The sequence below is a fragment of the Oceanimonas marisflavi genome, assembly GCF_003049725.1.
Taxonomy (GTDB): Bacteria; Pseudomonadota; Gammaproteobacteria; order Enterobacterales; family Aeromonadaceae; genus Oceanimonas; species Oceanimonas marisflavi.
Genome location: NZ_QAGM01000012.1, coordinates 57497 through 107815, shown reverse-complemented (window position 1 = coordinate 107815; position 50319 = coordinate 57497). Strand labels below are relative to the sequence as shown.

Sequence of the window (50319 nt, the reverse complement as noted above, 5' to 3'; positions counted from 1 at the left end):
TATGCCTGGCGGCCATAGCGTTGTGGAACCACCTGATCCCATGCCGAACTCAGCAGTGAAACGCAACCGCGCCGATGATAGTGTGGCAGCTGCCATGTGAAAGTAGGTCACTGCCAGGCACCCAATATAGTACTCCTGACTATACAGCTTTATGCGGAGCGGTAGTTCAGTTGGTTAGAATACCGGCCTGTCACGCCGGGGGTCGCGGGTTCGAGTCCCGTCCGCTCCGCCATCATCAAAAAGCCCTGAGTTAACGCTCAGGGCTTTTTTCGTATTGGAGCGCAGGCGGCCCGCCTGCATATGGTGCGTAGCGCCACTCTGTTGAGCACCCTTCGGGCGCTGATGCGGGCGAGCCGCCCGCGCTCCCGGTCGGTGCTGCGCACCTTCGCCTTCAAACGCGGTGCGTTTGCCACTTCACATCATCAAAAAGCCCTGAGGCAAGCCCGGTATGACGTTGTGTTAAGCCGGTATCAGTGGCTGGCCAGGCGGCTCAGGTAGGGCTGAAGCGAGAAGCCAAGCTGCTTGCTGAGGGACCATTCCTGATCTTTCAGGGCCTTGGCATTGGTTGGTGCCGGCGAACACCACCCAGTTACCGCTGCTGGTCAGGCAGGAACGCACATCACAAAAGCGCGAGTGCAACTGCGCCATAAATTCATCACTCTGATTGCTATTCTGATGGAAAGTTGCCGGATCCGTCATGCCGAACTTGCTTCAGTCACGATATGACGGTGGTTTAAACGCGGTATTGTTGTCAGAAATTGATCGCTTCTTTGTGAACCTGGGGTCAGTCCTGAGCCTCGAGCTCCACCCCCAGCAGCGCACTGAAACTGTCGAGACCCACCTGCACCAGCTCGCCTTGATGAAAGACTTCGGCGAGGGCGCCGCCCTCGAGCCAGAGTCCGTCCAGCACGGCGTTTCCTGCAATACTGAGGCGGCGTAGCTGGTCGTCGCTGGCGGTGCGGCCAGTTTCCTCGAACAGGTCTCGGATCAGCGTTTTAAGGTGAAGTCGTAGTTTGTCGTAGCTGCGGTTGTGGCTGGCCTTCATTCCTGCATCGTGCAGCAGCACTTCGAAGAAACCGGCCCAGATTGCCACTGAGGCGTGGCTGGTAATTGGGGGTTCGAGTGATACCTGCACGAACTTGGCCAGCCGTCGGCGTGCCGAGCCGCTGCCTTGAGAAGCTGCATCTGCAGTATTGATGAGATCGCCCATGTAGGTCTCGTAGGCCGCAGCAATCAGCTCGTCCTTGGATTTGAAATAGTAGCGAATGAGCCCTTGGGTTACATCTGCCTCTTTTGAAATGGAGCGAACAGTTGCGCCCCGGACGCCCTCGCGTGCGATTACACGCAGTGTCGCTGCAATCAGCTCGGCGCGTCGCTCTTCGGTATTATCCTGTCGGATCCTGCCGTTTTTGACCTGCATATATGATGATTCCGCCTGACCGCTGTTTTTACTTCATATTCTTCGGGTGGGACTGTACCCGAAATAGATTTCGGAAACATACCACTTTACTCTCTCGCTGGAAGACGTTTTTCCAGTAGCCAAATCCCCAAGGCAATGCTACCCGCCAGCAAGGTGTAGATAAACGCCAGCAACAGCAAGGGTTCGTAGGTGATAAAGGTTTCCTGACGAATGCGGGCGATAATGGCGTAGATGTCGATCACTGCAATGGTGGCGACCAAGGGCGTGGCTTTGAGGTGCAGGATCAGTTCACCACCGAGGGTCGGTAACACCCGCTGTATCGCCCGCGGCAGCCAGATGCGCCGCAGAATGGTGAAAGGCGTCATACCCATGGAGTGGGCCGCTTCCAGCTCGCCACGGGGTACCCCTCTGAAGGCGCCGCGCATCACCTCACCCTCGTAACCCGCGAATGACAAGGTCAGCGCCACGAAGGCGTATGGCCAGGCCTCGATCAGGTAAGGCCAGAGCGGGCTTTGTCGCAGTTCCGGCATGTAGGGGAACAGCGATCCCAGGCCGTAGTAGAGCAGCCACATCTGCAGCAGGATGGGTGTACCGCGAATAACGGTGCAGAAACCGCGGGCGAGCCAGGCCAGTGGCCATGGCCCTGCGACCTGCGCCAGGCCCAGTGGCACGGCGAGCAGGGCGCCGGCCAGCACCGAGGTGGTAAACAGCGCCACGGTGACACCGAGGGCATCGATCATCTGACCCTGGTATTTCGGCAGCCAGCTCCAGTCCATGTTCAGCGCCGCCGCGGCGAAAGCGGCCAACGCGATAGCGGCCATCAGCAGCCGGTGCGGTTTGAGTGTGCGTAACTCAGGCACGGCGCATCCCCCGGCTGAAATGTTTCTCGAGCCACTGGAACAGCCAGCCGGAGATCAGCGTCACGGCCAGATAGAGCGCGCCGGCGGCGAGCAGGAAAAGAAAATAGTGTTTGGTTGCGCCGGCGGCCTGGCGCGCCGCCAGCGTCAACTCGGTGAAGCCGACCACAGCCAGCAATGCCGTATCCTTGGTGGCCGTAAGCCAGAGGTTCGACAGTCCGGGCAGGGCTAGTGGTAGCATCTCCGGCAGGGTAATGCGGTAGAAAATACGGAACGGATGCATACCAAAGCTGCGGGCTGCTTCGATATGTCCCGGGTTGACTGCGGCCAGGGCGCCACGCAGCACCTCGGTGGCGTAGGCGCCTTGGACGAAGCCGATCACCAGCACACCTACGAGAAAACCGCTGATCTCGATCCGCTCGTAATCGAACGACGTCAATATCTGGTTGAGCAATTGTGGTATGGCGAAATAGCCGATCAGGATCAGCACCAGCTCGGGTACCGCGCGTACCAGGGTGGTGTAGACTGCCATAACATCGCGTACGACGGGGCCACCGGAACGCTTCAGCGTCGCTCCGGCCAGTCCGATCAGCAGTCCGAGGCCATAGCCCAGCATCGTGATCTTGAGTGATATGAGCAGCCCGTCGAGCAGCGCACCGCCCCAGCCTGGAGGCGAGAGCGAGAGCAGTTCCGTCACCTCCATGTCTTTGTAGTTAATCGCCATCCTGATCTCCTTCAGACTGGGCTGCGTCCGTGACGCCGCGAAGCGGCTCCTTATTCGCCGTAGATGTTAAAGTCAAAATACTTGGCGGTGATGGCATCGTAGGTGCCGTTGGTGCGGATCGCGGCGATCGCCGTGTTCAGCTGTTGCAGCAGTGCCTCATTGCCCTTGCGCAGGCCAAAGCCGATGCCCAGGCCGAGTACACTCTCGTCGTTGGCGACCAGGCCGACGTTTTCGCAGCAGATTGAGCCTTCGTCGGATGCCAGGAAATCGTCGAGCACCATTACGTCGGCGAGGGTGCCGTCGAGGCGGCCGGAAAAGACGTCCTGGTTGGCTTCATCCTGGGTCTGGTACTCGCGGATATTGGCATCTGGGAAGTGCTTGAGCGCATAGGCCTGGTGCACGGAGCCCGACTGCACGCCGATGGTCTTGCCGGCCACGCCTTGTGGAGTGGGCGCCATGCCGCTACCCTTCGCCGCAACGAGTGCGGCACCGGTCTGATAGTACTTATCGGAGAAGTCGATCACCTTCTGGCGTTCTTCGTTGATGCTCAGTGAAGCGGCGATCACGTCGAGCTTCTCGGCCTGCAGGGCGGGGATGATGCCATCCCAGGAGGTGGTAACAATCTCGCACTCAAGCCTGGCCTCGGCGCACACGGCATTGGCGATGTCCACTTCCCAGCCGGTGACCTGGCCGGTGGCGTCCGGTGTGGCAAAGGGCGGATAGGGTTCGGTGGCGAAGCCGAGGCGAATGATGTCTGCGGATGCCGTTGAGGCGACGGCGGACAGGGCAAGGGTGACAAACAGGCTGGATGTGATTTTCATATGATCTCCGGAAGTCAGACGATTGAGCTGATGAACTGTTTGAGACGCTCCGATTTTGGCGCCTGGAAGATCTCCTCCGGCGTCCCTTGCTCCTCAACGCGTCCCTGGTTGAGAAACATTACCCTGTCGGCGACATCCGCCGCGAATTTCATTTCATGGGTGACGATGATCATGGTGCGGTTTTCCTCGGCCAGGTCACGCATGACCGTCAGCACTTCGCCCACCAGTTCGGGATCCAGTGCCGAGGTCGGCTCGTCGAACAGCATGACTTCCGGATCTACGGCCAGGGCGCGGGCGATGGCACCGCGCTGCTGCTGACCGCCGGAAAGTTGCTGCGGATACATGTCGCGGCGATCGGCCAGACCCACGCGGTCTAGCAGACGGCAGGCGACTTCCCTGGCTTCCTCCCTGGAACGGCCCAGCACCTGGACCTGCGCCTCCATGACGTTTTTTTCCAGCGACATGTGCGGCCACAGATTAAAACTTTGAAACACCATGGCGATGCGACTGCGCAGCCGGCGCAGCTGCTTTTGATTCTGGACAGTGGATGTGCCGTCCCGATTGGGTTTCAGCGGAATGTCTTCGCCCAGCAAGCGGAGGCGGTCGGTACGGGTGGGTGTTTCCAGCAGGTTGAGGCAACGCAGTGTGGTTGACTTGCCGGAGCCACTGCCACCAATCAGCGCAACCACTTCACCCTGAGCAGCGGATAGATCGATTCCCTTCAGCACCTCGATTTGACCGAAGGTCTTGTGCAGGTTGGCCACCTCGATGACGGGTGCCGTCCCCATGTTGCGAGCATGCATGGATCCCTCCGCTTATTATGCTTGCTTTCGAATTAATTTATACGTTTGCATAAACTTATGCAAACGTATAAATTCTGCGGCGATACCCTTGCCATTTATGGAGGCACCCGTGACTGCACGTTCCTACACTTTTACCCACGCGATCACGCGCCGACCGGGCGCCAGCATTGTAAAGGGCCTGCGCGCCGTCGATACCGGCGAGCCCAGTCTTGAACTGTTTCGTCAGCACCACCAGGATTATGTTGCGGCCCTTGAGTCGACCGGCGCCATGGTAACTGTGCTGGAACCACTCGAAGCTTATCCGGATTCCGTATTCGTCGAGGACGCGGCGTTATGTTTACCGGAAATCGCCATCGCCATGCGTCCCGGCGCGTTGTCACGCCTCGGGGAAGCCGCCGAGATGGTACCGACGCTGGAGCAGTTTTATTCCGAGGTGCTGCACATTCAGGGGCCGGGATTTGTCGATGGCGGTGATATTCTTACCACCGAACGGGAAATTCTGGTGGGAGCTTCCAGCCGCACCGATGCCGCCGGCATTGAAGAACTGCGTCAGCTGGTGGCTCCCTATGGTTACCGGGTGCGCGAGGTGCTTACCCCCGAGGGCGTGCTGCACTTCAAAACCGACTGTTCGTTGCTCGACGAGGAAACCATACTGTCTACCCGGCGCCTGGATACGACGCACTGCTTTGACGGTTATCGTGTCATTCATACCGTGGAAGGGGAAGAAGCCTGTGCCAACACTATCCGTTTCAACGAGCTGGTGTTGATGCCGGCGGGCTTCCCGCAGACGGCGGAACTGCTCGACAAGGCCGGTTACAAGGTGCGTCTTATCGGTAACAGCGAAGCCGCCAAGCTCGATGGCGGCATGTCTTGCCTGTCGTTGCGCTTTTCGCCACCCCGCGCGTGATGACACTCTGGTGCGCAGTCTGAAGCAGGTTTTGATCATGCCCTGAGTGAAAGTGCCCGGGGCTGTTTTCGAGCTGTATGTGACTGTCCAGAATGCACAGTATCAGAAAAATTCCGTACAATGCCCGCCTTGTTTCAAGGGGGACTCATGTCTATTCATTACAACAAACTGGTGTTCTGGAACCTGGCGGCGTTTGCGGTGCTGGGCAGCTGGTTCTGGCTGCCGAACCATGGTTTCTGGTTCGAGCTCGACAAGGCGGTGTTTTACTTTTTTAATCAAAAGCTGGGGGAAAGCCAGGCCTGGGTTAACCTGATCGCGGCGCTCAACAACCGGGCCTTTGATGGTGTGGCCCTGTTGGCCATGGGCGCCGTGTATTACAGCTTCTATCGTAAGGCTGACTCCGAGCAGCGCCGGCGGCTGATCATTATTGGTGTGTGCATGCTGCTGACCGCCGTGGGGCTGAACCAGCTGGGACGGGCCATTCCGGTGGAGCGGCCCAGCCCGACCCTGACTTTTGACAATGTATTACGGCTGACCGAGCTGGCATCATTCAAGACCAAGGACTCGTCCGGAGATAGCTTTCCCGGTGATCATGGCCTGATGCTGATGATCTTCACCGCCTTTGCCTGGCGCTATCTGTCCTGGAAGGCCGGGCTCTGGGGCTGTCTGTTTGTGGTGGTGTTTTCCGCCCCCCGGGTGATGGGCGGCGCGCACTGGTTTACCGATATTTACGTAGGCGCCTTTGCGGTGGCCGCCTTTGGTCTGGCCTGGCTGTTGCAGACCGGCCTGATGGATGCGCTGGTCGCCCGCGTGCAGGTGCTCCTTCCGTCACGCTCCCGCTGAGTCTTTCTTCTCTTCAAACAAGGCCGGGATCTGGCGGATCAGCCAGCTCTTGGCCTTGCCCATGGCGTCCCGCCGCCAGGCCAGCACCACATCGGTGCTGACGGGCGCCACTCCCTTGATGGGTTTCAGTTCTCCTCGCTCCAGCAGCTCGTTCAGCCAGGCCCCCGGCAGGGTGGAAATGCCCAGTCCGGCGCGCAGGGCGCTGATCTTGTCCTGCATGGTGCTGACCGTCAGCCGGGGCTGTTTGCTGAACAGGTGATAGGTCAGCGGCGGTTTGTTGCGGGCGGTATCGGCCACGGCGATGGCCCGGTAGCCCTGTAGTACTTCGTCGGTGATCGCTACCGTTTCCCGGTGAATGGGATGGTCGGGATGGGCCACATAGACAAAGGTTTCCCGGTAGAGGAAAGAGTGCTTGATGCCGGGAGTAATGGGGATTTCTTCCTGTAACGAAGCGATGACCAGATCGGCCCGGCCGCTTTCCAGCGCCTCCCAGCTGCCGGCGAGAATTTCCTGAGACAAGCGAATATCGGTATCACTCTGGCGGGACAGAGCCTCAATCAGTGGAAACAGTCGCTGGCTCGGCAGAATGCCATCCACCGCCAGGGTCAGGCTGGTTTCCCAGCCCCGCTCCAGGGCGCGGGCGCTTTCCACCAGCTGGCCGGAAGCCTGCAGCAGCTGGCGCCCCTGATCCAGCAGCAGGCGACCTACCGGAGTAAAGCGGGTGCGGTGACCGGAGCGATCAAACAGGGTCAGATCCAGCTCGTCTTCCAGTTTCTGAATGGTATAGCTGAGTGCCGAAGGCACCTTGCCCAGCTCGTCGGCGGCGGCGGCAAAGCTGCCGCGGCGGTCGATGGCATCGAGCACCCGCAGGGCATCCAGGGTCAGGGCTTTTTCTCGGGACATGGGCGCACCAGTCAAACAGTTTAAGACCTACCATACGTGAGCGAGGGCGGGCTTGCATCAAAAGCCGCTCAGTGCCCCGAGCAGGGTCACTCCCAGGCTGGTGGTGAGCAGGGAGCCCAGGGTGGTCACGGCGATAATGTTGGCGGCCAGTACGGCGTTGCCGCCCATGGCCCGCACCATCACATAGCTGGCGGCGGCGGTGGGGGATGCGTTGATCAGAAACAGCATGGTCAGCTCGGCTCCGTCAAAGCCCGCCGCCCAGGCCCCCAGAGTGATGGCGCCGGGAACCAGGATCAGCCGCAGCAGGGCGATGGCCGGCAGCAGGCCGGTGCTTTCCCGTCCGGATTTCAGGCTGAGGGATGCCCCGGTGCACAGCAGGGCCAGTGGCAGTGTCATTTGCGCCAGAGACTGCCCCGCTTTCATCAGCACCTCCGGCACCGGCCAGCCGCCCAGAGCCACCGGCAGGGCGGCGACAATACCGATGATCAGCGGGTTTTTGATGATGCCAAGCATAATGGTGCCGGGCCGTACTGGCTTGCCACTGTTCAGGCTGCGCCCCAGGGTGATCACCGCCAGTATATTGAACAAAATGGTCAGGCAGGCCACATAAAAGGCCATGGCCGCTACCCCCTGGCTGCCATAGGCGTTGTGCACATAGGCCAGTCCCACAATGGCCATGTTGGCGCGAAAGGCGCCCTGCACCAGAATGCCGCGCAGTGCCTTTTCTGCAGTCAGACGCGTGGCCAGCCCTTCCAGCAGCACATACACCACCAGGGTGGCGACCACGCCATACAGGATCAGGCTGGGGCTGGCCATTCGGCTGAAATCGGCGCTGACGATGCTGGTAAACAGCAATACCGGCAGGGTGACGTTAAATACCAGCTTGCTGGCTCCGTCAATAAAGCCTTCATTCATCATGTGCGTGCGTCGCAGAAAAAAGCCCAGCATCAGCAGCAGGCAGATGGGGCCGGTCACGGACAGGGAAAACAGCAGGCTGGTTAACAGCGGGTTCATAAAAGGGCCGGACACAAAAAGAAAAAAGCATGCAATGTCCGCGGCCTGCGAGCAAGGACTCCGCTTTATTTTTGTCGGCAGTAAAATGAAAAAAGGCGCAAACCCGCGCCTTTTTTCATTTTACGACTGATAATCGCCGGCCCGCTCGGGCTGGTATTTCACTTCGGCAATGGTGACCGTCAGGGTCTTGCCGTTGGGGCCGGGCCACTCAATGCTTTGCCCGGCTTCCAGCCCCAGCAGGGCGCTGCCAATGGGCGCGAGTACCGAGATCTTTTCCTTGCTGCCGTCGATATCCCGGGGAAAGCACAGGGTTTTGGTAAAGGTCTCGCCGCCGGCCATGCTGAAGCGAATGACCGAGTTCATGGTGACGATATTGCCAGGCATGTTTTCGGGCGCGACGACTTGGGCGCGGTCCAGCTCGTCTTCCAGCCGGCGCACGGTGTCGGAGTCGGGCTGCTTTTCGAGCAGAGCCTCAAGCCGGGCCAGATCCAGAGTAGAAATAGTAATGGGCGGCAACTGGGCCATTTCAACCTCCAATAAAAAAGCAGGCAACGCCAAAAGCGCTGCCTGAACCCAATGAATACAGATATACCCCAAGGCCAATGTTTTGACCAGTGGGGTCACCGAGTATTTTATTGCGTGACCAGAATACAAGGATGAGGCAAAAACCGGTCCGGTTTTGCGTTAAATCAAAAAAATAGAGAGACCGCTCAGGCAGACTGGTGCCAGTTGAATATTTCGCAGCAAAATCGTTATCGATAAAAAGGATTTACAATGAAAAAAGTTGCTTTTCTGGTTGCCACCGCCCTGCTGGCCCCGTCCGCCTTTGCTCACCAGGCCGGTGATATTCTGGTGCGTGGTGGCGCCATGACAGTGGCCCCGACCACCGATGCTGATGAAACCTTTGATGTAGACTCCAACACTCAACTGGGCCTGACCTTTTCCTATATGGTCACCGACAACTGGGGGGTGGAATTACTGGCCGCCACTCCCTTTTCTCATGATGTCAGCCTTAAAGGTGCCGGTGAGGTAGCCAGTGTCAAGCATCTGCCACCGACCCTGATGGCCCAGTATTATTTTGGCAATGCCCAGAGCAAGGTTCGTCCTTATGTGGGCGCCGGGGTGAACTACACCTTCTTTTTTGACGAAGAAGGACTTGGCGACCTGAACGGAGCCGATGTAAAGGCCGATGACTCCTGGGGGCTGGCGGCTCAGGCCGGTGTGGATATGGATGTAACCGACAACCTGTTTATCAACGGCTCTGTGTGGTTTATGGATATCGACACCGATGTATCCGTTGGTGGCAGCCAGGTAGATACCGCCAACATAGATCCTGCTGGTCTTATGGTCGGCCTGGGCTACCGTTTCTGATTGAAAAACCTTGCAGGAAGAGAGGCACTGAACACTCGGCAGTGTTTTTTGGGCAGACCGGCTGGTCTGCCCTTTTTTCCGGGAAATGGCCTCAGGCCACGGCGCTGGGCAGTGCCACCTGTTCCTTGATCTTGTCAACGATATAACCGCCGATGGGAATGGCGGAGGTGGCTGCCGGCGACGGCGCGTTGCACACGTTCAGGGTGCGTTTGGTGTTCACGAACAGAAAGTCGTCCACCAGCCGGCCGTCTTTCGATACCGCCTGGGCGCGAATACCGGCGGGGTAGGGAGTGAGATCGTCCAGAGACAGGCTGGGGCAGTACTTGCGCACCAGCTCCAGGTAGCCGGCCTTGTTAATGGAGTTTTTCATCTCGGTCAGGCCGGGTTTCAGATTCTTCATCAGCACTCTGAGAATGCCCGGGTAGGTGAGCATCTCCAGGGTATCCCGCAGGGAAATATCGCGCTTGTTGTAGCCTTCGCGCTTGAACGCCAGCACGGCATTGGGGCCCACGGTCACGGTGCCGTCGATCATGCGGGTCAGGTGCACCCCGAGAAACGGCATGTTCGGATCCGGAATCGGGTAGATAAGGTGATTCACAATGCGGTTGTGCTCGGGCTTGAGCAGGTAATACTCGCCCCGGAAGGGGCAAATCTTGAACTCGGGCTCCAGACCCAGCATGCGCACCACCCGGTCGGCCATCAGTCCGGAGCAGGACACCAGAAACCTGCCCTGAAACTCTCCCTGAGAGGTCTGCACCACCACCTGTTCGGCTTCTTCCTTCAGGCCGGTCACTTCGGTGCTGTAACGAATTTCGCCGCCGAGGCGAACAAACTCCCTGCCCATGGCGGCGGTCACTTGCTTGTAGTCGACAATGCCGCTGGACGGCACAAAAATGCCGCCCATGCCGGTGATGTTGGGTTCGCGCTCCTTCAGCTCACCGGCGTTCAGCCAGTAGCGCTCCAGGCCGTTGGCCTCGCTTCTGTCCCACAGCGCCTTCATGCGCTGCATTTCCAGTTCATTGGTGGCCACCAGCAGCTTGCCGCACTCATCAAAGGGAATGTCGTGCTCGCGGCAGAATTCTTTGGTGGCGCGATTGCCTTCCAGGCAGAATTTCGCCTTCAGGCTGCCCGGGGTGTAATAGACTCCGGCGTGGATCACGCCGCTGTTGTGGCCGGTCTGGTGCCGGGCCGGGCCGCTTTCCTTTTCCACCAGCAGCATTTTGCTGTCGGGGTAGGCCTTTTTCAGCTGCCAGGCGGTGGACATGCCGACGATGCCGCCGCCGATAATGATGAAGTCAAACACTGTGCTGCTCACTCTGCGTTGGAGAAGACAACGCCGGGCTGGTCCCGGCGGTCTCGTAGGGTTGTTTTGAATATCAGGGTGCCGGCGGCACCCTGTCAATGGCTTCAGCCCTGGCGCGGGTTTTTCAGGGTTTTGGCATGGGTAAAGTAGCCACGTTGGCGCATCAGCTCCCGGCGCAGGCCGTCGTGGGCGATAAACTTGTCGCGACCGTGCAGCCAGAAATGGTTATTGATCAGCAAAAATGAACCGGTAGGCACCCGCACCGACAGCCGGTTGGCGCTGGTTTCCAGGGCTTCGGACAGATCCGCCAGCCACACGCCTTCCTCGTAGTTTTTGGGCTGCACGAACTGATCGATGTAGGACATGATGGGCTGGCCGCTGCGATCGGTGTCGAACACGGCGTGAAACACATCCTTGCTGGTGTTTTTGCTGGGCGGCGCGGCCCAGCGCATGACTCTGTGGGCCATGGGATCGGCATAGAAGCGCTCCAGGTGCTCCCAGTCGTCCAGATGCAGCAGCAGCGAGTTGCCCCCTTCCATGTTCTGCTCGTCAATCTTCAGCATCAGCACATAGTCGGTGTCCTGCTCTACAAAGGTACCGTCGTTGTGCAACTCCATCACCCGGTGGGCCTGACGCAGGTAGCTGTCGGAGGTGTCCTTGTTCTGCACCACAAAACGGGCGTAATACTGGCCGCTCATGGCGTCGAAGTTGGAGCGGCCAAACAGGTGGGCCACGGCGGTGGTGAACTTGACCATGTCCTCGGCCTGCTCCACCCGGTTCAGCCCTTCTGGCGTGATCAGCAGGCCACCGGTGTTGCGGTCGACCAGAGTGTTGATCAACAGCGGCTGCAGTGCCTGGCCGCACAGGTCGTTGAGGATCTGGGCCACGCGAAAGCGCAGAAATGACTTGTACTCCAGCGCCTGCACCGGCCACTCGGCGGTGGCCTCGAGAAAGGCAGTAACCAGCTGCTCGTCAAAGTGCAGCTCCAGCAGACGCGGAGACTGGGCGGAAGGAGACAGGCTGAACCCCTGATACTGGTGATTCACGAAATCGGCGGTGGCGATGTTGGACATGTGAGGGCTTCCTTGTAATGACACTGTGTTGATGAATTTGATTAATGTCGCTGTATTTATAAAATGTCGACATTTTTGATTTGTGTCAATTATTCGTGGTGATTTTATGATCGGCGTTGCAATTTCGTTATAATGCGGCCCATTCCTTTGATGCGAGAATTCACCATGAGCAGCCTCGAAGCCCCGCGGGAAAACCTGGCCCGCACCGCCTATCAGCAACTGAAGCAGGACATTATTGAGAGCCACTTCGGCCCCGGCGAAAAGCTGCGCATGAGCAGTCTGAAAACCCGCTATGGCCTGGGGGTGAGCCCGCTCAGGGAGGCGCTGTCACAGCTGGTGTCGGAACGGCTGGTCACCGCCGAGAGCCAGCGCGGCTTTCGCGTCAGCCCCATGTCGGTGGCGGAGCTGCAGGACATTTACGACGCCCGCGCGCAGCTGGAAGGCCTGATTGTGGAGCTGGCCCTGGCCCGGGGCGATGATCTGTGGGAAGCGGGCGTGGTGGCGGCGCACCACGCCCTGGCCAAGGTGACGCACCTCGACTCGGTGGAGGATCAGCTTCATCAGTGGGATGGCCGCCATCAGGCCTTTCATCAGGCGGTGGCCGCCGGCTGCAACTCGCCCCAGCTGCTGGTGGTGCGCCAGACTCTGATGGATCAGGCCGCCCGTTACCGGCACTTATGGCTGAAGCGCACCGTGTTCAGCAAGCAGGCCCTGGCCGACAAGCAGCAGGAGCATCAGGCCCTGCTGGAGGTGATCCTCGCGCGCCGCCCCGAAGCCGCCGCCATGATGCGCGAGCACCTGCTGAGCCCGGTACCTATCATCACTCGCGTGCTGGCTGAGCAGGGTATGGGGTGAATTTGGGCTCATAAGGTGCTCAATCACTCCTCACCCTGATGGTGCGGGCTTTCGAATGAAAGCCCGTACTGTGTTGTATGTAGCTTTAACTAAGGCAAAGCTGAACTTTTTCGGACATACATTCCGCCAGCATTTATCACCTCTTTCTCATATTTCAATTTTTTATTGTAAGTCAGCATTTATTACTTTTTTAAGATGTGGTCTTGCTCCCGAAAGCTCAGGCGTGTAACCATGTGGACATTCAGACGTCCAAGTGTCTTTAGTGCCGTGCGGTGGTGAACACTACGCAGATCCACATCTTCATGTGTTATTCTGGGTTCCAGGAAATCACCGAGCCCATTGCCCGCCTGGATGCGGACGTGAGCACTATCGAAAGCTCACGTTCCGATATGGAATTGCCGAATATGTAGCGGGACTGCGCTTCTCCCAATGGGATGGGCACGGGCCAGCATGGTGGCGGCCACGCTGGAACTGCGCTGATGCCAAGGCATAACGGAATCACTTGAATAAAAAGTAAGTTATCAGGAGACAATCATGGGTTTTCACAGTGCGCGTCATGTTGAAGCGCTGAATCAGTCGCTGTCCGAGCTGAATGGCGATATCAATGTGTCATTTGAGTTCTTTCCGCCCAACAGCGAGAAAATGGAGCAGACCCTGTGGAGCTCCATTGAGCGACTGAAGACGCTGGAACCCAAGTTTGTCTCCGTGACCTACGGCGCCAACTCCGGCACCCGGGATCGCACCCACAAGGTGATCAAGGACATTCAGGAGAAAACCGGCCTGACTGCCGCACCCCACCTGACCTGCATCGATGCCAGCCGCGACGAGCTGCGCAGCATTGCCCGGGACTACTGGAATAACGGCATTCGCCAGATCGTGGCCCTGCGCGGCGACCTGCCCAAGGGCATGGAAAAACCCGACATGTACGCCGCCGACCTGGTGAGCCTGCTGAAGGAAGAAGCCGACTTTGATATTTCGGTGGCGGCCTATCCGGAAGTGCATCCGGAAGCGAAAAGCGCTCAGGCCGACCTGCTCAGTCTGAAGCGCAAGATTGACGCCGGCGCCAACCGGGCCATCACCCAGTTTTTCTTTGATGTGGAGTCCTACCTGCGCTTTCGGGATCGCTGTGTGACCATCGGCATCGATGTGGAGATCGTGCCGGGCATTCTGCCGGTGTCCAACTACCAGACCCTGCTGAAGTTCGCCGGTTTCTCCAACGTCAGGATCCCGAGCTGGATGCACCAGCGTTTTGCGGGTCTGGAAGATGATCAGAACACCCGTAATCTGGTGGGCGCCAGCATCGCCATGGATCAGGTACGGGTACTCAGCCGGGAAGGGGTGAAGGACTTTCACTTCTACACCCTGAACCGCTCCGAGCTGACCTACGCCATCTGCCATAGTCTGGGTGTGCGCCCGGCGGTGGCCAACGCCGTGTAACCTCGCTGTTTGCAAAAAGCCCCCGCCAACTTGGTTGCCGGGGGCTTTTTTATGATGGCCGGCCCCTGAAACGCAGCAGCCGCAGGGCGTTGAGGGTGACCAGGGCGGTGGCGCCGGTGTCCGCCAGCACCGCCAGCCACAGGCCGGTGACGCCGGTGACGCTGGTGATCAGAAACACCGCTTTCAGCCCCAGCGCCAGGGTGATGTTCTGGTGAATATTGGCGCGGGTGGCCCGGGACAGCCGCACCGCGTCGGCCAGGGCGGTGAGCCGGTTATGGGTGAGGGCGGCGTCGGCGCTGTCCAGGGCCACGTCGGTGCCCTGGCCCATGGCGATGCCAATGCTGGCCTGCTTGAGCGTCGGGGCGTCGTTGATGCCATCTCCCACCATGCCCAGTCGGCCCTGCTCACCGAGCCGGACCACTTGCTGCAGCTTGTGCTCGGGCTTGAGCCCGGCGCGGTAATCCAGGTTTAGCTCGGCGGCAATGGCCCGGGCGGTCATGTCGTGATCGCCGGTCAGCATCAGGCTGTTGATGCCCAGATCGCGCAAGGCGGCAATGCCGGCGCCGGCGTCGGCGCGCAGCGGATCCCGCAGGGCAAACAGGGCGGCGATCTTTTCATCCACCACCAGCATCACCAGGGTGCAGGCGGCGGCTCGCAGCCGTGCAATATCGGCGGCCTGTTGCACCGTGAAGCGGGCTGCGTCCAGCTGCGCCGGCGAGCCGATCAGCAGCGCCTTGCCCTGCCATTCGCTTTGAATGCCGGCGCCGGGCAGGGTGTGCTTTTCGCCGGTGGCCACGGGCTCGACCCCCTCGGCCTCGGCGGCGGCTACCAAGGCCTGGGCCAACGGGTGATGGGCGCCGCTTTCCAGCCCGGCGGCCAGCGCCAGCACTTGCTCCCGTTTGAAGCCGCTGTAAAGGCACAACTCGTGCAACACCGGCTGGCCGCGTGTCAGGGTGCCGGTCTTGTCAAAGGCCAGGGTGTCGATTCGGCCCAGTTGTTCCAGCGCCGCGCCGCCCTTGATCAGTACCCCCAGACGGGTGGCGGCGGCCAGCGCCGAGGTGACCGCCGCCGGAGTGGATATCACCAGGGCGCAGGGGCAGCCGATCAGCAGCAGCACCAGGCCCCGGTAAATCCAGGTTTGCCAGTCGGCGGCGAGCAGCAAGGGCGGCAGCACCGCCACCAGAGTGGCGGCGGCGATCATCGCCGGCGTGTACCAGCGGCTGAAGCGGTCGATAAAGCGGGCGATGGGCGCGCGGTGGGCGTCGGCTTCCTCCATCAGGTGCAGAATGCGGTCCAGGGTACTGTGGCCGGGTTGCGAGGTAACCCTGATGCGTACCGCCCTGTCCACCACCAGGCTGCCGGCGGCCAGCTTTTCCCCTTGGGCCCTGTCCACCGGCAGGGATTCGCCGGTAATGGCGCTTTCATCAAAGGCGGCCGAGGCGTTGAGCAGGGTGCCGTCGACGGGCAGGCGCCCGCCCGGGTGCGCTTCTATCTCGTCACCGGGAGCGAGTTGTTCGATGGCCACCTCTTCCACGCCATTTTGGGTCAGCCTGCGGGCTCGCTCGGGCACCAGCGCCATCAGGGTTTTCACTCCCTGGCGGGCCTTGCCGGCGGCCAGGCTTTCCAGCTGTTCACCCACGGCAAACAACAGCAGCACCATGGCCGCCTCGGCGGTTTCACCCAGAAACAGGGCGCCGGTGGCGGCCACCGTCATCAGCATTTCAATGGAAAAGGGCGAGCCGCTGCGCGCCTGCCGCCAGGCCTGACGGCCAACCGGCACCAGCCCCCACAGGGTGGCCAGAGTAAACAGCCAGGGAGCGGCGGCAGGCAACCACAGGTGAGCGCCGGCGGCCAGCAGCATCAGCAGCAACAGGCTGAGCAGGGTGCCATGCTGGCGCCACAGCGGGGCGGCCGGAGCCTTGTCCTGCTCGCTGAAGGGGGTAAAGCCGGCGGCGTGAATGGCCCGCACCACCTGTTCACGGCTGCCCTCGGGGGTGAGCCGCACCCACAGCCGCTCGGTGGCAAAGCGCACCTCGGCGCTGTGCACCCCGGGCAGGCGCCGTAATGCGGTTTCTATCTTGCCGGCGCAGCTGGGGCAGTCCATGCCATGAATGCGCCACCTGTGCTCTGTGGTATTGAGATTGGGCGCAGGGCTGCCGCTGTTTTTGCCGAAGGAGACAGGTTTGTGACGAGTGTGATGATCACAGCAGTGACTCATGATGGACTCCCTCAAAAATACACTGAGCAGAGTGTAAACCTTTGAGTCTGGTCAAGAGTCAATATGGAAGGAGTGAAGAGAGAACGGGTTTTGGCACGATATGCACTCCCACGCCGGAGCGTGGAAGTGCGAGAAAGGCGCTGCCGGCCAAAACGGCAGCGACAAAAACGAGAGGCTTACGCCTGCAGCGCCTGCTCCAGATCGGCAATGATGTCGTCGGCGTGCTCAATGCCGATGGACAGCCGAATCATTTCCGGTCTGACGCCGGCCTGGACTTGCTCGGCCTCTGTCATCTGGCGGTGGGTGGTGGAGGCCGGGTGACAGGCCAAGGACTTGGCGTCACCGATATTGACCAGCCGCTTGATAAGCGTGAGCGCATCGTAAAAACGCACGCCGGCCTCATAGCCGCCCTTGAGTCCGAACGACAGAATGGCCGAGGGCTTGCCCTTCATAAACTGCTGCGCACGCTCATAATCCGGATGGCCTTCCAGGCCGGCGTAGTTGACCCAGTCTACTGCCGGGTGTTCCTGCAGGAATTTCGCCACCTTGAAGGTGTTCTCCACATGACGCTCCATGCGCAGGGGCAGGGTTTCCAGCCCCTGCAGCAGCAAAAAGGCGTTCATCGGCGCCAGGGCGCTGCCGGTGTTGCGCAGCGGCACGGTGCGGGCGCGGGCAATAAAGGCGGCGGGGCCAAAAGCCTCGTTGTAGACAACACCGTGGTAGGCGGCTTCGGGATTGCTGAACTGAGGGAAACGTTCCTGGTGCTCGGCCCAAGGGAACTTGCCGCTGTCGACGATAATGCCGCCCAGGGAGTTGCCGTGACCACCGATGTATTTGGTGAGCGAGTGCACTACTATGTCGGCGCCAAACTCGATGGGCTTGCACAGCACCGGGGTGGCGACCGTGTTGTCCACCACCAGGGGCACGCCCTCGGCGTGGGCCACGTCGGCCAGGCCCTTGATGTCAACCACGTTGCCTGCCGGGTTGCCGATGCTTTCGCAATACACCGCCTTGGTGTTGGCGTCGATCAGTCTGGCGATGGCGGCCGGGCTGGCGTCTTCGGCAAAGCGTACTTCAATGCCCATGTCCGGCAGCATATGGGCCAGCAGGGTGTAGGTGCCACCATAGAGCTGGGGGGTGGTAACGATGTTGTCGCCGCGTTTGGCCAGGGTGATCAGGGTGTAGTGAATGGCGGCGCTGCCCGCCGACAGCACCAGGCCGGCAATGCCGCCTTCTAGGGCCGCAACCCGCTGCTCCAGCACGTCATTGGTGGGGTTCATGATACGGGTGTAGATATTGCCCGGCACTTCCAGGTTGAACAGATCGGCGCCGTGCTGGGCGCTGTCGAATTCATAGGCCACGGTCTGGTAAATGGGGGTGGCCACCGACTTGGTGGTGGGATCCGTGGTGTAGCCGTGATGTATGGCCAGGGTTTCGTCTTTCATCGGGGAACTGTCCTTGTACTGTGATCGAGGCTCATCAATGTAGGCAGTTTGCCGGGGGGAGTAAAGGCCGGCTGTTGGCTGTGGTGCCGTGCAGAGACGTCGGGCAAGGGATACTGCTCAGCCGACACGCCGTGAACCCTTCCCTGGGGGCTCCGCTGCGCCCTCCCTGGCGCAGAGGGTCGGCGCAGCAGACACCCCTTGTCCTCCGCATTGGACTCCGGGTTGTTAGTTAACTTTTATCAGGCGGCACAGGGAGTCCGCGAAGCAGCAGCCGGGATTGCCGTAGCCGACCGTCAAATGCCACGGATGGCATTTGCCGAGCGTCCCACGGATGGGCTCGAAGCGTGTCGGCGGAGTGCAACCCGGTTGCTGCTTCGAGGTGTACGGTGAGTCAGGCAACGCAGGCCAGTATTGGCAGGCTAATGAGGCAGCAGCACGGTGGCCAGCAGGCCGCCACGTGAGTGGTTGGTCAGATGCAGCTCACCGCCGTGCTGGTGGATCAGGGTGCGGGCAATGGCCAGCCCCAGACCTATGCTGCCGTCGTCCAGGTTGCGGGCGCTGTCGAGCCGGGTAAAGGGCTTGAACACCTCATCCAGCTGATCGTCGGCAATACCGGGGCCGAAATCTCTGATCAAAATACGAATATGACCGGGCTCGTTCAGCAGCCTGACCTCCACCCGCTCGCCATACTTGATACCGTTTTCCAGCAGGTTCTGCAGTGCCCGGCGCAGGGCGGTGCTGCGGCCGCGGAACAGGATGGGTTCGCACTCTTCCAGGCTGACGCCGTGACCGGCGTCCTGCAGATCGTCGCACAGGCTCTGCACCAGGCTGGACAGATCCAGATCCCGCATGGGTTCGTCCTGGCTGTCGTCCCGGGCAAAGCGCAGGGTGGCGGTCAGCATTTGCTCCATGCGCTTGAGCCCTTGTTGCAGCTTGAGTTTGTCTTCGCCTTCGGGCAGAAATTCGCAGCGCAATTGCAGGCTGGTGAGCGGGGTGCGCAGATCGTGAGAAATGGCCGCCAGCATGCGGGTGCGGTCGGTCACAAAGCGATCCAGTCGCTCCTGCATGCGGTTAAAGGCCGACAGGGTTTCGCGAATTTCGCTGGGGCCGGTTTCCGGCAGCGGCTCGGCCCTATCGCCCCGGCCCAGTCGCTCGGCCCGGCGGGCCAGGCGTTTGAGCGGCCGGGAGGTGCGTTGCAGCAGCCAGATCATCAGGCCGGTGAGCAGTGCCGCCAGCAGCACCAGCGACAGAATGGCCTTGAGCGACCAGCCCGGGGTGTCACTGTCTACCAGAGAGGTAAAGCGCAGCCAGCGGCCGTTACCCAGCTCAATGCCGCCATGCAGTCGAATATCGGGGCGGCGATGGATAGAGTGGCGGTGGCTGTGCTCGGGGGGCGGGGCCACGGCGCGGCCGCTGCCGGTTTCGGCACTAATGTAAATATCGAGCACGGACGGATAGTTCAGCCGGCTGCGTACGATGCGCTCAAACACTGCATTGCGCTCGCCAGCCTCGGGCGCCTGCCGGCTCAGGCTCAGCAGCAGGGTTTCGCTGCGGCTGGCGCGCAGAATTTCCCGGTGCAGCTCGGTGGGCGACTGGTGCAACAGCCGGGTCACCGCCATCAGCCGTTGCAGGGTAAAGCGGCTGTTGACCAGCCCCAGCGCCTCTTCCCGCTCCAGCCGGTAGATCTGCAGGCTGATCAACTGTACCAGCACCAGGGCGCACAGGGCGACCAATACAATCTGGCCGGTGAGGCTGCCCAGCCAGTAGCGCAGCTGCTCAGGTCTCATGGTGCACCTCGGCGGCCAGCATATAGCCGCCGCCCCAGATGGTTTTAATCAATTGCGGATTTTTGGAGTCGGCTTCCAGCTTGCGTCTGAGCCGGCTTACCAGGGTGTCGATGGCCCGGTCAAAGGCCTGGGCTTCCCGGCCCCGGGCCTGGTCCAGCAACTGATCCCGGCTCAGCACCCGGTTGGGATGCCGGGTAAACACCCGTAACAGCTCATACTCGGCGGTACTCAGGCTGATGGTGACGCCCTTGTCGTCCAGCAGCTCGCGCCGGGCGGTGTCCAGCAGCCAGGGGCCAAAGCGCAGCCTTTGTGGCGCTTCATGCGCGGCGGCTGGCTCGGTGTCGGGCCGGCGGCGCAGCACCGCCTTGATGCGGGCCAGCAGCTCGCGGGGGTTGAACGGCTTGGGCAGATAGTCGTCGGCGCCCATTTCCAGGCCGATAATGCGGTCGGTGTCTTCGCCCATGGCGGTGAGCATGATAATGGGCACATTATTGCCCTGACCGCGCAGCTCCCGGCACAGGGTCAGGCCATCGTCGCCCGGCAGCATCAGGTCGAGAATGATCAGATCCGGCCGGTGGCGGCCAAGATGCTGGCGCATGGCATCGCCGTCGCGCACGCCCTGCACCCGGTAACCGTGCTGCGCCAGAAAGCGGGCGAGCAGATCGCGAATTTCCCCGTGATCATCCACTACCAGCAAGTCTTTGCCCTTGTTCATGTTTATTCTCCTGCCATTGCCGGATCAGTATAAGCTCAGGTGCACAGGCAGATAATGTCAAAGTGTGTCTGGGGGTGGGGTTGTGACACTTTGTTGCAAAACAGCTCCTTGCCGACACAGTTTGCTGACAACCGCCTGTTTTACTGAATACCGTCTTCATCACAACAAGAGGTAATCATTATGAAAACCCGACACAGCGCCCTGTTGCTCGCCGCCACCCTGCTTACCGTGCCTGTCCTGGCCAGTGCTGCTCACCATGGTGGGGAAGGCCGGGGGCCCATGATGGAAGAATGCGCCCGGGACCGGCAGGGCGGCTACCATGAAGGAGGTCATCACGGCCAACGCCATCACGGCGACAAGCACATGGATCCGGTCCGCTTTGAGCAGCACCTGACCCAACACCTGGAAACGCTGGACACCCCCGAGCTCAAGGCCCAGTTTATCGTCACTCAGCAGGCGCGGCTGACCATGATGGAGCAGCAGACGAAACTGCACCGGCTGATGGCCGAAGCGCGCGCCAATACCATTGATAATGCCGAGCTCAAGGCCGCCACCCTGGACAAGATCGCCGCCGACGACCAGCTCAGGCAGCAAAAGCTCAGGCTGATGCGTGAGGCCCTGGGCAAGCTGGAAAACTGATCAGGGCGTGACGTCCCGGTCGATGGGTTGCTGCAGGGAGATCAGGGTTTCGGTGGACTGAATCTCCTCGATGGGCTGCAAACGGTGGATCAGCACCCGCTGCAGTTCGTCGATGGAGCGGGTCATCACCTTGATGAAAATGTTGTAGTGGCCGGTGGTGTAATAGGCTTCCACCACTTCTTCCAGCGCTTCCAGCTGGGCCAGCGCCCGTGGGTAGTCCCGGGCGCTTTTCAGTATGATGCCGATAAAACAGCAGACATCGTAACCCAGCTTCTTGGCATTCACCTGCACTCGGGTGCCCTCGATAATGCTCGCCTGTTTCATCTTCTCCACCCGCACATGAATGGTGCCGGGGCTGACGCCAAAGCGTTTGGCCAGCTCGGCATAGGGGGTGCGGGCATTGTCCATCAAGGCCATCAGAATGGACTTGTCCAGATTGTCGATTCGGTAATGAGCCTCGCCTTTTTCCATATGCATTTAACGATTCCTCAAAATAATGTGGATATTTTAATGAATTTAAATCTGTTAATGAGTTTTTGCCAGTGGTTGTTGAATTCGGTGCCCACTTCCGTGATTATTCTTCAAAACCAATCAGCAAACTCAGGTGGATGAGATGAAAAAAGCCTATGTAGAACGCCAACGCCAAATCCGTTTTGTGAAGGAGTACTTCTCCGGTCAGCTGGCGCAGCAGCTCAATCTGCTGGAAGTTCAGGCTCCCATTCTCAGCCGTCTGGGTGATGGCATGCAGGACAACCTGTCCGGCTCCGAAAAGGCGGTGCAGGTGCAGGTCAAGGCCATTCCCGGCGAGAGCTACGAAGTGGTGCACTCCCTGGCCAAATGGAAGCGCCACACCCTGGGTCGTTTCGGTTTTGAGCCGGGCGAGGGTATCTACACGCACATGAAGGCGCTGCGCCCCGATGAAGATCGTCTCAGCCCCATTCATTCCGTATATGTGGATCAGTGGGACTGGGAACAGGTGATGAGTGCCGAAGACCGTCACGAAGGGTTCCTGGTGCAGACCGTTGAGCGCATTTACGGTGCCATCAAGCGTACCGAGCAGGCCGCGGCTGCCGAGTTTGGCATTACCCCTTTCCTGCCGGAAAAAATCCAGGTACTGCACGCCGAAGAGCTGCTGGCCCGTTACCCGGATCTCGACGCCAAGGGCCGTGAACGCGCCATTGCCAAAGAGCTGGGTGCCGTGTTCCTGGTGGGCATCGGCGGCAAGCTGAGCCACGGTGACATTCACGACATGCGTGCCCCCGACTACGACGACTGGTCTACCGAGGGTCAAAGCGGCCTGGCCGGCCTCAACGGCGACATTCTGGTGTGGAACCCGGTGCTGGAAGACGCCTTTGAGATTTCCTCCATGGGCATTCGTGTGGACCAGGACGCCCTGCGTCGCCAGCTGGCGCTGACCGGCCACGAAGACCGCGCCGGGCAGGAATGGCACCAGGCCCTGCTGGCGGGCGAGCTGCCCCAGACCATAGGTGGTGGCATCGGTCAGTCCCGTCTCGCCATGCTGCTGCTGCAACTGAGCCATATCGGTCAGGTACAGTGCGGCGTATGGCCCGCCGAGCTGAGCGAAACCGTAGACGGCCTGCTGTAAGCCGGAACGATAACCGGAATGACAAAAGGGGCGCCTCGGCGCCCCTTTTGCGTATTCGTATCCGCTAGTAAGTCGCCAGGCAGGTTTTCAGCTGGTTGTTAAGGAAGCTCATTACCTGATGGCGGGTGACCATACCAACGACCTTTTTACCTTCCACCACCGGATACAGTTTGGGCTTGGGGCCCCCCATGGTGCGCGCCAGCTCGAACACATCGGTGTCGGGCGTGACGGTGAGCGGATCCCGGCGCATCAGGTCCGACACCTTCATCCGATTGTCGCAGTGATAGCTGGCATTAAGCAGCTTGGGAATACAGTCCTGCTCCGACAGAAAGCCAATAATATGACGCTGGCTGTCCACCACAGGCAGGCCGCTCAGGCCTGATTCCAGCATGCGATCCAGTGCTTCCGAAATTGACATGTCTGTGGTCAGCATCGGCAGGCTGTGCCGCATAAGTTCACTAACTGTTGCCATGGCCATTCTCCTTGAACAATGTTCATAAACCGAGTGTGGCAGGCCTTTTGTCAGTGGGCCAATCGGCCTTGCCATTATGATTGATAGTTGAGTGCCCGATCCTGTTTTTAGCATAGCTTGCGGGAGTGAACCGAGCCGGTGACATTGCCGATCCGCCTTTGCCTGCATTTTTGTTATTCTGCCTTATTCCGGTTATTTCCCTGAGGAGCAAAAGGTTCATGTCAAAAGCGGCCCGCGGCTTTGCCCCCCGCTCATTGTTACGACTGGTGCTGATCGCCTTTATACTGGTGCTGTTACCGCTGATCCTGCTGGTCATTCAGAACAGCCGCAGCCTGGAGCGGGTGAACCGGCTGGCGGAAGACGGCATGCAGAGTGCGGTGATCGACACCCGCCGGGCTTCGGACATGAACGATCTGGCCCTCGACATGGAGCGCACCATTCGCCGCTATGCGGTGCTGGAGGTGCCCGAGCTGCGGTTGCAGTACCTGCGGCTGCTGGAGCGCTACCGCATGGAAATGGAGCCCCTGCTGAATGTGGTGGATGCGGGTGAGCTTGACGCCTCCCTGCGCCGGCAGCTGGTGGAGCTGGTGGACCTGGCTCAGGCCGGCGGCGCCGGGATTCGCCAGCGGGTGGCAATTTTTGACGAATTCAACCAGGCCAATGTGGCGCTGGACCGGCTGGCCCGGGAGCAGATCGACGTGCGCGTGGCCCGGGTGCGGGAGCAGGTGGTGCAGGTGCGCCAGCGCATGTGGCTGTTAAGCGGTGCCCTGGGGGGGGCCAGTCTGGTGCTGGCGCTGTTGTTTACCTACCTGATCATTCGCCCGGTACGCCAGCTGGAACGGCGCATTCTGAGCCTGGGCGACGGCGTTGAGCCCGACGAACGGCCCATCAGCGGCCCCGCCGAGCTGGTGGCGCTGGGCGAGCGGCTGAGCTGGCTGCACCACCGGCTGCGGGAGCTGGAAGCCCAGAAGCTGCAGTTTTTGCGGCACCTGTCCCACGAGCTGAAAACCCCGCTGGCGAGCCTTAGGGAAGGAGCGGATCTGCTGGCGGAAAAGGTGACCGGCCCGCTCACCGACGAGCAGGAGGAAATCTGTGAGCTGCTGGTGGACAACAGCTACCGGCTGCAGGGCCTGATTGAGCAACTGCTCGACTACAACCGCATTCAGCAGGTGCAGGTATACCGGCAGCCGGTGGCGCTCAGGCCGCTGTTGGAGGAAAGCCTGGATGCCCACCGGCTGGCCCTGGAAAACAAGGGCATTCGCGTCAGTCTGACGCTGGATGACAGCGAACCCCTGGCCGACAATCACCGGCTGCGGCTGGTGCTCGACAACCTGATCTCCAACGCCGTCAACTATGGTGACGCCGACGGCGAAATCGCCATTCGTGCCGGCGCCGGTGAGGGGGAATATGTGCTGCGGGTGGCCAACACCGGCGGCCCCATTCCAGCCGCCGACCGGGAGCGTATTTTTGAACCTTTCGTACAGGGCAGTCAGGAACGCAAGGGCGTGCTCAAGGGCTCGGGTATCGGCCTGAGCATAGCGCGGGAAGCGGCGGCCAGCATGGGCGGCCGTCTGACCCTGGATTCATCACAACCGGGCTGGGTCTGCTTTGAACTGGGGCTGCCCGGGTTCGGCAATGAAGGAAAACATCATGAATAAACTCTGGGCCTGTGGCCTGATGGCGCTGCTGCTGGGCGGCTGCAGCTCGCAAATGTCGTTTCCTTTCGACGATTTTCACCTGCCGACCTCCGTTGCGGCCACCGACAACACCGAGCTGCTGGAGTGGTTGCAGCTGTCGCACCGCATCATGCAAAGCGGCGAGGCCGAGCGCCAGCAGGAGATGGCCCGGCTGCAGCAGGCCCAGGCCTCCAATGAGCTGGTGCTGGCCCTGTGGCTGAGCCACCCCAAGGCCAACCTGGCCCAGCGGCAGCAGGCCCAGCAGCTGTTCAGCAAGGCGTTGCCCGGCGTCAATACTCGCTTGCAGCAGTTTTTCGCCCTGCATCAGGCCTACAATCAGGAACTGATCACCTTTAACCGGGTGGTGACCGACCGGCAGCAGCAGATCAATACCCTGACCCGCAAACTGAACGAGCTGGCCACCATAGACGAGCAGATCAACGAGCGTCGCTACCAGGAAAACGGACAATGAAGCGCAAGGCGAGAATACTGCTGGTGGACGACGACGCCAGCCTGCTGAAGCTGCTCGGGCTGCGGCTGAAAAGCGAGGGGTTCGAGGTGGCCACCGCCACCTCCGGCGCCGAGGCGCTGGAATGGCTGGAGCGGGAGCGCCCCGATCTGGTGCTGAGCGATTTGCGCATGGACGGCATGGATGGTCTGGCGCTGTTTGATCGCATTCAGCGTCAGCACGTCGGCCTGCCGGTGGTGATCATGACCGCCCACGGCTCCATTACCGATGCGGTCTCCGCCACCCGCTCCGGCGTGTTCGGCTTTCTCACCAAGCCCATCGACAAGGAAGCCCTGCGCCGCACCATTCACGAGGCCCTGGCGGTGTCGCTGCCGGCCTTTGAGGACGACTGGCAGCACGAAATGCTGACCCGCAGCCCGGCCATGACCGGCGTGCTGGAGCAGGCCAGGCGCATTGCCCCCCTCGACATCAGCGTGCTGATCACCGGCCCTGCCGGCGCCGGCAAGGAGCTGATGGCGCGGGTGCTGCATCAGGCCAGCCCGCAGCGGGATCATCCCTTTGTGGCGCTTAACTGCGGCTCCCTGCCCGAGCCGTTGCTGGAGTCGGAGCTGTTCGGTCATGTACGCGGTGCCTTTGACGGGGCCGACGCCGATTATGCCGGTGTGCTGCTGACCGCCGCCGGCGGCACCCTGTTGCTGGACGAGGTGGAAGAGCTGCCGGCCCGGCTGCAAAGCCGGCTGCTGCGGGCGCTGGAGCAGCAGGAGGTACGCCCCCGGGGCGGCAACCGCAATATCAAAACCGATGTGCGGGTGCTGTCGGCGTCCAGTCGGGATCTGGTAGCGGCCATGGAGCAGGGGCGCTTTCGGGAAGATCTGTTCTACCGGCTCAACGTGGTTAATCTGGCGCTGCCGGCGCTGAAGGAGCGGCCGGAAGACATTCCCCTGCTGGCCCGGCATTTTCTGGAGCAGATCCGTCAGCGTCAGGCCACCCAGGTAACCGGCTTTGCCCCCGAGGCGCTGGCGCTGCTGGCGTCGGCGCCCTGGCCGGGCAATGTGCGCCAGCTGCTCAACCTGGTGGAGCAGGCGGTGGCCATGGCCTCGGCGCCGGTGATTGGCGCCCAGCTGATCGAGAGCCTGCTCACCGGCAGTGGCGAGCAGTTTCCCACCTTTAACGAAGCCAGAGCGGAGTTCGAGCGCATGTATCTCAACAAGGTATTGCGCATGACCGACGGCAACGTGACTCAGGCCGCCGCTCTGGCCGGGCGCAACCGCTCCGACTTTTACAAGTTGCTCAGTCGCCACGGTATTGAAGCCAGTGCCTTCAAACGCAAACAGGACTGACGAAAGATTTTTGCGGTTGTCTGGCTCTTTGTAGGCAAAACGCGTTTACAGGAGTTTGCATGCTTATCAAGGTTCGAAAAAAGTCGGCGCTCGCCGAGCATCAGGTCACCCCTGAAGCCGTGTATCGCCAGCGCCGCCGCATCATTCAGGGGCTGGGATTGGGCGCAGCGGCCCTCAGCCTGCCCGCCGGCGCCAGTGTGCTGGACCGGCTGCTGGGCCGGGAGGAAGCGGGCGCCGTGGCCGGCCCAGGGCAAATGCCGCTGAGCTTTGACCGGCCCGAAGCCTACCGGCTGGCGCTGACGCCTACCGCCGAAAAGGTGGCCACCAGCTACAACAACTTCTACGAGTTCGGTACCGACAAGTCGGACCCCCTGCGCTACGCTCAGGGGCTGAAAACCCGGCCCTGGACCATAGAGATAGATGGCGAGGTGGACAAGCCGCAAACCATAGACGTCTGGGCCTGGATGGAAAAGCAACGGCTGGAAGAGCGCATCTACCGCCATCGCTGTGTGGAAGCCTGGTCCATGGTCATTCCCTGGCTGGGGGTACCCCTGGCCAGCATCATCAGGGCGGCCAACCCTACCTCAAAAGCCAAATACGTGGCCTTTGAAACCCTCTACGATCCGGAGCAGATGCGCGGCCAGGCGTCCCGCTATGTAGGTGGCGGCATCGACTACCCCTATGTGGAAGGACTGCGCATCGACGAAGCCATGAATCCGCTCAGTCTGCTGGTGGTGGGCATGTACGGCAAGACCCTGCTCAACCAGAACGGTGCTCCGGTACGGCTGGTGGTGCCCTGGAAATACGGTTTCAAGGGCATCAAGTCCATTGTGCGTATTACCCTCACCGAGCGGCAGCCCCCCTGCACCTGGAATCAGCTGGCCTCTTATGAATATGGCTTCTACGCCAACGTCAACCCGAACGTGGATCATCCGCGCTGGAGCCAGGCCAGCGAGCGGGTGATTGGCGAAGGCGGCCTGTTTGGCAGCGAGCGCCAGCCCACCCTGATGTTTAACGGCTACGAAGAAGAAGTGGCCTCGCTCTATGCCGGCATGGATCTGAGGAAATTTTACTGATGCGGATTGACGCCACTCGCCTGGGCCGGCTGCGGGTGCTGGTGCACGGCCTGGCGGTGCTGCCGCTGCTGTGGTTGCCCTGGGGCTTTGCCGCCGGCCATTTCAGCGCCGATCCCGTGCCCGAACTGCTGCATTACCTTGGCATCTGGGCATTGCGTCTGCTGTTGCTGACCCTGTGTATTTCCCCCCTGGCCAGACGCTTTCGTCTTGGCCCCCTGGTGCGGCTGCGCCGGGCGGTAGGATTGTGGTGCTTTACCTATGCCAGCCTGCACCTGCTGGCCTGGGTGCTGCTGGATCTGCAACTGGCCTGGGGCCTGATTGGGGAAGAGATCATCAAGCGGGGCTTTATTACCCTTGGCATGGCTGCCTGGGTGGTGCTGTTGCTGCTGGCCATCACCTCCACTCAAGGGTGGCAACGGCGTCTCGGCCGGCGCTGGCAGCGCCTGCACAACTGGATTTACACCACTGTGCTGGTGGTGTGCGTGCATTTCTGGTGGTCGGTGAAATCGGGCTGGATAGAGCCCCTGGTCTACCTGCTGGCCGCGCTGCTGCTGCTGTCGCTGCGGCGGGACAAGCTGACCCGGCTGCGGCGGTGATGCCGCTTCGGTTTTCCGCTACCGCCTGAATGGGTCGGCTGTTCAGGTTGCGGCGGTGATGCTGCCAATGTTTTCCGCTACACTGGCGGCAGTCAATTTTTCTGCCGCCATGGAGTAACCGATGGACGATCAACTGTGGGCCCTGTGTTTTCTCGATGAGGGAATAGCGCTGTCCATCATCAGTCGCAAGGAAACCCGCTGTCAGTGGCTGGCCGGTGAAAACCAGGCCAAAGAGTTTGTGCTCACCGACTACCTGCACCACGTGGCCGAGCTGGGCGAGCTGGATCCGGATCAGCATATTGCCGCCCGGGAACGCTTTGAGCTGCTGATGGAGCAGTTTCCCGATCCTCAGGTGCTTACCGAATACCTCAACGATCTTACCACCGGCCTGACCCGTATCGTCTGGTTCGGTCCGCTGCAGGCCCTGGCCGAGGACTATTCCGACTTTGCCCTGGCGCTGCGCGCCCATTACTGGGACGAATACGGCGAAGGCGACGAAGATCCGGTCACCCCGGTGCCCGAAGCCGACTGGCCCTATCTGGTTGAAAGCATGGACGACTTTCTGTTGAATGAGGATTACTGAGCTGGGGGGAGTGGGCCAATGATGCTGTTTGGGGCCTGTTGTAGCTGCCGCTTTAGCCGGCAGGACCTGCGAGAGCAGGTCTGGGTTACCGGCGATGCCGGTATGCGCCAACTAAAGTGGCGCCTACAGCCTTGTCCCAGTTTCAGACGATCCTCATGATTCTTTATATCGCCGAAAAACCCAGCCTGGCCCGGGCTCTGGCCGAGGTGTTGCCAAAGCCCCAGCAAAAGGGCGAGGGCTTTATTCGCCTGGCCAACGGCGACGTGGTGACCTGGTGCATCGGCCACCTGCTGGAGCAGGCCGAGCCCGACGCCTATGATCCCGCCTTCAAACAGTGGCGGCGCGAGCACCTGCCGATCATTCCCGACGACTGGAAGCTGGTGCCCAAGCCCAAGACCAAAAAGCAGCTGGCGGTGGTCAAAAAGCTGCTCAGGGAGGCCGGCACCATAGTCCATGCCGGCGACCCGGACCGCGAAGGCCAGCTGCTGGTGGATGAGGTGATCAGCTACTGCAGGGTGCCCGCCGCCAAGCGTGGAGCGGTGCAGCGCTGTCTTATCAGCGACCTCAACCCGGCGGCGGTGAAAAAGTCCCTGGCCGCGCTCAGGCCCAACACCGACTTCGTGCCCCTGTCGGTATCGGCCCTGGCCCGCTCCCGGGCCGACTGGCTGTATGGCATCAACATGACCCGGCTCTGTACCCTGGCCGGCCGCAGCATGGGCTATAACGGCGTGCTCTCGGTGGGCCGGGTGCAAACCCCGGTGCTGGGGCTGGTGGTGCGCAGGGACAGAGACATCGCCGACTTTCAGCCCAAGCCCTTTTATGAGGTGCAGGCGCTGCTGCAGACAGAGAGCGATGAGCAATTTCGCGCCAAATGGCAGCCAAGCCGGGCCTGTCAGCCCTGGCAGGACGAAGAGGGCCGGGTGCTGTCCCGGGGGTTGGCGGAAAACGTCGTTCGACGCATCACTGGTCAGCCGGGAACCGTGCTGGCCGCCGACAGCAAGCGCCAGCGCATTCCACCGCCGCTACCCTATAACCTGTCGGCCCTGCAGATTGACGCCGCCCGTCGCTTTGGTCTCAGCGCCAAGCGCGTGCTGGATGTGTGTCAGGGCTTGTATGAACGACACAAGCTGATCACCTATCCACGCTCCGACAACCGTTACCTGCCTGCCGAGCACTTCGCTCAGGGGCCGTCGGTGCTGGCGGCCATCGCCGCCGTCTGTCCGGCGCTGGCTTCGGCCACGGCGCAGGCCGACACCGGCATGCGTGGCCGGGCCTGGAACGACAGCAAGGTGGAAGCCCATCATGCCATTATTCCCACCACCCGAAAAACCGACGGCGCCCGGCTGTCGGAAGACGAGCGCCGCATCTACGAGCTGGTGGCCCGCCAGTATGCCGCCCAGTTTTACCCCCATCAGGAGCTGGACGAAAAAAAGGTGGAAGTGGAGATCGCCGGTGGCCGCTTTCTGGCCAGAGCCCGGCAGCAGCGAGTGGCGGGCTGGAAGGCGCTGTTTGCCAGAAACAAGGCCGACGAGCCGGAAGACGAGGAGCTGCAGTCCCGGCTGCCGGCGTTAAAGGCAGGGGACAGGGTGCAGTGTCTGCAGGGCGAGCTGCAGGAAAAACAGACGCAGCCACCCAAGCCCTTTACCGATGCCACCCTGCTCGCGGCCATGACCCATATTGCCCGCTATGTCACCGACGCCGGGCTGAAGAAAATTCTGCGGGACACCGACGGCCTGGGCACAGAGGCGACCCGGGCGGGTATTATCGAACTGCTGTTCAAGCGGGGCTTTCTCGAGCGTCGGGGCCGGCAGATCCATGCCACCGAGGCGGGGGGCCGGCTGATAGACAGCCTGCCCGACTCCGCCACCACCCCCGATATGACCGCCCGCTGGGAAGCGGTGCTGGACGCCATCAGCCGCAAACAGGCGGGCTACCGCCAGTTTATGGATGAGCTGCAGGGCCAGCTGCCGGCACTGATCGACAGCCTGCGCCCCGAGTCCTTTCGTGGTCTGCAGGGCGGCAAACCGCCGCGTCCGCGCCGGACCGCCGGCAAGGGCAGACGCCGGGCCAAGGCCTGAGTACGCTATGCTTAGGCTTTTACTCTTCAGCGGAAAGCCTGCATGAAATCCAGCCTGCCCCTTCTGTTTTTCTCCCTGCTGCTGGCCGGCTGCGGCATGAGTGCCGGCGAACAGCAACAGGCTGGCTATGCGGCCCGGCTGGCCGGCGATGACAATACCGCCTTTGACCATTACCGGCAGGCCGCCGCCAGTGCCGATCAGCCCGAGGCCCGCTACCGGCTGGCGCAAATGTATCTGGATGGGCGGGGTACGGCGCAAAACACCGCCGAGGCCATTCGGTGGCTGGAGCGACTGAGCGACAGCAAGGATCCCCGGTGGCAGGCTCAGGCTCATAAACTGCTGGGACAGATCTATGTCAGCGAGCACGATCCGGCGGTTCGGGATCGCGGGCGTGCCGCAAGACACTTTGCCGCCTGTGCCAGGCTGGGGGATGACGACTGTGTGCGCCAACAGGCCCTGCTGACGCCCCCGCGGCTGCAACTGGTCTCTGCACCGGGGCCGGCCCTGTCGGCCGCCACCCTCTATGGCGAGCGCGGGCCGGCGGTGTACAAGGTGGTGGTCTATGAGCAGCTGGGGGCCGGCCTGGAGCCCCTGAGTCTGGGCTCGGCGGTGGCCATTGACCCTTACCGGGCGGTGACCAGCTATCATCAGGTGGCCGCCGGGGGCGTGCCGGTCACCATTGCCCGGCAGGACGGCCAGCCGGTGCGTGAAGCAGACATTCTGGTATGGCGGGTGCTGTATACGGATCCGGTGCGGGATCTGGCGCTGCTGACTCTGAAGGACGGCGGCCGGCTCGACTACACCAGCCGAGCCCGTTCGGTGGAGCGGCTGCAGGTAGGGGAAAAGGTGTTTGCCATCGGCGCCCCGGCCGGGCTCGACAAGACCCTGACCGAAGGCATTGTCTCCGCCCGGCGCAGCGAAAACGGGGTGCGCCTTATTCAGACCACGGCCCCCATCAGCTATGGCTCGTCCGGCGGCGGCCTGTTTGATGAAAGCGGCAACCTGGTGGGCATTACCACCAGGGGGGTGACCGCCTGGGGCAACTTCAACTTTGCCGTGGCCGCCGACGAAATTCAGGCCTTTCTGGCGGAGAGTGCTTCTCCCTGAATTACCCGCAGGCGCAGCCTTGGTGACAGGAAGCAACAGCAGGGATTGCCGTAGCCGACCGTCAAATGCCAGGGAAGGCATTTGCCGAGCGTCACATGGAGGTGCTCGAAGCGTGTCGGCGCAGGTAACCCTGCTGGTGCTTCCCGCAACGGGCTCAAAGGTTTAGTAAGCCAGCTGGCCGTCCCAGTCCCTGTGGTTGAATACCTGCCCCTGGGCGCGTACGGTTTCCAGCGCGTCCAGATCCAGCGTGGCCACCACCCAGCCGGGCTGGTTATCCTCGCCCATGACTAGAATGCCGTCGTCGGGATAGCCGTAGTCCACCGGAGTGTAGATGGCGGCGCGACCTGTGTTTACATCCACCGCTTCCGACCAGGGCGCCTCGCCTATGGTGGGGGACTGGGCCACAAAGCACTGATTTTCCAGTGCCCGGGCCTGGCTGCCGATACGCACCCGGTTAAAGCCCGCTTCGGTGTCGGTGCAGCTGGGCACCAGGATGAGCCGGGCGCCGGCTTCCACCTGGCGGCGCACGATCAACGGAAATTCGCTGTCATAGCACACCGCCACGCCCACCTTGCCAAAGGCGGTGTCGAGCACTTTTATTTCGTCGCCAGCGCTGATGTGCCACTGCTCCTTTTCAAAGCGGGTCATCTGCAGCTTGTCCTGCCAGTCGTGGCTGCCGTCCGGGCGAAACAGGTGGGCGCGGTTAACAAAGCGGCCGTCACTCAGTCGCACCGGAATGGTGCCTGCCAGAATATGCAGGCCGTGCTGCTCGGCCCGGCCGGAAAAGTAATCGATAAAGTCCGGCAGCAGGGTCTGCATGGCATCGAGCTGGGCGCTCAGGGAGCGGTAAACCGGCTCGTCAAACAGCGAGGCCAGCTCCATGGAAAAGTATTCCGGCAGCAACACAAAGCTGGCATTTTGCGCCAGGGCGTCGGCCAGCAGCCGGTCCAGCTTTTGCTCAAAAGCGGGCCAGTTGCCGAGAAAGTCGATGGAATACTGGGCGCAGGCCAGCACCAGAGGCTGAGTCACTGTGATACCTCCAGGGATTTCAGGTAAAACTGCATGGGTTTGTCGGTTTCCTCGTTCCGATCTCTGTCCTTCCAGCGAAACTGGGTACGCAGGCCGGGGGCGGGCTGATAGCCGAAGCGGGCCCAGACATCGGTCAGCGGCCGGTAATTGGCGGGCTTAAGGGGGTGATCGTCCGGACGCACCACGGCGCAGAAGGCGGCGGTGTCAAAGCCCAGCTCCCGGGCGTGAGCTTCCCGGCCGTCAAAAAAGGCCCGGTAAAGGCCCCGGCCCCGGTAGTCGGGCAGCAGCACCGACTCGGCGCAGTAAAAAATGCGTTCGGCATTCAGTCCGGCGACGGCAAAGGGGGCGCGAAATTCCGCCACCTCCTCGGCCAGGGGCAGGCCGGTGGAGGCGCCCACCACCCGCTCACCGTCCAGGGCCAGCACGCAGATGCTGTGCTCGCATTGGGTGTAGGTGGCGAGGTAGTTCCTCTCGTAGTCCAGGCTGCCGTCGTAGAGATAGGGAAAGTCCCTGAATACCCGAATACGCAACCTGGCCAGATCGTTCAGCCAGGGTGTGAGGCCCTGGCCGGTGACGGTGACAATACGCAGGTTCATTGAATGACCTGGGCAATCCAGTCGTTCAGGTTGTAGTGGTTGCTGATGCGCGCCACCTTGTTGTCCCTGATTTCAAAAAAGGCGCCGGCGGGCAGGCGATAACGCTGGCCACCGGCCTGGGGCAGACCCTCGTCTGTGTTGAGGTATTCGCCCAGCACCACAAACTCGGCGGCACCCCGGTCGCCGGCCTCATTGACCATGATCACCATGTCCACCAGTTGCTCTTTATAGTGGTGGTTCATGCGCTCCATAAAGGCCGCAAAGGCGGCCTTGCCGGTTTCCCGGCCGCCCTGATTGATATCGTGTATCACATCCTCGGTCAGCAGGCCGAGAAAGGTGTCCATGTCGCCTTCGTTAAAGGCGCGATAATAGTCCTGGATTAACTGTTCACTCTGAGTACGGCTCATGGGGGCTCTCCTGATACGATGAACCCCTGATTTCAGGGTAAATGCCGGCGCTAATCAAGATGATGTCCGTCACTGGCGCGGTAAATCACTTTTTCCTGTGAGCAATAAACAGGGCTCACGCCGGGCCGGTTAACCCCGCCGGCGTCTTGGGGTACACTGCACCGGCATTTTTCCAGGACCCATCATCATGCCGAGCAACGCCCATTCACTTCTTTCCTATAACACCTTTGGCCTGAAACAGGAGGCCGATGAAGTGGTCATTCTGCAGCACAGAGAGCAGCTGGCGGAGCTGATCCGCTACCGTGGTCCCCGGCTGGTGGTAGGAGGGGGTTCCAACCTGTTGTTTACCGCTACTTTCAAGGGGCAGGTGGTGGTGAACCGGCTGACCGGCATTGAGGTGACTGAAACCAACGATGCCTGGCGGCTCAAGGTGGAAGGGGGAGAAAACTGGCACCGGCTGGTGTGTTATTGCCTGGAGCGGGGTATGCCGGGCCTCGAGAATCTGGCATTGATCCCGGGCACCGCCGGGGCCGCGCCCATTCAGAACATCGGCGCCTACGGTGTGGAGCTGTCCCGCTTCTGCGAACAAGTGGAAAGCATGGACTGGCACAGCGGCGAAACCCGCCTCTGGTCGGCGGATGAGTGTGCCTTTGGTTATCGCGACAGTGTGTTCAAGCATGCCGCCCGGCATCATCTGATCCTCAGCATTACCCTGCGCCTGCCCAAGGTCTGGCGACCGGTGCTGGGTTATGGCCCGCTGGCGGCACTGGGCGAGGACGCCACCGCCCGGCGAGTGTTTGAGCTGGTCTGCGCCACCCGCCGGGCCAAACTGCCGGATCCCGCCGAGCTCGGCAATGCGGGCAGCTTTTTCAAAAATCCCAAGGTCAGCCAGGCTCAGGCCGATGCCCTGCAGCTGGCCTGGCCCGAGCTGCCGCTGTATCCCGCAGAAGACGGGCTGGTAAAGCTGGCCGCCGGCTGGCTGATCGACCAGGCCGGGCTCAAGGGCACCCGTGTGGGCGGCGCCGCCGTGCATCAGCAGCAGGCCCTGGTGCTGGTCAACCGGGGGGGCGCCACGGCGGAAGACGTACTGCGGCTGGCGGCGCTGGTGAGGGAGCGGGTCAGTGATCGCTTTGGCGTGATGCTGGAGCCGGAAGTGCGCATGATTGGCCCGCAGGGCGAAACCCACCTGGACGAGGCGCTGTCATGGCTGAACTGACCCCCCTGCGCGAACAGCTGCTGCGTTGCCTGGCCGACGGCCAGTTTCATTCCGGCGAGCAGCTGGGCGACGCCCTGAGCGTGAGCCGGGCGGCGGTGAGCAAGCATGTACAGGCGCTCAAGAGTCTGGGGCTGGATATTTACAGCGTCAGCGGCAAGGGCTACCGGCTGGCGGTACCGCTGCAGTTGCTTGACCCCGAGCGGCTGGCCCGGGCCCTGGCGCCGGTCCGGGTGGAAGTGGTGCCGGTGATCGGCTCCACCAACCAGCACTGGCTGGAACGGGTGGAGCAGCTTAACAAGGGGGATCTGTGCCTGGCTGAATGTCAGACCGCAGGCCGGGGCCGCCGGGGCCGCAGCTGGATTTCTCCCTTTGGCGGCCAGCTGGTCATGAGCCTGTACTGGCGGCTGGAGCAGGGCATGGCGGCGGCCATGGGGCTCAGTCTGGTGGTAGGCATTGCCGTGGTGGAAGCGCTGGAAAGCGCCGGTTTTGCCGGTGTGGCACTGAAGTGGCCCAACGACCTTTATCTGAACGGCCGCAAGCTGGCGGGCATACTGGTGGAGATGTCGGGCACCGCCGGCGGTCCCTGTCATCTGGTGATCGGCATGGGCCTGAACCTGGTGCTGCCTGCCACCGAGCAGGACAGGATCACTCAGCCCTGGGCCGAGCTGGCGGAGCTGGGGGAGATCAGCGACCGCAATGGCCTGGTGATCGCCCTGGCACAAGGCCTGCAGCAGGCGCTGGCACGCTTTGAGCAGGAAGGCATTGCCGGCTTTCGCGAGCGCTGGAACCGGCTTGATTATTTCAATGGCAAACCGGTACGGGTGCTGATGGGCGAACAGGTGGTGCACGGCACCGCCCGGGGTATCGATGAACAGGGCGCCCTGCTGCTGGAACTGGAAAACGGCGAGCTCAAACGCTACCTGGGCGGAGAAATCTCCCTGCGGGGGCAGTGAGGAGAAAGGGGAGAGGAGTGAGGGGGATCTCGCTCCCACGCTCCTGCGTGGGAGTGTCTATCTGGCTTGCAGACAGCTTGCCGTATAAGCGAGTTTCGGTATGCATTCCCACGCAGAGCGTGGGAACGAGGGCGCGACTTACGCCTCACCCCTCACTCCTTACGCCTCACTTTTTAAGCCGTATCTGCTCTATCTGATGATCCTGGCCCTTGGTCAGGATCAGCTCGGCCCGGTCCCGGGTCGGCAGTATGTTCTGCTTCAGGTTCTTGTAGTTGATTTCCTGCCAGATGCGGCTGGCGGTGGCCACCGCCTCTTCTTCGGTGAGCCGTGCATAGTGGTGAAAGTAGGAGTCGGGATCGGCAAAGGCGCCGGAGCGCAGCTTGAGAAAGCGCTCCACATACCAGGTTTTCAGCAGTCGCTCGTCGGCATCCACATATACCGAGAAGTCCACAAAGTCTGACACAAACACCCGGTGCGGATCGTGAGGGTAGTCCATGCCGCTCTGCAGCACATTCAGCCCTTCAATAATGACGATGTCCGCCTGCTCCACCGCGACTTCCTGGCCGGGCACAATATCGTAGGTGAGGTGGGAATAAACGGGCGCCCGAACATCCTGTTTGCCCGATTTGATATCGGACACAAACTGCACCAGCCGGCGCATGTCATAGGACTGGGGAAAGCCCTTTTTTTTCATCAGCCCCCGTCGTTCCAGCTCGGCGTTGGGATACAGAAAACCATCTGTAGTCACCAGGGTTACCCGCGGATGCTGGGGCCAGCGCTCCAGCAGCGCCTGCAGAATACGCGCCGTGGTGCTTTTGCCCACCGCCACCGAGCCGGCAATGCTGATCACATAAGGCACCCGGTGGTGTTCATTGCCGAGAAACTGATCCAGCACCCGGCTGCGTCGCTGCTTGGCTTTGACATAAAGGTTGAGCAGGCGGGACAGGGGCAGATAGATGTCCCGCACTTCGGCCAGGGAAACCCGATCGTTCATGCTGCGCAGACGCATCAGCTCGTCTTCGCTCAGGGGCAGTTGCACGGCATCGCGCAGCTCTGACCAGGTCTGGCGGGAAAAGGTCAGATAGGGGGAATGGGTGTCAGTCTTCATCAAGGGTGTCCTGTGAGTCGCCGACTGACCATACACCAAAGCCGCCTTGTTCAACAAGGCGAGGGGGGGCTGGCCATTGGTCGTAACGTGAGCTGACTCCCACCCTGAGAGTGAATAGCCGGTGGTTGTATGGTGCTTTTTTGCGCGCTTGAACTGTGCGGTGAAAAAACTTGGCCCAAGGGTGTTGCATAGAAGCATCTCCTTGCCATAGAATTCGTCCCGCTCGTGTGCCGGCATAGCTCAGTTGGTAGAGCAACTGACTTGTAATCAGTAGGTCGAGGGTTCGACTCCTTCTGCCGGCACCATTTAAAATTCGGAGGGGTTCCCGAGTGGCCAAAGGGATCAGACTGTAAATCTGACGGCTCCGCCTTCGCTGGTTCGAATCCAGCTCCCTCCACCAGTTTCCAGTGTTCGTCCCCGACGGGCATTGAAAAAGCGGTTTGAGGTCGTTCAAGTAAAGACCACCGCGGGCATCGTATAATGGCTATTACCTCAGCCTTCCAAGCTGATGATGCGGGTTCGATTCCCGCTGCCCGCTCCAGTGCTGATATAGCTCAGATGGTAGAGCGCACCCTTGGTAAGGGTGAGGTCCCCAGTTCGATTCTGGGTATCAGCACCACTTCTTTACTAAAGCACCCTCAAGCCTTTTTTGTTATATACTTCCTACTTGCGATTCGCGTGGTATAGCTCACCACCCAACCAGTTAGAGGGACGAGCATGTCTAAAGAAAAATTTGAACGTACGAAACCGCACGTTAACGTTGGTACCATCGGCCACGTTGACCACGGTAAAACGACTCTGACCGCTGCCATCACCAACGTCCTGGCCAAGCAGTTCGGTGGCGCTGCCCGCGCGTTCGACCAGATCGACAACGCCCCGGAAGAAAAGGCTCGTGGTATCACCATCGCCGCTTCCCACGTTGAGTACGACACCGAAAGCCGTCACTACGCTCACGTTGACTGCCCCGGCCACGCCGACTATGTGAAGAACATGATCACCGGTGCTGCCCAGATGGACGGCGCGATCCTGGTAGTAGCTGCCACCGACGGCCCCATGCCGCAAACCCGTGAGCACATCCTGCTGGCCCGCCAGGTAGGTGTACCTTACATCGTTGTGTTCATGAACAAGTGTGACATGGTTGACGATGAAGAGCTGCTCGAGCTGGTAGAAATGGAAGTGCGTGAGCTGCTGTCCGAGTACGACTTCCCGGGCGACGACATTCCGGTTATTCAGGGCTCCGCTCTGAAGGGCCTGGAAGGCGACGCCGAGTGGGAACCGAAGATTCTGGAACTGGCTGCTGCCCTGGACTCCTACATTCCGGATCCCGAGCGTGCCATTGACGGTGCCTTCCTGCTGCCGATCGAAGACGTATTCTCCATTCAAGGTCGTGGTACCGTGGTTACCGGTCGTGTAGAGCGCGGTATCATCAAGGTGGGTGAAGAAGTTGAAATCGTGGGTATCAAGGACACCACCAAGACCACCTGTACCGGCGTTGAAATGTTCCGCAAGCTGCTGGACGAAGGCCGTGCCGGTGAGAACGTGGGTGTGCTGCTGCGTGGTACCAAGCGTGAAGAAGTTGAGCGTGGTCAGGTTCTGGCCAAGCCGGGCTCCATCACCCCGCACACTCGTTTCGAGTCCGAAGTATACGTACTGTCCAAGGACGAAGGTGGCCGTCATACTCCGTTCTTCAAGGGCTACCGTCCTCAGTTCTACTTCCGTACCACTGACGTGACCGGTACCATCGAACTGCCGGAAGGCGTTGAGATGGTTATGCCTGGCGACAACATCAAGATGGACGTGAACCTGATTGCGCCCATCGCGATGGAAGAAGGTCTGCGCTTCGCCATCCGTGAAGGTGGCCGTACCGTTGGTGCTGGCGTTGTAGCCAAAATCATCGAGTAATAGCGCTTACAATCGCGTCACAAAGCCCCTATAATAGGGGCTTTGTTGTATTAGGGGCGTAGTTCCAATTGGTAGAACGGCGGTCTCCAAAACCGACGGTTGGGGGTTCGAGTCCCTCCGCCCCTGCCACTTACCTCGCCGTCGGCGGGGTTTTTGCGTCTGTAACGGACTCGGAATATTTAGACAGGTAGCTTATGAGTGCAAATACCGAGAGCCAGGGCGGGGCGAAAGATACCCTGCTGTGGGGTCTGGTTTTCATTATTCTGATCGCAGCCGTGGTCGCCAACTATCTCTACAGTGACCTGGCGGTCTTTATTCGCGCGGCCGGCGTGGTAGTGGCAGTCGGTGTTGCCGGCCTGCTGGCATACCAGACCAAAAAGGGCCAGAGCAGCTTTGCCTTTGCCCGTGAGTCGCGTCTGGAAATGCGCAAGGTGGTCTGGCCCACCCGTCAGGAAAGCATTCAGACCACCCTTATCGTACTGGCCGTGACCGCTCTGGTCGGCCTGTTTCTGTTTTTGCTGGATGGCCTGCTGGTATGGCTGGTCAACCTGGTTACCGGAGTATAAGGATTCACCATGTCAGAACAAAGAATGCGTTGGTATGTGGTCCAGGCGTTTTCCGGATATGAAGGCCGCGTAGCCAAGTCGCTGCGTGAACATATCAAAATGCACGGCATGGAAGATCAATTTGGCGAAGTGCTGGTACCCACCGAGGAAGTGGTGGAAATGCGCGCCGGCCAGAAGCGCAAGAGCGAGCGCAAGTTTTTCCCCGGCTATGTGCTGGTGCAGATGCAGATGAATGACGGCACCTGGCACCTGGTGCGCAGCATTCCCCGCGTCATGGGCTTTATCGGCGGCACTCCCGAGCGTCCGGCACCGATCTCCGACAAGGAAGCCGACGCCATTCTCAATCGTCTGCAGGACGCGGTGGACAAGCCGAAACCCAAGACCCTGTTTGAGCCGGGCGAAGTGGTGCGGGTGTCCGACGGCCCCTTTGCCGACTTCAACGGCGTGGTGGAAGAGGTGGATTACGAGAAGAGCCGCCTGAAGGTATCGGTACTGATCTTCGGCCGTTCCACCCCGGTGGATCTGGAGTTCGGCCAGGTGGAAAAAACCTGAGCATAATTCGAGCTGGGGCTCTTGAGAAGGGCGGCAAATTGCACTACAATTTGCCGCCCTTTTATTGTTGGGGAGCCGTTAGAGGAGTACTGCTCCGAGGCGCTAACACCCATTTTTGAGGTAATTATCAATGGCCAAAAAAGTACAAGCGTACATCAAGCTGCAGGTTGCAGCTGGTGCAGCTAACCCGAGCCCGCCCGTAGGTCCTGCCCTGGGTCAGCACGGCGTTAACATCATGGAATTCTGTAAGGCGTTCAACGCCCGTACAGACAGCCTGGAAAAAGGCTCTCCGATCCCGGTTGTTATCACCGTATACAGCGATCGCTCCTTCACCTTTGAAACCAAGACTCCGCCCGCTGCCTTCCTGCTGAAGAAAGCTGCCGGCATCAAGTCTGGTTCCGGTGTACCGAACAAGACCAAGGTTGGTACCATCACCCGCGCCCAGCTGGAAGAAATCGCCGCTGTCAAGGCGCCGGACATGACCGGTGCTGACGTTGACGCCCGCGTGCGTTGCCTCGAAGGTTCTGCCCGTTCCATGGGCCTGGTAGTGGAGGGCTGAGACCATGGCTAAACTGACCAAGCGTATGCGTACCATCCGTGAGCGTGTAGATGCCACTCGCGAGTACGAAATCAACGAAGCCATCGCCCTGCTGAAGGAACTGGCCACCGCCAAGTTCGTTGAAAGCATCGACGTTGCCGTGAACCTGGGCATCGACGCCCGTAAATCCGACCAGAACGTGCGTGGCGCCACCGTGCTGCCTCACGGTACCGGTCGTGACGTTCGCGTGGCCGTGTTCACTCAGGGCGCCAACGCCGACGCCGCCAAGGCTGCCGGTGCCGACCTGGTTGGCATGGACGACCTGGCCGAGCAGGTAAAAGCCGGTGAACTGAACTTCGACGTGGTTATCGCTTCTCCCGACGCCATGCGCGTTGTGGGCCAGCTGGGCCAGATTCTTGGTCCCCGCGGTCTGATGCCGAACCCCAAGGTTGGCACCGTGACCCCGAACGTGGCCGAAGCCGTGCAGAATGCCAAGGCTGGTCAGGTGCGCTACCGTAACGACAAGAACGGTATCATCCACACCACCATCGGCAAGGCGGACTTTGACGCTGAACAGCTGAAAGGCAACCTGGAAGCCCTGCTGGGCGCCCTGAAGCGCGCCAAGCCCGCTTCTTCCAAAGGCCAGTACATCAAGAAAGTCAGCCTGTCCACCACCATGGGTGCAGGTCTGGCCGTTGATCAAGCCGGTCTGGATGTTGCTTAATTAAGCATTTACAAGGCGCAGCAATTCTCGTAGAATTTTGCGCCTTGTTATTTGGTTGGGGGCTTCGACTCCCGTCCAAGACCGCTGGAGCCGCAAGGCTTAATGTTCCAGCGTAGATGGTGCCGGGACCCAGTTAGAAAGCAGAAAAATTTTCCTTTCTTCTGGAATTCGCCACCTTGGTGCCTCTGAAAAAGAGGCGTGTGTTTAATCTGGGAATTTCCCAGGTGGAATCCAGGAGTTTAGCCAATGGCATTAAGACTCGACGACAAAAAAGCAATTGTTGCTGAAGTCAACGAAGCTGCCAAGGGCGCCCTGTCTGCAGTTGTTGCCGATTCTCGCGGCGTGACTGTGGCTGCCATGACCACCCTGCGCAAGCAAGCCCGTGAAAACGGTATCTACCTCAAGGTAGTCCGTAACACTCTGGCTCGCCTGGCAGTGGAAGAGACCGATTACGAATGCCTGAAAGACGTATTCGTTGGTCCTACTTTGATCGCATTCTCCAACGAGCACCCCGGTGCGGCTGCTCGTCTGTTCAAAGATTTTGCTAAAGAACAGAAAGAGTTTGAGGTGAAAGGTCTGGCTTACGAGGGCGAATTTATCCCTGCGGCCGACATTGACCGCCTCGCCAAGCTGCCGACTTACGACGAAGCAATTGCGAAGCTGATGGCGACCATGAAAGAAGCCTCCGCTGGCAAGCTGGTTCGTACCTTCGCTGCCCTGCGCGACAAGAAAGAAGCCGAAGCCGCCTAAGGCGCTGCTGGCTGCTTGATTACCGTATACTTCAGAACATTAGGAATTTGAGTCATGTCTATCACTAAAGACCAAATCATCGAAGCCGTTGCAGAAATGTCTGTAATGCAGGTTGTTGAACTGATCGAAGCCATGGAAGAGAAGTTCGGCGTTTCTGCCGCTGCTGCTGTTGCCGTAGCTGGCGATGCCGGTGCTGCCGCTGCCGAAGAGCAGACCGAGTTCGACGTAATCCTGACCGGTGCCGGTGCCAACAAGGTTGCCGTTATCAAGGCCGTTCGCGGCGCCACCGGCCTGGGCCTGAAAGAAGCCAAGGGCCTGGTAGAGTCTGCTCCTGCCGCTGTTAAAGAGCAGCTGAGCAAAGGCGAAGCTGAAGCACTGAAGAAAGAACTCGAAGAAGCCGGTGCTTCTGTTGAGCTCAAATAAGCTAGACTATAGCTTAGCGGCCTGAGCAATCGGGCTAGGGCTGGTGAATCTTTATTCACCGGCCCTTTTGCGCTGTGGGATGAGGGGAATTTTCACGTCGTTTTAGCCTCTCGTTGTTCCAGCCACCGAGTGTTGTCGAGACATTCGGCCAACCAGAAACGATGTTATCAGAGCTGTCCCATTTGGGCAGAGTGGGTCACTTATCAGCGAGCTGAGGAACCCTATGGTTTACTCTTATACAGAGAAAAAACGCATTCGTAAGGACTTCGGTAAGCGTGACCAGGTCTTGGACACGCCTTACCTGCTGTCAATCCAGCTTGACTCCTTCAAACAGTTTATTGAAGCAGATCCTCAGGGCGAGTACGGTCTGGAAGCGGCTTTCCGCAGCGTTTTCCCTATCACTAGCTATTCTGGCACTGCCGAGCTGCAGTATGTCAGCTATCGTCTGGGTGAGCCCGTATTTGACGTGCAGGAATGTCAGATCCGTGGCGTGACCTACTCGGCGCCGTTGCGCGTCAAGTTGCGTATGGTCCTGTACGACAGAGAAGCCGCCGCCGGCACTGTCAAGGACATCAAAGAGCAAGAAGTCTACATGGGCGAAATCCCGCTCATGACTGAGAACGGTACCTTTGTGATCAACGGTACCGAGCGGGTAATCGTCTCCCAGCTGCACCGCAGCCCGGGTGTGTTTTTCGATCACGATCGCGGCAAGACCCACTCCTCCGGTAAGGTCCTGTATAACGCCCGTGTGATCCCTTACCGTGGTTCCTGGCTCGATTTTGAATTCGATCCCAAAGACAACCTGTTTGTCCGGATCGACCGTCGCCGCAAACTGCCGGCGTCCATTATTCTGCGCGCCCTTGACTTCACCACCGAAGACATTCTGTCCACCTTCTTTGAAACCACCCGTTTCGAAGTGGCCGACGGCAAGCTGATGATGGAGCTCAAGCCCGAGCGCCTGCGTGGTGAAACCGCCTCTTTCGACATTCTGGTCGACGGTGAAGTGCTGGTTGAAACCGGTCGCCGTATCACTGCCCGCCACATTCGCCAGCTGGAAAAGGCCGGCGTCGAGCAGCTGGAAGTGCCGGTGGAATACGCCGTGGGCAAGGTAGCCGCACGCGACTATATCAACGCCGACACCGGCGAAGTGATGGTCGCCGCCAACAGCGAGCTGAGCCTGGAAAGCCTGGCCAACCTGTCTGTGGCCGGCATCAAGCAGTTCGAGACCCTGTTCACCAACGAACTGGATCACGGCGCCTACATGTCCGAGACCCTGCGTATCGATTCCGCCACTACCCGCCTCGAGGCGCTGGTGGAAATCTATCGCATGATGCGTCCGGGCGAGCCGCCCACCCGTGAAGCGGCCGAAACCCTGTTCGAAAACCTGTTCTTCACCGACGATCGCTACGACCTGTCTACCGTGGGCCGGATGAAGTTCAACCGTCGCCTGCTGCGTGAAGAGCTGAATGGTCCGGGTACCCTGACCAAGTCCGACATCGTCGACGTAATGAAGCAGCTGATCGCCATCCGTAATGGTCTGGACGAAGTGGACGATATCGACCACCTGGGTAACCGTCGTATTCGCTCCGTGGGCGAAATGGCCGAAAACCAGTTCCGCGTAGGCCTGGTTCGCGTTGAGCGCGCGGTGAAGGAGCGTCTGTCCCTGGGCGATCTGGATACCCTGATGCCTCAGGATCTGATTAACGCCAAGCCGATCAGCGCCGCGGTGAAGGAATTCTTCGGCTCCAGCCAGCTGTCCCAGTTTATGGATCAGAACAACCCGCTGTCCGAAGTAACCCACAAGCGCCGTATCTCGGCCCTGGGCCCGGGCGGTCTGACCCGTGAACGCGCCGGCTTTGAAGTTCGGGACGTACACCCGACCCACTACGGTCGTCTGTGCCCCATCGAGACTCCTGAAGGTCCGAACATCGGTCTGATCAACTCACTGGCCTGTTACTCCCGCACCAACGAGTACGGTTTCCTCGAGACCCCGTACCGCCGCGTGGTGGATGGCCAGATCACCGATGAAGTGGATTACCTGTCCGCCATCGAGGAAGGTCACTTCGTTATCGCCCAGGCCAACGCCGCGATTGACGAAAACGGCCGTCTGCTGGATGAACTGGTACCGTCCCGTCACAAGGGCGAAGCCACCTACATGAACGCCGACCAGGTGCAGTACATGGACGTGAGCCCGCAGCAGATCGTTTCCGTGGCCGCCTCACTGATCCCGTTCCTGGAACACGATGACGCCAACCGGGCACTGATGGGCTCGAACATGCAGCGTCAGGCGGTGCCGACCCTGAAGGCGGACAAGCCGCTGGTGGGTACCGGTATCGAGCGCGCCGTGGCCGTGGACTCCGGTGTTACCGCCGTGGCCAAGCGTGGCGGTGTGGTTGACTATGTCGACGCGTCCCGTATCGTGGTCAAGGTCAACGAGGAAGAGATGCTGCCCGGCGAAGCCGGTATCGACATCTACAACCTGACCAAGTACACCCGTTCCAACCAGAACACCTGCATCAACCAGCGTCCCTGCGTGATGCCGGGCGAGCGCGTGATCAGCGGTGATGTACTGGCCGACGGCCCGTCCACCGATCTGGGTGAACTGGCCCTGGGCCAGAACCTGCGCGTGGCCTTTATGCCTTGGAACGGCTACAACTTCGAAGACTCCATTCTGCTCAGCGAGCGGGTGGTGATGGAAGATCGCCTGACCACCATTCACATTCAGGAACTGTCCTGTATCTCCCGTGACACCAAGCTGGGTCCGGAAGAGATCACCGCCGACATTCCCAACGTGGGTGAAGCCGCGCTGTCCAAGCTGGACGAGTCCGGTATCGTCTACGTGGGTGCCGAAGTGAAGCCCGGTGACATTCTGGTAGGCAAGGTGACGCCCAAGGGTGAAACCCAGCTGACCCCGGAAGAGAAGCTGCTGCGTGCCATCTTTGGTGAGAAGGCGTCCGACGTGAAGGACTCTTCCCTGCGCGTGCCCAACTCCGTGTACGGTACCGTGATCGACGTTCAGGTATTCACCCGTGACGGCGTCGAGAAGGACAAGCGTGCCCAGGACATCGAGCACATGCAGCTCAAGCAGGCCAAGAAAGACCTGACCGAAGAGTTCAGCATTCTCGAAGACGGCATCTTCGCCCGTGCCCGTTCCGTGCTGATCGCCGCCGGCATGAGTGCCGACAAGGTGGCCAAGCTGGCCCGGGAAAAACTGCTGGAGCAGGCCCTGGACGACGAAGGCAAGCAGGTTGAGCTGGAGCAGATCGCCGAGCAGTATGCGGAGCTGAAGGCCGACTTCGACAAGAAGTTCGAGAACAAGCGCCGCAAGATCACTCAGGGCGATGATCTGGCCCCGGGTGTGCTCAAGATCGTCAAGGTGTACCTGGCGGTGAAGCGTCGCATTCAGCCCGGTGACAAGATGGCGGGTCGTCATGGTAACAAGGGTGTGGTATCCACCATTGTTCCCGTTGAAGACATGCCCCACGACGAACACGGCCGTCCGGTCGACATCGTGCTCAACCCGCTGGGTGTACCCTCGCGGATGAACATCGGTCAGATCCTCGAAACCCATCTGGGCCTGGCGGCCAAGGGACTGGGTGAGAAGATCGACACCATGATCAAGGAGCAGCAGGAGCTGGCCCGTCTGCGCGAGTTCATTCAGGAAGTCTACAATCAGGGTGAAAACGTGCAGCAGAAAGTGGATCTGTCCACCTTCTCCGACGATGAAGTCCGGGTGCTGGCCAACAACCTGCGCAAGGGTGTGCCGATTGCCACGCCGGCGTTTGACGGTGCCCGTGAGCACGAAATCAAGCGTCTGCTGAAGCTGGCGGATCTGCCCGAATCCGGTCAGATCACCCTGTTCGACGGCCGCACCGGCAACTCCTTTGAGCGTCCGGTGACCGTGGGCTATATGTACATGCTGAAGCTGAACCACCTGGTGGACGACAAGATGCATGCGCGTTCTACCGGCTCCTACAGCCTGGTTACCCAGCAGCCCCTGGGCGGTAAGGCCCAGTTTGGTGGTCAGCGTTTCGGTGAGATGGAAGTGTGGGCGCTGGAAGCCTACGGCGCCGCCTACACCCTGCAGGAAATGCTGACCGTCAAGTCGGACGATGTAAATGGCCGGACCAAGATGTACAAGAACATCGTGGACGGTGATCACCGCATGGAGCCGGGCATGCCCGAGTCCTTCAACGTACTGCTGAAGGAAATCCGCTCCCTGGGTATCAACATCGAGCTGGAAGAAAGTTAAGGCACCAGACTGCCTAGGAAATAACGGCGCCCCTTCATTCTTCGGAAGGACGGGGCGCCCAGGTAGAACTCCTCACAGGAGACTAACGTGAAAGACTTGCTTAAGTTTTTGAAAGCGCAGAGTAAGACTGAAGAGTTTGACGGTATCAAAATCGGTCTGGCCTCGCCGGACATGATCCGCTCTTGGTCCTTCGGCGAAGTCAAAAAGCCCGAGACCATCAACTACCGTACCTTCAAGCCGGAGCGTGACGGTCTTTTCTGCGCCCGGATCTTTGGTCCGGTCAAGGACTATGAGTGTTTGTGCGGCAAGTACAAGCGCCTCAAGCACCGCGGCGTGATCTGTGAAAAGTGCGGCGTTGAAGTTACCCAGACCAAGGTGCGCCGTGAGCGCATGGGTCACATCGAGCTGGCCAGCCCGGTAGCCCACATCTGGTTCCTGAAGTCCCTGCCGAGCCGCATTGGCCTGCTGCTGGACATGACCCTGCGCGATATCGAGCGGGTGCTGTACTTTGAATCCTACGTCGTCATCGAGCCGGGCATGACCAGCCTGGAGCGCGGCCAGATGCTGTCTGAAGAGCAGTACCTGGACTCGCTGGAAGAGTGGGGTGACGAATTCGACGCCAAGATGGGCGCCGAAGCCGTGCTGTCTCTGCTGAAAGACATCGATCTGGAAGGCGAGATCAACACCATGCGCGAGGAGCTGGATTCCACCAACTCCGAAACCAAGCGCAAGAAGATCACCAAACGCCTGAAACTGATGGAAGCCTTCCACTTCTCCGGCAACAAGCCCGAGTGGATGGTAATGACAGTGCTGCCGGTACTGCCGCCGGATCTGCGTCCGCTGGTACCCCTGGACGGCGGCCGCTTCGCGACCTCGGATCTGAACGATCTGTACCGCCGGGTAATCAACCGGAACAACCGTCTGAAGCGCCTGCTGGACCTGGCTGCGCCCGACATTATCGTGCGCAACGAAAAGCGCATGCTGCAGGAATCCGTTGACGCCCTGCTGGACAACGGCCGTCGTGGCCGCGCCATCACCGGCTCCAACAAGCGCCCGCTGAAGTCCCTGGCCGACATGATCAAGGGTAAGCAGGGTCGTTTCCGTCAGAACCTGCTGGGCAAGCGGGTCGACTACTCCGGTCGTTCCGTTATCACCGTAGGTCCGACCCTGCGTCTGCACCAGTGCGGTCTGCCCAAGAAGATGGCCCTGGAGCTGTTCAAGCCCTTCATCTACGGCAAGCTGGAAACCCGCGGCCTGGCCACCACCATCAAGGCGGCCAAGAAGATGGTTGAGCGGGAAGAAGCCGTGGTGTGGGATATCCTCGACGAGGTGATCCGTGAGCATCCGGTGCTGCTGAACCGTGCGCCTACCCTGCACCGTCTGGGTATTCAGGCGTTTGAGCCGGTACTGATTGAAGGCAAGGCCATTCAGCTGCACCCCCTGGTGTGTGCGGCCTATAACGCCGACTTCGATGGTGACCAGATGGCGGTACACGTACCCCTGACCCTGGAAGCCCAGCTCGAAGCCCGCGCGCTGATGATGTCCACCAACAACATCCTGTCTCCCGCCAACGGCGAGCCGATCATAGTCCCGTCCCAGGACGTGGTACTGGGTCTGTATTACATGACCCGGGACAAGATCAACGCCAAGGGCGAGGGCATGCTGCTGACCAGCGCTAAGGAAGCCGAAAAGGTGTACCGTGCCGGTCACGCCGAGCTGCACGCCCGGGTCAAGGTGCGCCTCACCGACTTCGAAAAAATGGAAGACGGCACCCTGGTGGAAAAAACCGCGATTCGCGACACCACCATCGGCCGCGCCATTCTGAGCCTGATCGTGCCCAAGGGCATGCCTTTTGAGCTGATCAACCAGCCCATGGGCAAGAAGCAGATTTCCCGTCTGCTGAACGGTTGCTACCGTCTGCTGGGTCTGAAGGACTCCGTTATCTTCGCCGACCAGCTGATGTATACCGGTTTCCATTACGCCACCCTGTCCGGTGTGTCCGTGGGCATCAACGACATGGTGATCCCGGATGCCAAGAAGGACATCATCGACGAGGCCGAAGCCGAAGTCACCGAGATTCAGGACCAGTTCCAGTCCGGTCTGGTGACCGCCGGTGAGCGTTACAACAAGGTTATCGATATCTGGGCCAGCGCCAATGAGCGCGTGTCCAAGGCGATGATGGAAAACCTGTCGAAAGACACCGTGATCAACCGTGACGGTGAAGAAGAGCTGCAGGATTCCTTCAACAGCATCTACATGATGGCCGACTCCGGCGCCCGGGGTAGTGCCGCCCAGATCCGTCAGCTGGCGGGTATGCGTGGCCTGATGGCCAAGCCGGACGGCTCCATCATCGAAACGCCGATTATCGCGAACTTCCGTGAAGGTCTGAACGTACTGCAGTACTTTATCTCGACCCACGGTGCCCGTAAGGGTCTGGCCGATACCGCACTGAAGACCGCGAACTCCGGTTATCTGACCCGTCGTCTGGTCGACGTGGCTCAGGATCTGGTGATCACCACCGATGACTGTGGCACCCACGAAGGTCTGTGGATGATGCCGCTGATCGAAGGCGGTGACGTGGTTGAACCCCTGCGCGAGCGCGTACTGGGCCGGGTCGTGGCCGAAGACGTGATCAAGCCGGGTACCGAAGACGAGCTGCTGGTGGCCCGCAACACCCTGCTCGACGAGAAGCTGTGTGACCTGCTGGAATCCAGCTCCGTTGACCGGGTGAAAGTGCGTTCCGTTATCACCTGTGACAATGACCATGGCGTCTGTGCCCACTGTTACGGTCGTGACCTGGCCCGTGGCCACCTGGTCAACCAGGGCGAAGCAGTCGGTGTTATTGCCGCCCAGTCCATCGGTGAACCCGGTACCCAGCTGACCATGCGTACCTTCCACATCGGTGGTGCGGCATCGCGGGCAGCGGCGGAGAGCAGCATTCAGGTCAAGCACAGCGGTACCGTCAAGCTGCAGAATGCCCAGACCGTTACCAATATGGACGGCAAGACCGTTATCGTGTCCCGTTCTTCCGAACTGACCATCATCGACGAGATGGGTCAGACCCGGGAAAACCACAAGCTGCCTTACGGTGCCCTGCTGGAGCAGCCGGACGGTGGCATGGTGCAGGCTGGTCAGGTGGTAGCCAACTGGGATCCGCACACGCAT

The 50319-nt window shown here is 60.5% G+C and carries 46 protein-coding genes, 6 tRNA genes, 1 rRNA gene and 1 pseudogene (1 of these 54 running past the window's edge); 34 read left to right on the top strand and 20 right to left on the bottom strand.

The genetic code is table 11. The features are described 5' to 3' along the window. Positions 1-4: 4 nt before the first annotated feature. Positions 5-119, top strand: a 5S ribosomal RNA gene (rrf, locus tag DA373_RS09560). A gap of 36 nt (positions 120-155) precedes the next feature. Then, positions 156-232, top strand: a tRNA-Asp gene (locus tag DA373_RS09555). Between the two features lie 552 nt (positions 233-784). Here DA373_RS09555 and DA373_RS09545 read toward each other — a convergent pair. From DA373_RS09545 to DA373_RS09525, 5 genes are all read right to left on the bottom strand, one after another. Then, complete coding sequence (locus DA373_RS09545; RefSeq protein ID WP_107852079.1) at positions 785-1420, bottom strand: TetR/AcrR family transcriptional regulator; 636 nt, start codon at positions 1418-1420, stop codon at positions 785-787. Between the two features lie 86 nt (positions 1421-1506). Next, positions 1507-2226, bottom strand: a complete 720-nt coding sequence (locus DA373_RS09540; RefSeq protein WP_198650284.1) for an ABC transporter permease — start codon at positions 2224-2226, stop codon at positions 1507-1509. Positions 2227-2272: 46 nt separating this feature from the next. Then, positions 2273-3001, bottom strand: a complete 729-nt coding sequence (locus DA373_RS09535) for an ABC transporter permease (protein WP_107852077.1) — start codon at positions 2999-3001, stop codon at positions 2273-2275. A 50-nt stretch (positions 3002-3051) separates the two neighbouring features. Then, positions 3052-3822, bottom strand: coding sequence for a transporter substrate-binding domain-containing protein (locus tag DA373_RS09530; protein ID WP_107852076.1), 771 nt, complete (start codon positions 3820-3822; stop codon positions 3052-3054). A 14-nt stretch (positions 3823-3836) separates the two neighbouring features. Then, the gene (locus tag DA373_RS09525; protein WP_107852084.1) at positions 3837-4610 is read right to left on the bottom strand and encodes an ABC transporter ATP-binding protein; all 774 of its coding nucleotides are present in this window, start codon (positions 4608-4610) and stop codon (positions 3837-3839) included. A gap of 124 nt (positions 4611-4734) precedes the next feature. On the opposite strand from DA373_RS09525, the gene DA373_RS09520 reads away from it, so the two are divergent. Next, positions 4735-5532: a dimethylarginine dimethylaminohydrolase gene (locus tag DA373_RS09520; RefSeq protein ID WP_107852075.1), complete on the top strand. Its 798-nt coding sequence runs from the start codon at positions 4735-4737 to the stop codon at positions 5530-5532. Positions 5533-5679: 147 nt separating this feature from the next. Beyond that, positions 5680-6375, top strand: a complete 696-nt coding sequence (locus DA373_RS09515) for a phosphatase PAP2 family protein (protein WP_107852074.1) — start codon at positions 5680-5682, stop codon at positions 6373-6375. Here the strand turns inward: DA373_RS09515 and DA373_RS09510 are convergent. From DA373_RS09510 to rnk, 3 genes are all read right to left on the bottom strand, one after another. Then, a complete protein-coding gene (locus DA373_RS09510) occupies positions 6361-7278 on the bottom strand; it encodes a LysR family transcriptional regulator (protein WP_107852073.1) in 918 nt (305 codons plus the stop codon). The genes DA373_RS09515 and DA373_RS09510 overlap by 15 nt on opposite strands. A gap of 57 nt (positions 7279-7335) precedes the next feature. Continuing rightward, a complete protein-coding gene (locus tag DA373_RS09505) occupies positions 7336-8292 on the bottom strand; it encodes an AEC family transporter (protein ID WP_107852072.1) in 957 nt (318 codons plus the stop codon). 120 nt (positions 8293-8412) lie between these two features. Beyond that, positions 8413-8817 carry a nucleoside diphosphate kinase regulator gene (rnk, locus tag DA373_RS09500; RefSeq protein WP_107852071.1) on the bottom strand — a complete coding sequence of 135 codons (405 nt, stop codon included), beginning with the start codon at positions 8815-8817 and terminating at the stop codon, positions 8413-8415. Between the two features lie 249 nt (positions 8818-9066). Here rnk and DA373_RS09495 point away from each other — a divergent pair, with 249 nt between their 5' ends. Next, positions 9067-9663, top strand: a complete 597-nt coding sequence (locus tag DA373_RS09495; RefSeq protein WP_107852070.1) for an OmpW family outer membrane protein — start codon at positions 9067-9069, stop codon at positions 9661-9663. 91 nt (positions 9664-9754) lie between these two features. Here the strand turns inward: DA373_RS09495 and lhgO are convergent, their stop codons facing one another. Then, entirely contained in the window at positions 9755-10966 is a 1212-nt protein-coding gene (lhgO, locus tag DA373_RS09490; RefSeq protein WP_107852069.1) for an L-2-hydroxyglutarate oxidase, read from the bottom strand. A gap of 104 nt (positions 10967-11070) precedes the next feature. Next, positions 11071-12039, bottom strand: coding sequence for a glutarate dioxygenase GlaH (gene glaH / locus DA373_RS09485; protein WP_107852068.1), 969 nt, complete (start codon positions 12037-12039; stop codon positions 11071-11073). A gap of 165 nt (positions 12040-12204) precedes the next feature. On the opposite strand from glaH, the gene csiR reads away from it, so the two are divergent. The 3 genes and pseudogenes from csiR to metF all read left to right on the top strand — a co-directional run bounded on the left by csiR (position 12205) and on the right by metF (position 14331). Next, positions 12205-12894: a DNA-binding transcriptional regulator CsiR gene (gene csiR, locus DA373_RS09480; RefSeq protein ID WP_107852083.1), complete on the top strand. Its 690-nt coding sequence runs from the start codon at positions 12205-12207 to the stop codon at positions 12892-12894. 272 nt (positions 12895-13166) lie between these two features. Continuing rightward, positions 13167-13292 (top strand): annotated as a pseudogene (locus DA373_RS09475) (hypothetical protein); the annotation flags it as partial. Positions 13293-13428: 136 nt separating this feature from the next. After that, positions 13429-14331 carry a methylenetetrahydrofolate reductase gene (gene metF / locus DA373_RS09470; RefSeq protein WP_107852066.1) on the top strand — a complete coding sequence of 301 codons (903 nt, stop codon included), beginning with the start codon at positions 13429-13431 and terminating at the stop codon, positions 14329-14331. Between the two features lie 49 nt (positions 14332-14380). On the opposite strand, the gene DA373_RS09465 is transcribed toward metF, so the two are convergent. The 4 genes from DA373_RS09465 to DA373_RS09450 all read right to left on the bottom strand — a co-directional run bounded on the left by DA373_RS09465 (position 14381) and on the right by DA373_RS09450 (position 20496). Further along, positions 14381-16549 carry a heavy metal translocating P-type ATPase gene (locus DA373_RS09465; protein WP_107852065.1) on the bottom strand — a complete coding sequence of 723 codons (2169 nt, stop codon included), beginning with the start codon at positions 16547-16549 and terminating at the stop codon, positions 14381-14383. A gap of 176 nt (positions 16550-16725) precedes the next feature. Then, on the bottom strand, positions 16726-17994 hold the full coding sequence (locus DA373_RS09460) for an O-acetylhomoserine aminocarboxypropyltransferase/cysteine synthase family protein (RefSeq protein WP_107852064.1): 1269 nt from the start codon (positions 17992-17994) through the stop codon (positions 16726-16728). Positions 17995-18413: 419 nt separating this feature from the next. Then, on the bottom strand, positions 18414-19781 hold the full coding sequence (locus tag DA373_RS09455; RefSeq protein ID WP_107852063.1) for an ATP-binding protein: 1368 nt from the start codon (positions 19779-19781) through the stop codon (positions 18414-18416). Continuing rightward, entirely contained in the window at positions 19771-20496 is a 726-nt protein-coding gene (locus DA373_RS09450; protein ID WP_107852062.1) for a response regulator, read from the bottom strand. Before DA373_RS09450 ends, DA373_RS09455 begins: the two co-directional genes overlap by 11 nt. Positions 20497-20676: 180 nt before the next feature. Here DA373_RS09450 and DA373_RS09445 point away from each other — a divergent pair, with 180 nt between their 5' ends. Then, positions 20677-21135: a hypothetical protein gene (locus DA373_RS09445; protein WP_107852061.1), complete on the top strand. Its 459-nt coding sequence runs from the start codon at positions 20677-20679 to the stop codon at positions 21133-21135. Here the strand turns inward: DA373_RS09445 and asnC are convergent, their stop codons facing one another. Further along, on the bottom strand, positions 21136-21612 hold the full coding sequence (gene asnC, locus DA373_RS09440; protein WP_198650283.1) for a transcriptional regulator AsnC: 477 nt from the start codon (positions 21610-21612) through the stop codon (positions 21136-21138). It lies immediately after the preceding gene. Positions 21613-21748: 136 nt separating this feature from the next. Between asnC and asnA the strand changes: the two genes are divergently transcribed. Continuing rightward, positions 21749-22741, top strand: a complete 993-nt coding sequence (asnA, locus tag DA373_RS09435) for an aspartate--ammonia ligase (RefSeq protein WP_107852060.1) — start codon at positions 21749-21751, stop codon at positions 22739-22741. Between the two features lie 64 nt (positions 22742-22805). On the opposite strand, the gene DA373_RS09430 is transcribed toward asnA, so the two are convergent. Continuing rightward, the gene (locus DA373_RS09430; RefSeq protein WP_107852059.1) at positions 22806-23213 is read right to left on the bottom strand and encodes a CBS domain-containing protein; all 408 of its coding nucleotides are present in this window, start codon (positions 23211-23213) and stop codon (positions 22806-22808) included. Between the two features lie 218 nt (positions 23214-23431). Here DA373_RS09430 and DA373_RS09425 point away from each other — a divergent pair, with 218 nt between their 5' ends. The 8 genes from DA373_RS09425 (at position 23432) to DA373_RS09390 (ending at position 32138) form a co-directional block, all read left to right on the top strand. Then, positions 23432-24871: a sensor histidine kinase gene (locus DA373_RS09425; protein ID WP_107852058.1), complete on the top strand. Its 1440-nt coding sequence runs from the start codon at positions 23432-23434 to the stop codon at positions 24869-24871. Next, positions 24864-25361 (top strand): hypothetical protein, encoded by a 498-nt coding sequence (locus DA373_RS09420; protein WP_107852057.1) that lies wholly within the window; start codon positions 24864-24866, stop codon positions 25359-25361. Before DA373_RS09425 ends, DA373_RS09420 begins: the two co-directional genes overlap by 8 nt. After that, positions 25358-26698: a sigma 54-interacting transcriptional regulator gene (locus DA373_RS09415; protein WP_107852056.1), complete on the top strand. Its 1341-nt coding sequence runs from the start codon at positions 25358-25360 to the stop codon at positions 26696-26698. The genes DA373_RS09420 and DA373_RS09415 overlap by 4 nt, the downstream gene beginning before the upstream one ends. A gap of 59 nt (positions 26699-26757) precedes the next feature. Further along, positions 26758-27774: a protein-methionine-sulfoxide reductase catalytic subunit MsrP gene (gene msrP / locus DA373_RS09410; RefSeq protein ID WP_107852055.1), complete on the top strand. Its 1017-nt coding sequence runs from the start codon at positions 26758-26760 to the stop codon at positions 27772-27774. Further along, positions 27774-28370, top strand: a complete 597-nt coding sequence (locus tag DA373_RS09405) for a protein-methionine-sulfoxide reductase heme-binding subunit MsrQ (protein ID WP_107852054.1) — start codon at positions 27774-27776, stop codon at positions 28368-28370. Before msrP ends, DA373_RS09405 begins: the two co-directional genes overlap by 1 nt. Positions 28371-28491: 121 nt before the next feature. After that, positions 28492-28953: a hypothetical protein gene (locus DA373_RS09400; RefSeq protein WP_107852053.1), complete on the top strand. Its 462-nt coding sequence runs from the start codon at positions 28492-28494 to the stop codon at positions 28951-28953. Between the two features lie 155 nt (positions 28954-29108). Then, positions 29109-31031 carry a DNA topoisomerase III gene (locus tag DA373_RS09395; protein ID WP_107852052.1) on the top strand — a complete coding sequence of 641 codons (1923 nt, stop codon included), beginning with the start codon at positions 29109-29111 and terminating at the stop codon, positions 31029-31031. 42 nt (positions 31032-31073) lie between these two features. Continuing rightward, the gene (locus DA373_RS09390; RefSeq protein ID WP_114692580.1) at positions 31074-32138 is read left to right on the top strand and encodes a trypsin-like peptidase domain-containing protein; all 1065 of its coding nucleotides are present in this window, start codon (positions 31074-31076) and stop codon (positions 32136-32138) included. Positions 32139-32300: 162 nt separating this feature from the next. Here DA373_RS09390 and DA373_RS09385 read toward each other — a convergent pair whose 3' ends face one another. From DA373_RS09385 to DA373_RS09375, 3 genes are read right to left on the bottom strand one after another with little or no spacing between them, the layout of a single operon-like run. Beyond that, positions 32301-33167 carry a carbon-nitrogen hydrolase family protein gene (locus DA373_RS09385; RefSeq protein WP_107852051.1) on the bottom strand — a complete coding sequence of 289 codons (867 nt, stop codon included), beginning with the start codon at positions 33165-33167 and terminating at the stop codon, positions 32301-32303. Continuing rightward, positions 33164-33763 carry a GNAT family N-acetyltransferase gene (locus DA373_RS09380; RefSeq protein ID WP_107852050.1) on the bottom strand — a complete coding sequence of 200 codons (600 nt, stop codon included), beginning with the start codon at positions 33761-33763 and terminating at the stop codon, positions 33164-33166. Before DA373_RS09380 ends, DA373_RS09385 begins: the two co-directional genes overlap by 4 nt. After that, positions 33760-34170, bottom strand: coding sequence for a ketosteroid isomerase-related protein (locus DA373_RS09375; RefSeq protein WP_107852049.1), 411 nt, complete (start codon positions 34168-34170; stop codon positions 33760-33762). Before DA373_RS09375 ends, DA373_RS09380 begins: the two co-directional genes overlap by 4 nt. Positions 34171-34357: 187 nt before the next feature. Between DA373_RS09375 and murB the strand changes: the two genes are divergently transcribed. Together murB and birA are read left to right on the top strand one after the other, a co-directional pair. Beyond that, positions 34358-35386: a UDP-N-acetylmuramate dehydrogenase gene (gene murB, locus DA373_RS09370; protein ID WP_107852048.1), complete on the top strand. Its 1029-nt coding sequence runs from the start codon at positions 34358-34360 to the stop codon at positions 35384-35386. After that, a complete protein-coding gene (gene birA / locus DA373_RS09365; protein WP_107852047.1) occupies positions 35374-36339 on the top strand; it encodes a bifunctional biotin--[acetyl-CoA-carboxylase] ligase/biotin operon repressor BirA in 966 nt (321 codons plus the stop codon). The genes murB and birA overlap by 13 nt, the downstream gene beginning before the upstream one ends. Positions 36340-36505: 166 nt before the next feature. On the opposite strand, the gene coaA is transcribed toward birA, so the two are convergent. Then, positions 36506-37447: a type I pantothenate kinase gene (gene coaA, locus DA373_RS09360; protein ID WP_107852046.1), complete on the bottom strand. Its 942-nt coding sequence runs from the start codon at positions 37445-37447 to the stop codon at positions 36506-36508. 229 nt (positions 37448-37676) lie between these two features. Here coaA and DA373_RS09355 point away from each other — a divergent pair. The 14 genes from DA373_RS09355 to rpoC all read left to right on the top strand — a co-directional run. Then, a tRNA-Thr gene (locus DA373_RS09355) sits at positions 37677-37752 on the top strand. Between the two features lie 10 nt (positions 37753-37762). Next, a tRNA-Tyr gene (locus DA373_RS09350) sits at positions 37763-37847 on the top strand. Between the two features lie 66 nt (positions 37848-37913). Beyond that, a tRNA-Gly gene (locus DA373_RS09345) sits at positions 37914-37988 on the top strand. Between the two features lie 2 nt (positions 37989-37990). Beyond that, positions 37991-38066: transfer RNA gene (locus DA373_RS09340), tRNA-Thr, on the top strand. Positions 38067-38164: 98 nt separating this feature from the next. Beyond that, positions 38165-39349 carry an elongation factor Tu gene (tuf, locus tag DA373_RS09335; protein ID WP_107852045.1) on the top strand — a complete coding sequence of 395 codons (1185 nt, stop codon included), beginning with the start codon at positions 38165-38167 and terminating at the stop codon, positions 39347-39349. Between the two features lie 52 nt (positions 39350-39401). Beyond that, positions 39402-39478 (top strand) — tRNA-Trp (locus DA373_RS09330). Between the two features lie 65 nt (positions 39479-39543). Further along, positions 39544-39915 carry a preprotein translocase subunit SecE gene (gene secE, locus DA373_RS09325; protein ID WP_107852044.1) on the top strand — a complete coding sequence of 124 codons (372 nt, stop codon included), beginning with the start codon at positions 39544-39546 and terminating at the stop codon, positions 39913-39915. Between the two features lie 9 nt (positions 39916-39924). Next, positions 39925-40467: a transcription termination/antitermination protein NusG gene (gene nusG / locus DA373_RS09320; protein WP_094202073.1), complete on the top strand. Its 543-nt coding sequence runs from the start codon at positions 39925-39927 to the stop codon at positions 40465-40467. 130 nt (positions 40468-40597) lie between these two features. After that, positions 40598-41026, top strand: a complete 429-nt coding sequence (gene rplK, locus DA373_RS09315; RefSeq protein WP_107852043.1) for a 50S ribosomal protein L11 — start codon at positions 40598-40600, stop codon at positions 41024-41026. 4 nt (positions 41027-41030) lie between these two features. Beyond that, positions 41031-41729: a 50S ribosomal protein L1 gene (gene rplA / locus DA373_RS09310; protein ID WP_107852042.1), complete on the top strand. Its 699-nt coding sequence runs from the start codon at positions 41031-41033 to the stop codon at positions 41727-41729. Between the two features lie 246 nt (positions 41730-41975). Continuing rightward, positions 41976-42479 (top strand): 50S ribosomal protein L10, encoded by a 504-nt coding sequence (gene rplJ / locus DA373_RS09305; protein ID WP_107852041.1) that lies wholly within the window; start codon positions 41976-41978, stop codon positions 42477-42479. Positions 42480-42533: 54 nt separating this feature from the next. Continuing rightward, positions 42534-42902 (top strand): 50S ribosomal protein L7/L12, encoded by a 369-nt coding sequence (gene rplL, locus DA373_RS09300; protein WP_094202069.1) that lies wholly within the window; start codon positions 42534-42536, stop codon positions 42900-42902. Between the two features lie 223 nt (positions 42903-43125). Continuing rightward, positions 43126-47154, top strand: a complete 4029-nt coding sequence (rpoB, locus tag DA373_RS09295; RefSeq protein WP_107852040.1) for a DNA-directed RNA polymerase subunit beta — start codon at positions 43126-43128, stop codon at positions 47152-47154. 87 nt (positions 47155-47241) lie between these two features. Beyond that, positions 47242-50319: the 5' portion of a DNA-directed RNA polymerase subunit beta' gene (gene rpoC, locus DA373_RS09290; RefSeq protein WP_107852039.1), read on the top strand. The gene runs 1131 nt beyond the window's last position; only the first 3078 of its 4209 coding nucleotides appear in the window; it begins with the start codon at positions 47242-47244; its stop codon lies beyond the right edge, outside the window.

Bases quoted from the DNA above. Each gene is read 5' to 3' on its own strand.
- DA373_RS09390 (WP_114692580.1), top strand. From the start codon at position 31,074: ATGAAATCCAGCCTGCCCCTTCTGTTTTTCTCCCTGCTGCTGGCCGGC.
- DA373_RS09415 (WP_107852056.1), top strand. From the start codon at position 25,358: ATGAAGCGCAAGGCGAGAATACTGCTGGTGGACGACGACGCCAGCCTG.
- DA373_RS09530 (WP_107852076.1), bottom strand. From the start codon at position 3,822: ATGAAAATCACATCCAGCCTGTTTGTCACCCTTGCCCTGTCCGCCGTC.
- DA373_RS09405 (WP_107852054.1), top strand. From the start codon at position 27,774: ATGCGGATTGACGCCACTCGCCTGGGCCGGCTGCGGGTGCTGGTGCAC.
- DA373_RS09445 (WP_107852061.1), top strand. From the start codon at position 20,677: ATGAAAACCCGACACAGCGCCCTGTTGCTCGCCGCCACCCTGCTTACC.
- DA373_RS09450 (WP_107852062.1), bottom strand. From the start codon at position 20,496: ATGAACAAGGGCAAAGACTTGCTGGTAGTGGATGATCACGGGGAAATT.
- asnC (WP_198650283.1), bottom strand. From the start codon at position 21,612: ATGCATATGGAAAAAGGCGAGGCTCATTACCGAATCGACAATCTGGAC.
- rnk (WP_107852071.1), bottom strand. From the start codon at position 8,817: ATGGCCCAGTTGCCGCCCATTACTATTTCTACTCTGGATCTGGCCCGG.
- coaA (WP_107852046.1), bottom strand. From the start codon at position 37,447: ATGAAGACTGACACCCATTCCCCCTATCTGACCTTTTCCCGCCAGACC.
- DA373_RS09420 (WP_107852057.1), top strand. From the start codon at position 24,864: ATGAATAAACTCTGGGCCTGTGGCCTGATGGCGCTGCTGCTGGGCGGC.
- DA373_RS09505 (WP_107852072.1), bottom strand. From the start codon at position 8,292: ATGAACCCGCTGTTAACCAGCCTGCTGTTTTCCCTGTCCGTGACCGGC.
- DA373_RS09375 (WP_107852049.1), bottom strand. From the start codon at position 34,170: ATGAGCCGTACTCAGAGTGAACAGTTAATCCAGGACTATTATCGCGCC.
- DA373_RS09465 (WP_107852065.1), bottom strand. From the start codon at position 16,549: ATGAGTCACTGCTGTGATCATCACACTCGTCACAAACCTGTCTCCTTC.
- DA373_RS09495 (WP_107852070.1), top strand. From the start codon at position 9,067: ATGAAAAAAGTTGCTTTTCTGGTTGCCACCGCCCTGCTGGCCCCGTCC.
- rplK (WP_107852043.1), top strand. From the start codon at position 40,598: ATGGCCAAAAAAGTACAAGCGTACATCAAGCTGCAGGTTGCAGCTGGT.
- DA373_RS09515 (WP_107852074.1), top strand. From the start codon at position 5,680: ATGTCTATTCATTACAACAAACTGGTGTTCTGGAACCTGGCGGCGTTT.
- csiR (WP_107852083.1), top strand. From the start codon at position 12,205: ATGAGCAGCCTCGAAGCCCCGCGGGAAAACCTGGCCCGCACCGCCTAT.
- asnA (WP_107852060.1), top strand. From the start codon at position 21,749: ATGAAAAAAGCCTATGTAGAACGCCAACGCCAAATCCGTTTTGTGAAG.
- DA373_RS09460 (WP_107852064.1), bottom strand. From the start codon at position 17,994: ATGAAAGACGAAACCCTGGCCATACATCACGGCTACACCACGGATCCC.
- DA373_RS09525 (WP_107852084.1), bottom strand. From the start codon at position 4,610: ATGGGGACGGCACCCGTCATCGAGGTGGCCAACCTGCACAAGACCTTC.
- DA373_RS09400 (WP_107852053.1), top strand. From the start codon at position 28,492: ATGGACGATCAACTGTGGGCCCTGTGTTTTCTCGATGAGGGAATAGCG.
- rplA (WP_107852042.1), top strand. From the start codon at position 41,031: ATGGCTAAACTGACCAAGCGTATGCGTACCATCCGTGAGCGTGTAGAT.
- secE (WP_107852044.1), top strand. From the start codon at position 39,544: ATGAGTGCAAATACCGAGAGCCAGGGCGGGGCGAAAGATACCCTGCTG.
- metF (WP_107852066.1), top strand. From the start codon at position 13,429: ATGGGTTTTCACAGTGCGCGTCATGTTGAAGCGCTGAATCAGTCGCTG.
- DA373_RS09395 (WP_107852052.1), top strand. From the start codon at position 29,109: ATGATTCTTTATATCGCCGAAAAACCCAGCCTGGCCCGGGCTCTGGCC.
- glaH (WP_107852068.1), bottom strand. From the start codon at position 12,039: ATGTCCAACATCGCCACCGCCGATTTCGTGAATCACCAGTATCAGGGG.
- DA373_RS09545 (WP_107852079.1), bottom strand. From the start codon at position 1,420: ATGCAGGTCAAAAACGGCAGGATCCGACAGGATAATACCGAAGAGCGA.
- msrP (WP_107852055.1), top strand. From the start codon at position 26,758: ATGCTTATCAAGGTTCGAAAAAAGTCGGCGCTCGCCGAGCATCAGGTC.
- DA373_RS09455 (WP_107852063.1), bottom strand. From the start codon at position 19,781: ATGAGACCTGAGCAGCTGCGCTACTGGCTGGGCAGCCTCACCGGCCAG.
- birA (WP_107852047.1), top strand. From the start codon at position 35,374: ATGGCTGAACTGACCCCCCTGCGCGAACAGCTGCTGCGTTGCCTGGCC.
- rplL (WP_094202069.1), top strand. From the start codon at position 42,534: ATGTCTATCACTAAAGACCAAATCATCGAAGCCGTTGCAGAAATGTCT.
- murB (WP_107852048.1), top strand. From the start codon at position 34,358: ATGCCGAGCAACGCCCATTCACTTCTTTCCTATAACACCTTTGGCCTG.
- DA373_RS09425 (WP_107852058.1), top strand. From the start codon at position 23,432: ATGTCAAAAGCGGCCCGCGGCTTTGCCCCCCGCTCATTGTTACGACTG.
- rplJ (WP_107852041.1), top strand. From the start codon at position 41,976: ATGGCATTAAGACTCGACGACAAAAAAGCAATTGTTGCTGAAGTCAAC.
- tuf (WP_107852045.1), top strand. From the start codon at position 38,165: ATGTCTAAAGAAAAATTTGAACGTACGAAACCGCACGTTAACGTTGGT.
- nusG (WP_094202073.1), top strand. From the start codon at position 39,925: ATGTCAGAACAAAGAATGCGTTGGTATGTGGTCCAGGCGTTTTCCGGA.
- DA373_RS09380 (WP_107852050.1), bottom strand. From the start codon at position 33,763: ATGAACCTGCGTATTGTCACCGTCACCGGCCAGGGCCTCACACCCTGG.
- DA373_RS09510 (WP_107852073.1), bottom strand. From the start codon at position 7,278: ATGTCCCGAGAAAAAGCCCTGACCCTGGATGCCCTGCGGGTGCTCGAT.
- DA373_RS09535 (WP_107852077.1), bottom strand. From the start codon at position 3,001: ATGGCGATTAACTACAAAGACATGGAGGTGACGGAACTGCTCTCGCTC.
- rpoB (WP_107852040.1), top strand. From the start codon at position 43,126: ATGGTTTACTCTTATACAGAGAAAAAACGCATTCGTAAGGACTTCGGT.
- DA373_RS09430 (WP_107852059.1), bottom strand. From the start codon at position 23,213: ATGGCAACAGTTAGTGAACTTATGCGGCACAGCCTGCCGATGCTGACC.